Raw genomic sequence first — 49,724 nt, 5'->3', positions numbered from 1 at the left:
CGGGCGGGCCGCAGCGGGACGTCGACGATCTGCTGGAGCTCGGCGAAGCTCGTGCCGAAGGTCTCGCGCACCGCCACGCCGTCGGCCTCGATGAGGAACACGGCCTGGTCGGTGTAGATCCGGGAGACGCAGGCCACGCCGGTGAGCGGCATGGTGCACTGCTCCACGAGCTTGGACTGGCCCTTCTTCGTCTGCAGGGACATCATCACGAAGGTCATCTTCGCACCCGTGGCCAGGTCCATGGCCCCGCCCACGGCGGGGATCGCGTCCGGCCTGCCCGTGTGCCAGTTGGCGAGGTTGCCGCGGCGGTCCACCTGGAAGGCGCCGAGCACGCAGCAGTCCAGGTGCCCGCCGCGCATCATGGCGAAGGAGTCCGCGTGGTGGAAGTAGGAGCAGCCCGGGGTCTCGACCACGGGGATCTTGCCGGCGTTGATCAGGTCGGCGTCGACCTCCTCGCCGTGGGCCTCGGGGCCCATGCCCAGCATGCCGTTCTCGGTGTGCAGGGTGACGTCGTCCTCGGCGCTCAGGTAGTTGGAGACCAGGGTGGGCTGGCCGATGCCGAGGTTGACGTAGGAGCCGGCGGGGATGTCGCGGGCCACCACGCGGGCCAGCTCCTCGGGGGTCAGCGGGGTCCCGGACGTCCTGGGCACGGTCTCGACGGTGTTCTCGCTCATCTCAGATGTCCTCTCGGGGGTCGGTCCGGGCGGGGGCGTCGATCCGCACGACGGTGTCCACGTAGATGCCCGGGGTCACGACGACCTCGGGGTCCAGGCGGCCGCGCTCGACCACCTCCGCGACCTGCACGATGGAGGTCGTGGCGGCGGCGGCCATGATGGGGCCGAAGTTGCGCGCGGTCTTGCGGTAGACGAGGTTGCCGGCCCGGTCCGCGACGTGCGCCTTGGTCAGGGAGAAGTCGGCCTTGATGGGGTGCTCGAGCACGTAGTGCCGGCCGTCGATCTCGCGGACCTCCTTGCCCTCGGCCAGCGGGGTGCCGTAGCCGGTGGGGGTGAAGAACCCGCCGATGCCGGCGCCGGCGGCGCGGATCCGCTCGGCGAGGTTGCCCTGCGGGACGACCTCGAGCTCGATCTGCCCGGCCCGGTACTTCTCGTCGAAGTGCCACGAGTCGGACTGGCGCGGGAAGGAGCAGATGATCCGCCGGACGCGCCCGAGCTGGATGAGCCGCGCCAGGCCCACGTCGCCGTTGCCGGCGTTGTTGTTGACGACCGTCAGGTCGGTGGCGCCGTGGACGATCAGCGCGTCGATCAGCTCGACGGGCTGGCCGGCCACGCCGAAGCCGCCGATCATGACGGTGGCGCCGTCGTGGATGCCGGCCACGGCCTGCGCGCAGCTCTCTGCGATGTGCAGCATGCGATGTGCCTCTCTTCGGTGGTCTGTCCCGCCGGGGTCCCCCGGGGGTCTCAGGCGTTCTGGTTCTCGAGCACGACGGCGAGGCCCTGGCCCACGCCGATGCAGATGGCGGCCACGCCCCAGCGCGCCCCGGAGGCCTGCAGGGACTTCGCCAGCGTGCCGAGGATGCGGGTGCCGGAGGCCCCGAGGGGGTGCCCGATGGCGATGGCGCCGCCGTGCCGGTTGACGATGGCGGGGTCGATCCCCCACGCGTCGAGGCACGCCAGCGACTGGGCGGCGAAGGCCTCGTTGAGCTCGACGGCCGCGACGTCCGCCCAGGTGATGCCCGCGCGGCGCAGGGCGAGGTTCGCGGCCTCGACCGGCGCGAAGCCGAAGAACTGCGGCTCGTTGGCCGCCGCACCCCGCCCGGCGATGCGTGCGAGGGGCTGCAGGCCGGTCAGCTCGGCGGCCTTCTCGGAGCCCAGCAGGGCCGCCGACGCGCCGTCGTTGAGCGGCGAGGCGTTGCCGGCGGTGACCGTGCCGCCCTGCTCCGCCGGGCGGAAGACGGTCCTGAGCCCGCCCAGCTTCTCGACGGTCGAGGACGCGCGGACGGACTCGTCGCGGGTCAGCTCGGTGCCGGGCACCGTCACGGTGAGGTCGTCGTAGAAGCCCTCGTCCCACGCCTGCTGGGTGAGCTGGTGGGAGCGGAACGCGAACTCGTCCATCCGCTCGCGGGTGATGCCGTGCCGCTCGGCGAGCTGCTCGGTGGCCTCGCCCAGGGACACGGTCCACTCCGGCTTCATCCGCTGGTTGACGAGCCGCCAGCCGAGCGTGGTCGAGGCCAGGGTCATGTCCCCGGCCGGATAGGGCTTCTCCGTCTTCGGGAGCACCCAGGGGGCCCGGCTCATGGACTCGACACCGCCGACGAGCATCAGATCGGCCTCGCCGGCGTCGATCTGCCGGGACGCGATGATCGCGGCGTCCAGGGAGGACCCGCACAGGCGGTTGACGGTGGTGCCGGGCAGCTCCACAGGCAGCCCCGCGAGCAGGGTGGCCATCCGGGCGACGTTGCGGTTCTCCTCGCCGGCCCCGTTGGCGTTGCCGAGCACGACCTCGTCGATCATGGCCGGGTCCAGCCCGGGCGCGCGCTTCACCTGCTCGCCGATCACCAGGGCAGCCAGGTCGTCGGGGCGCACGCCCGCCAGGGCGCCGCCGAAGCGGCCGAACGGGGTGCGCACGGCGTCGTAGATGTAGGCCTGGGTCATGGTCTTCCTCACTTGCGTCGTTGCAGGTCGGTCACGGGGGTGGGGACGGGGATCAGGAGGCCGGGGGCCGGGGGCCGCCGGAGCCCTCGGCGTCGAGGGCGTCGAGGACCTGCTTGGCGTGCTTGAACGCGTTGTTGGCGGAGGGCACGGACAGGTAGATGGCCGACTGCAGCAGGATCTCCTTGATCTCGTCCCGCTGCAGGCCGTTGCGCAGGGCGGCGCGCACGTGCATCTCGAACTCCTCCCAGTGCCCGGCCGCGATCAGCGCGGTCAGGGTCACGGCGCTGCGCATCCTCCGGTCCAGTCCGGGACGGGTCCAGATCTCGCCCCACGCGTAGCGGCAGATGAAGTCCTGGAACTCGGCGGTGAAGGCGTCCTTGCCGGCCTCGGCGCGGTCCACGTGGGCGTCGGAGAGCACCTCGCGGCGCACCGCCATGCCGTCCGCGTGCGCCTCCTGCTCGGTGCGCCGGGGGTTGGTGCTCATGCTCGTGCTCCTTCGGAGGTCATGGGGTGGGCGCGGACGTGCTCGTCCAGCAGTCGCGCCACGTCCTGCGGGCGCTCGGCGGGCACGAGGTGGCCCGCGCCCTCGACGACCACGAGACGGCCGCCGGTCGCCGCGGCCAGCTCCGCCACGGCGCCGGGCGGCGTGGCGACGTCGTGCGCGCCGACCACCGCGAGCACGGGTACGTCCCCGGTGCCGAGGCGCCCGTCCGTGTCGGAGCCGGCGAGGGCCTCGCAGGCCCGGGCGTACGAGAGCCGGTCCGCGTCCTGGAGGTCGTGCAGCAGCTCCGTGGCCGTGACCGGGTCCCGTTCCAGGAATCCCGGGGCGAACCACCGCTGCGCGGAGCCCACGACCTGGGTGGGCGTGCCGGCGGCGGCCACGAGCTGCGCGCGCTCGGTCCATACGGCGGGCTCGCCCTCCCGCGCGGCGGTGCCCACCAGCACGGCCGCGCGCAGCCGGTGCGGCGCGTCGAGCAGCAGCCGGAGGCCCACGAAGCCGCCGAGGGAGGTGCCCGCGTAGTAGAACGGTTCTCCGGTTTCCAGGCCCGCGGCGGTGCGGTAGCGGTCCACGGCCTCGAGCACGGCCTGCGCCAGCTCCGCGGTGCCGAACGGCTCGCCGGCGGGCGCGGAGCCGCCGTGGCCGGGGAGGTCCCAGCCGACCACGCGGAGATCCCCCTCCAGTCGGTGCGCCACGGCGGACCACAGCGAGGCGGCGGAGGTGCCGAGCCCGGGACCGAGCACCACGAGGGGCGCCTGCGGCGACGGGGCCCGGCGGGTCGAGAACTCGACGAGGGTCAGGACGGGGACGGTCATGCTGGGGCTCCTGGGGGGGTCCGGGGCGTGGACGGCCGCTCGTGCGCGGAGCGGCGGTGGCGCTCGAGGACGCGGTCGATCAGCAGGTCGTTGGCGCCGAGGTATCCGGCGGGGTCGAGCAGACCGGCCACGACGCCCCGGTCCACGGGGGTGCCGTCCGCCAGGGCGGTGCCGGCGGCGAGGCCCACGAGCGCGTCGAGCATGCCCGGCCGGTCGGTCGCGTGCTCGCGCACCACCGCCTGCACGCGCTGCGCGCCCGTGGCACCGCCGGCGGCGGGTGGCAGCAGGGGGGCGAGCACCGCGCTGATCCGCTCGGCGAGCACCGCGGGCCCGGACGCGTCCAGGTTGGCCCGCATCCGGGCGGTCTCCACGGTGAGCCCCGCCGTGAGCTCGGCGGCGTGCGACGACGCCGCGACGGCGAGCCGGGCGAGCTCCCGCAGCGCCGGCCACTCCGTGTGCCAGGCACCGTCGGGGCGCTCGTCGACGTACTGGGCGGCGGCGACGTGGAGCTGGGCCACGAGCTGCGGCGCGGTCAGGGCGGTGCGCTTGAGCAGCACGGAGAGCACCGGGTTCTGCTTCTGCGGCATCGCGGAGGACACGCCGCGCCCCTCGGCGGCCGGCTCCCGCAGCTCGCCGAGCTCGGGGCGGGAGAGCAGCAGGACGTCGTTGGCGATCCGCCCCAGGGCGGCGCAGACGGCCCCGAAGGTCTCGGCGGTGCGCAGCACCGGCCGTCTGGTGGTGTGCCACACGTGCGGCGGCAGGCCCAGCCCGAGCTCGTCGGCCCAGCGGCGGGCGAGCTCGACGGCCTGCTCGGCGGCGTCGGCGGCCCCCGGGAAGAGGGCGAGGCTCCCGGCGAGGGTGCCGGCGGCGCCGCCGCAGGACACCGGCAGCCGGGCGAGACCGGCGAGGTCCGCCTCGAGGTCCTGCAGCCCGGCGAGCCAGCCGGCGGCCTTGAGGCCGAAGGTGGTGGGCAGCGCGTGCTGCGTCAGGGTGCGGGCGGCCTGGACCGAGCCGCGGTGGGCCTCCGCCAGGCCGGCCAGGGCGTCCGCGGTGGCCGACAGCTGCTGGGTCAGGGGGACGGCGGCGCGGCGGGCCAGCAGCATCATGGCGGTGTCCATGACGTCCTGGCTGGTCAGACCGCGGTGCACGAAGCGCACGGCGTCGGGGTCGAGGTCCCCCAGCCGGCGCCGGTAGTCGGCGAGCAGCGGGATGACCGGGTTGCCGCCGCCCTCGGCACGCCGGGCGATGTCCCCGGCGTCGTAGTCGGACGCACGGGCGGCCGCACGGGCGGACCCGGCGGCGGCGCGCGGGGCGAGCCCGGTGGCCGCCTGCGCGGCGACCCAGGCGGCCTCGACGTCGAGCAGCGCCTGGAGCACCGCGGTGTCGTCGGTGTGCGCGTCGCCCCGGTGGGCTCCGGGGCGGAGCAGCCCGGCGTCGGTCATGCGCGTCCTCCTGCGTCGTTCGTCGGGCGGTCCGTCGTGGCCGGCGGCGCCGTGCGGGGGCCCCGGCCGGGGCTCCCGCACGGACCGGTCACTGCTCGAGGTTCGGGTAGGTGAGGAAGACGGTCTCCCCCTCGCCCTGCAGCCGGAGGTCGAAGCGCAGGGAGCCGTCGGCCTCGCGCTCGGCGACGAGGGTGCGGCGGCGGTCCTCGGGCAGGGAGCGCAGCAGCGGGTCGTCGGCGAGGGCCTCGGTGTCCTCCGGCAGGTAGATGCGCGTGAACAGCCGGTTCGTCACGCCCCGGGCGAAGACGGTCAGGGTGATGAACGGCGCCTTGCCGGGCTCGGTCGGGCCCGGGTCCACGGTCGTGAAGGTGTAGTGGCCCTCGTTGTCGACGGACGTGCGGCCGAAGCCGGTGAAGGTGTAGCCGTCGCGCACGAGCGAGCCGGTCGCGGTGGGGACGTCGCCGTTGCCGTCGGCCTGCCAGATCTCGAGCATGGCGTCCGGCACGAGGTCGCCGTGGCCGTCCGTGACCGTGCCGTGCAGGCGCACCGCCTGAGGGTGCCCGAGCGGGACCAGCAGCTCGCCCTTCTCGTAGGGCAGCGCGTAGCCGTAGAACGGCCCGATGGTCTGGCCGGGGGTGGCCGGGAGCGCAGGTGTAGCCGGGGTCTCAGACATTGGAGTCGCCTTCCGTCCAGGTGCGGTTCGAGCCGCTGAGCACGATGTCCCAGGTGTAGCCGAGCAGCCACTCGTGCTCGGACGCGTCGTGGTCGTACGCGGCCACGAGGCGCTGACGGGCCTTCGGGTCCACGATCGACTGGAAGATCGGGTCCAGCGCGAACAGCGGGTCCGAGGGGAAGTACATCTGGGTGATCATCCGCTGGGTGAAGTCCGTGCCGAACAGGGAGAAGTGCACGTGCGCGGGCCGCCAGGCGTTGCGGTGGTTCTTCCAGGGGTACGGACCGGGCTTGATGGTGACGAACTCGTAGGAGCCGTCGTCGCCGGTCAGGCACCGCCCCACGCCCGTGAAGTTCGGGTCGATGGGGGCGGGGTGCTGGTCCCGCTTGTGGATGTAGCGTCCGGCCGCGTTGGCCTGCCAGATCTCCACGAGCTGGCGGCGCACGGGCCGGCCGTCGCCGTCGAGGACCCGGCCGCGGATCTTGATCCGCTCGCCGATGGGCTCCCCGCCCGACTGGACGGTGAGGTCCGACTCGAGCCGGTGGACGTCCCGCTCGCCGAAGGCGGGGGCGTGCAGCTCGATGGTCTCCGGGTCCGCGTGGTGCAGGTCCTTGGTGGGGTGGCGCAGGATCGAGCTGCGGTAGGGCGCGTAGTCGAGTCGCGGCTGCGTCTCGGTGCGGCCGGACCCGGCGTAGTCGGCGCTGATCTGCGCCATCTCGCGGTCGAGGTCGGCCTGCGTGTCCGCCGCGTCGTCGGGGCCCTTGGGGGTGAGGTGCACGAAGGACTCCTCCGGCCCCTGGTCCTGGTCGGTCATGGTTCAACTCCTTGGTTGCGAGGTGGCTGCCGCACCGGCGGGCGCGCTGCCCGGGGTGGTCGGCGCGTCCGCGGCGAACTCTCCGAGGCTAGCGCATCCAGTGCAGCATTCGCACAAGTGTTCGTTGTGCGAACTTATTGTGGGGTCACAGTGCAGGGGGCCGGTGGTCAGTGCTCGTCGGGCCAGCCCGTGTAGGACTCCGCGAAGTAGGCGGCGCCGCGCTCGGAGCCGGTGATCGCCCTGAACTCGCCGCGCCGGCGCTTCTGGTTGAAGGGGTTCTCCCCCGGCTGGGTGTGCATGAGGTGGGTGGCCCAGTAGGAGAAGTTCTGCGCCTTCCACACGCGCTCCAGCGCCGTGGCCGAGTAGCCGGCCAGCCCGGTGCCGTCGCCCGTGCGGAAGAACTCCACGAGGGCCGGGGCGAGCGCGCGGACGTCGCAGAACGCGAGGTTCAGGCCCTTGGCGCCGGTCGGGGGAACGGTGTGGCCGGCGTCGCCGACGAGGAACAGGTTGCCGTGGCGCAGGGGCTCGCACACGTAGGAGCGGAACTTCAGCACGGTCTTGTCGAAGATGGGGCCCTCCTGGAGCCGGAGCCCGTCCGGGCCCTCGACCCGGCGCTGGAGCTCGGCCCAGATCCGCTCGTCGTCCCAGTCGTCGACGTCCTCGTTCGGGTCGCACTGGAAGTACATCCGCTGGACGGTCTCGCTGCGCTGGGAGACCAGGGCGAAACCGTGCTCGGAGTTCGAGTAGATCAGCTCCGGGGCGCTCGGCGGGGCCTCGGCGAGGATCCCGAACCAGGCGAAGGGGTACTCGATGAAGTTGTCGGTGCGCTCGTCCTCCGGGATCGCCCGGCGGCAGATGCTCTGCGAGCCGTCGGCGCCCACGAGGATCTCGCAGCGGACCTCGAGGTCCTCGCCCGCGGCGTCGGTGAACCGGATCCCCGGCCGGTCGGTGGTCAGGTCGACCACCTCGGTGTCCGTGACGGACCAGCGGACGTCGCCGCCGTCGCGCTCCCGGGCGTTGGCCAGGTCCAGGAACACCTCGTTCTGCGGGTAGAGCCACACGGACTCGCCGACCAGCCTCTTGAAGTCGATCCGGTGGCTCTCGCCCTCGAAGCGCAGCACGGTGCCCTCGTGCTCGTGGCCCTCCGTGAGCACCCGTCCGTCGACCCCCTCGTCGACCAGCATCCGCACGGTGGGCGCCTCCAGGATGCCGGCTCGGTGGGTGGCGTGGATCGTGTCCTTGTCCCGCTTCTCGACGACGATGCTGTCGATGCCGGCGCGGCCGAGCAGGTGGGCGAGCATCAGCCCGGCCGGACCGCCGCCGACGATGCCGACCTGCGTGCTGAGAACGGTGCGCTGTGCGCTCATGGGTGCTCCTGGTGGGACGACGGACATCGTGTCCAGTGTCCCAGTGGCCTGTGGGGGGCACCACAATGGTCCCGTTGAACGGGATGCCCGGCACGGCGAGCGAGGGCGGTGAGCGCGGGGCGCCCCGCTGAGCCGGTCCGGCGGCCCGCCTCAGCGGGGCGCGTCCCGCAGCGTCCGGCGGATGCCGTGCGCCGCGGTGTGCAGCGCCTGGACGATCGCCCCGGCGCGCGCGGCCGGGTCCCCCGCGGGGGTGATCACGCCCAGCCCCGCCACCACCTGGTCGCCGCGCCCGCGCACGGGAACGGCGATGCCCGCCGTGCCGGCCTCGAGGTAGCCGGTCTGCAGGGCGTGGCCCGCGCCGCGGATCCGCTCGAGTTCGGCGGCCAGCACCCCGGGGTCCGTCGGCGAGAGCTCGGTGAACGCGGCGAGGGGCCCCTGCAGGTACTCCTCCTGGTAGTCCTGCGGAGCGTACGCCAGCAGGACGAGGCCCGTGGCCGAGAGGTGCAGCGGCAGCCGGCCCGCCACCTCCGACCGGACGGGCACCGCCCGGGGGTGGGAGAGCCGTTCCACGAGCAGCACCTCGCGGCCCTCCACGATGCCGAGCTGCACGTGCTGGCGCAGCACCGCGTGGATGTCGCCCATGAAGGGGCGGGCGGCGCGCGCCAGCCCGAGCTCGCGCGAGGAGCGGCTGGCCAGCTCCCACAGCCGGGTGCCGATCACGTAGTGCCCGCCCTCCACCCGCTCGAGCCAGCCCTGGCGGGCCATGTCCCGGGCGAGCCGGTGCGCGGTGGCCGGCGGCAGCCCGGCGAGGGCCGCGATCCGGCCCCCCGTCAGCCGGGACTCCTCGGCCGTGAAGGCCGCGAGGATCCGGTCCGCCCGCTCGAGCACGGACTCCCCGGTGGGTGAGTTCGCCATGGTCCCTCCTCGGGCTCCTTCCTGGTCCGCGGCCGGGCGCCGTGACCTGCCGTGGAACGGGGGCAGCCCCGCTCCGGAAGACGATTCTTCCGGAACGGGGCTGCCGTGGTGATCACGTACGCGATCACGCCCTTCGGGGCGCCGACCTCAGTTGGAGCCGAAGTCGTAGTCCTCCAGCGGGATCGCCTGGAACTCGGCGGGCGCGGAGTTCTCCTCCGCGTAGCTGAAGTCCGTGAACGAGCCCGGCTCCGTGAACAGCGAGGCCTTCGCCTCGTCCGTCGGCTCCACGTCGATGTTGTTGTACCGCGCGAGCCCGGTGCCGGCCGGGATCAGCTTGCCGATGATCACGTTCTCCTTGAGGCCCACCAGCGGGTCGGACTTGCCCTCCATGGCCGCCTGCGTGAGCACGCGGGTGGTCTCCTGGAAGGACGCGGCCGACAGCCACGAGTCGGTGGCCAGCGAGGCCTTGGTGATGCCCATGAGCTCCGGACGGCCGGCGGCCGGGCGGTTGCTCTCGGCCACGGCCTTGCGGTTGGCCTCCAGGAAGCGGACGTTCTCGACGAGCTCGCCCGGCAGCAGGTCCGTCTCGCCGGACTCGATGATCGTCACCCGGCGCAGCATCTGCCGCACGATGACCTCGACGTGCTTGTCGTGGATGCCCACGCCCTGGGAGCGGTACACGCGCTGCACCTCGTCCACGAGGTGCTTCTGCGCCTGCCGCGGACCGCGGATGCGCAGCACCTCCTTCGGGTCGACGGCGCCGGAGACCAGCTGCTGGCCGACCTCCACGTGGTCGCCCTCGGTCACGAGCAGCTTCGCGCGGCGCAGCACCGGGTACCCGATCGCCTCGTCCCCGTTGTCCGGGGTCACGACGAGCTTCAGGGCCTTCTCGGTGTCCTCGATGCTGACCCGCCCGGCGACCTCCGAGATCGGTGCGACGCCCTTGGGCGTGCGGGCCTCGAAGAGCTCCTGGATACGGGGCAGACCCTGGGTGATGTCGCCGTCCGAGGACGCCACGCCACCGGTGTGGAAGGTGCGCATCGTGAGCTGGGTGCCCGGCTCGCCGATCGACTGCGCGGCGATGATGCCCACGGCCTCGCCGATGTCCACCAGCTGGTTGGAGGCCAGCGAGCGGCCGTAGCACGCCGCGCACACGCCCACCGCGGACTCGCAGGTCAGCACGGAGCGCACGCGCACCGTGTCGGCCCCGCCCGCGAAGAGCGCGCTGATGAGCCCGTCGGAGAGGTCCGTGCCGGCCTCGGCCAGGATCTCGCCGTTGGCGTCCACCACGTCCACCGCCAGCACACGGCCGTGCACGGTGTTCTCGATGTCCTCGTGCAGCACGCGGGCGCCGCTCTCCTGCACGTCGGCGAGCGGCAGGTTCAGGCCGCGCTCCGTCATGCAGTCCGCCTCCCGCACGATGACGTCCTGGGAGACGTCGACGAGACGACGGGTCAGGTACCCCGAGTTCGCCGTGCGCAGCGCGGTGTCGGCCAGGCCCTTGCGGGCGCCGTGGGTCGCGATAAAGTACTCCAGCACCGACAGGCCCTCGCGGTAGGAGGACTTGATCGGGCGGGGCATGATCTCGCCCTTGGGGTTGGACACGAGCCCGCGGATGCCGGCGATCTGGCGGACCTGCATCCAGTTGCCTCGGGCGCCGGAGGACACCATGCGGTTGATGGTGTTCAGCGGGGACAGGTTCGCCTGCATCGCCTGGGCGACCTCGTCCGTGGCCTTGGTCCAGATGTCGATGAGCTCCGAGCGGCGCTCGTCGTCGTCGATCAGACCGCGGTCGTACTGGCCCTGGATCTTCGCGGCCTGCGCCTCGTAGCCCTCCATGATGGCGGGCTTCTCCGGCGGGGTCGCGATGTCCGAGATCGCCACGGTCACGCCCGAGCGGGCCGCCCAGTGGAACCCGGCGTCCTTGAGCTCGTCCAGCGTGTGCGCCACGGTGACCATCGGGTACCGCTCCGCGAGGTCGTTGACCAGCGCGGACAGGTGCTTCTTGTCCGCGACGGCCTCGTCCCAGGGGTAGTCCTCGGGCAACGTCTCGTTGAACAGCACGCGGCCCAGCGTGGTCTCCACCAGCACCGGCCGGCCCGGCTCCCAGCCCTCGGGGGCCTCCCAGCCCTCGAACGGCACGAAGTGGTCCAGCTCGATCCGGCACAGCGCGTTGAGGTGCAGCCTCCCCGCGTCGTGGGCCATGATCGCCTCGGCCACCGAGGAGAACGAGCGGCCCTCCCCCTCCTCGCCCTCGCGGACGGTGGTGAGGTGGTACAGCCCGATGATCATGTCCTGCGAGGGCAGGGCGATCGGCTTGCCGTCCGAGGGCTTCAGGATGTTGTTCGAGGACAGCATCAGGATGCGCGCCTCGGCCTGGGCCTCCGGGGACAGGGGCAGGTGCACGGCCATCTGGTCGCCGTCGAAGTCGGCGTTGAACGCGCCGCACACGAGCGGGTGGAGCTGGATGGCCTTGCCCTCGACGAGCTGCGGCTCGAAGGCCTGGATGCCCAGGCGGTGCAGGGTGGGGGCACGGTTGAGCAGCACGGGGTGCTCGGTGATGACCTCCTCCAGCACGTCCCACACCTGGGGGCGGTAGCGCTCGACCATGCGCTTGGCCGACTTGATGTTCTGCGCGTGGTTGAGGTCCACGAGCCGCTTCATCACGAACGGCTTGAACAGCTCGAGCGCCATCTGCTTGGGCAGGCCGCACTGGTGCAGCTTCAGCTGCGGGCCCACCACGATGACCGAGCGGCCGGAGTAGTCGACGCGCTTGCCGAGCAGGTTCTGCCGGAAGCGGCCCTGCTTGCCCTTGAGCATGTCGGACAGCGACTTCAGCGCACGGTTGCCCGGCCCGGTGACCGGGCGGCCGCGGCGGCCGTTGTCGAACAGGGAGTCCACGGCCTCCTGCAGCATGCGCTTCTCGTTGTTGACGATGATCTCCGGGGCGCCGAGGTCCAGCAGGCGCTTGAGCCGGTTGTTGCGGTTGATCACGCGCCGGTAGAGGTCGTTGAGGTCCGACGTGGCGAAGCGGCCGCCGTCGAGCTGGACCATCGGGCGCAGCTCCGGCGGGATCACCGGGACGGCGTCCAGGACCATGCCCAGCGGGGAGTTGTCCGTGGTCAGGAACGCGTTGACGACCTTGAGCCGCTTCAGGGCGCGGGTCTTGCGCTGGCCCTTGCCGGTGGCGATGGTCTCCCGCAGGGACTCGGCCTCCGCCTCGAGGTCGAAGGTCTCGAGGCGCTTCTTGATCGCCTCGGCGCCCATCGAGCCCTCGAAGTACATGCCGTAGCGGTCGACCATGACGCGGTAGAGCGCCTCGTCGCCCTCGAGGTCGTTGACCTTGAGGTTCTTGAAGCGGTCCCAGACCTGCTCGAGGCGGTCGATCTCCAGGTTGGCGCGCTTGCGCACGTTGGCCATCTGGCGGTCGGCGGAGTCGCGGAGCTTGCGCTTCTCCGCGGCCTTGCCGCCCTCCTCCTCGACCCGGCCGAGCTCGGTCTCGAGGTCGCGGGCGATCGCGGCGATGTCGGCGTCGCGGGTGGACTCCATCTGCGCCTTCTCGCGGTCCACGGCGGCCTGCAGGTTCGGCAGGTCGTCGTGGCGGGCGTCCTCGTCCACCGACGTGATCATGTACGCCGCGAAGTAGATGACCTTCTCCAGGTCCTTCGGGGCGAGGTCCAGCAGGTAGCCCAGCCGCGAGGGCACGCCCTTGAAGTACCAGATGTGGGTCACGGGAGCGGCGAGCTCGATGTGACCCATGCGCTCACGGCGCACCTTGGCCCGGGTGACCTCCACGCCGCAGCGCTCGCAGATGATGCCCTTGTAGCGCACGCGCTTGTACTTGCCGCAGTAGCACTCCCAGTCCCGGGTGGGACCGAAGATCTTCTCGCAGAACAGGCCGTCCTTCTCGGGCTTGAGCGTGCGGTAGTTGATGGTCTCCGGCTTCTTGACCTCGCCGTAGGACCAGGTCCGGATGTCCTCCGCGGTCGCAAGACCGATCCGCATGAGGCCTAGTGAAGATTCGTTGGACATGAGGGTCCTTTATCTCTTTCTCTGGAAAAGTTGACGTCTCGTCGGGGGTGGAACGAGAGGGATCAGACCTCTTCGACCGAGCTGGGCTCGGAGTGCGAGAGATCGATGCCCAGTTCCTCGGCCGCCCGGAAGACCTCGTCATCCGAATCGCGCATCTCGATGGCGTTGCCGTCCGCCGAGAGCACCTCGACGTTCAGGCACAGGGACTGCATCTCCTTGATGAGGACCTTGAAGGACTCGGGGACACCCGGCTCGGGGATGTTCTCGCCCTTCACGATGGCCTCGTAGACCTTCACGCGCCCGTGCACGTCGTCGGACTTGACCGTCAGCAGCTCCTGCAGCGTGTAGGCGGCGCCGTACGCCTCCAGCGCCCAGACCTCCATCTCGCCGAAGCGCTGACCGCCGAACTGCGCCTTACCGCCCAGCGGCTGCTGGGTGATCATGGAGTACGGGCCGGTCGAGCGCGCGTGGATCTTGTCGTCCACGAGGTGGTGCAGCTTCAGGATGTACTGGTAGCCCACGGACACCGGGTCCGGGAACGGCTCGCCGGAGCGGCCGTCGAACAGCCGGGCCTTGCCGGACCGGTCGATCAGCCGCACGCCGTCCCGCGTCGGGTTGGTGTGGTCGAGGAGGTCGAAGATCTCCTCCTCGCGCGCGCCGTCGAACACCGGGGTGGCCACGTTCGTGGGGCCGGACTGCTTCGGGAAGTTCGGCAGCCGGTCGAGCCACTCGGGCTCGCCCTCGATGTTCCAGCCCTGCTTCGCGAGCCAGCCGGTGTGCACCTCGAGGACCTGCCCCAGGTTCATGCGGCCGGGCACGCCCAGCGGGTTGAGGATGATGTCCACGGGGGTGCCGTCCTCGAGGAACGGCATGTCCTCCAGCGGCAGGATCTTCGAGATGACGCCCTTGTTGCCGTGCCGGCCGGCGAGCTTGTCGCCGTCCGTGATCTTGCGCTTCTGCGCCACGTACACCCGGACCACCTGGTTGACGCCCGCGGGCAGGTCGTCGTCCTCGTCGTCGCGGTCGAAGACGCGCACGCCGATGACGGTGCCGGACTCGCCGTGGGGCACCTTCAGGGACGTGTCGCGCACCTCGCGGGACTTCTCCCCGAAGATCGCCCGCAGCAGGCGCTCCTCCGGGGTGAGCTCGGTCTCGCCCTTCGGGGTGACCTTGCCCACGAGGATGTCGCCGGCCTGAACCTCCGCGCCGATGTGGATGATGCCGCGCTCGTCGAGGGCGGACAGCACCTCCTCGGACACGTTGGGGATGTCGCGGGTGATCTCCTCGGCGCCCAGCTTCGTGTCGCGGGCGTCGATCTCGTGCTCCTCGATGTGGATCGAGGTGAGCACGTCCTCCGAGACCATGCGCTGGGAGAGGATGATGGCGTCCTCGTAGTTGAGGCCCTCCCAGGACATGTAGGCGACCAGCAGGTTCTTGCCCAGGGCCAGCTCGCCCTGGTCCGTGGAGGGGCCGTCGGCGATGACCGAGCGCTCCTCGACGCGCTCGCCCTCGGAGACGATGACCCGCTGGTTGTACGTGTTGCCCGGGTTGGAGCGCGTGAACTTGTTGATCGGGTAGACCGTGGTCGTCCCGTCGTCGTTGAGCACGCGCACGAGGTTCGCCGAGACCTCCTCGACCACGCCGGCCTTGCGCGCCAGCACGGAGTCCCCGGCGTCCAGGGCCGCGTAGCGCTCCATGCCGGTGCCCACGAGCGGGGCCTCGGACTCGAGCAGCGGCACGGCCTGGCGCTGCATGTTCGCGCCCATGAGCGCGCGGTTGGCGTCGTCGTGCTCCAGGTACGGGATGAGCGCGGTCGCCACGGACACCATCTGGCGCGGGGAGACGTCCATGAACTGCACGGCGGTCGGGTCGACCAGCACGGCCTCGCCCGAGCCGTCGGCGGCGCGTGCGAGCACGGCGTCCTCGGCGAACCGGTTGTCCGTGCCCAGCGGGGCGTTGGCCTGGGCGATCGTCACGCCGCGCTCGTCGTCGGCGGTGAGGTACTCGACGTCGTCGGTGACCAGGCCGTCGACGACCTTGCGGTAGGGGGTCTCGATGAAGCCGAACGGGTTGATCCGCCCGTAGGTCGCCAGCGAGCCGATGAGGCCGATGTTGGAGCCCTCAGGGGTCTCGATGGGGCACATGCGGCCGTAGTGCGACGGGTGGACGTCACGGACCTCCATGCCGGCGCGGTCGCGGGACAGACCACCCGGGCCGAGCGCGGACAGGCGGCGCTTGTGGGTCAGGCCCGCGAGCGGGTTGTTCTGGTCCATGAACTGCGACAGCTGCGAGGTGCCGAAGAACTCCTTGATCGCCGCCACGACGGGACGGATGTTGATCAGGGTCTGCGGGGTGATCGCCTCCACGTCCTGGGTGGTCATGCGCTCGCGCACCACGCGCTCCATGCGGGACAGGCCGGTGCGGATCTGGTTCTCGATCAGCTCCCCCACGGCGCGGATGCGGCGGTTGCCGAAGTGGTCGATGTCGTCGACGTCCACGACGACCTCGCGCGGCTCGCCGTCGCGTACGCCCTTCATGGTGCTGCCGCCGGCGTGCAGGGTCACGAGGTAGCGGATCATCGCGACGATGTCGTCGACCGAGAGCACGGAGGCGTCCTCGTCCTCGAACGCCTTGTCGAGGCCCAGCTTCCGGTTGATCTTGTAGCGGCCCACCTTCGCGAGGTCGTAGCGCTTGGAGTTGAAGTACATGTTGTCGAGCAGCGCCTGCGCGGCGTCCACCGTGGGCGGCTCCCCCGGGCGCAGCTTGCGGTAGATGTCCAGCAGCGCGTCCTCGCGGGACTCGACGGTGTCCTTCTCGAGGGTCGCCCGGATGGAGTCGAACTCCCCGAACTCCTCGAGGATGCGGGACTCGCTCCAGCCGAGGGCCTTGAGCAGCACGGTCACCGACTGCTTGCGCTTGCGGTCGAGGCGCACGCCCACCTGGTCGCGCTTGTCGATCTCGAGCTCGAACCAGGCGCCGCGGGAGGGGATGATCTTCGCGGAGTAGATGTCCTTGTCCGAGGTGCGGTCCTGGCCGCGCTCGAAGTAGGCGCCGGGCGAGCGGACCAGCTGGGAGACGACGACACGCTCGGTGCCGTTGATGACGAAGGTGCCCTTCTCGGTCATCAGCGGGAAGTCACCCATGAACACGGTCTGCTGCTTGATCTCGCCCGTGTTGTTGTTCATGAACTCGGCCTTGACGTACAGGGGCGCCGAGTACGTGGCGTCCCGGTCCTTGCACTCGTCCATGGTGTACTTCGGATCGTAGAACTCCGGCTCCGAGAAGGACAGGGACATGGTGCCCTGGAAGTCCTCGATCGGGGAGATCTCCTCGAAGATGTCGGACAGCCCGGAGGTCCGGGCGATGCCCTGCTCCCCGGTCTCGATGGCCTGCTGGACGCGGGCCTGCCACCGCTCGTTGCCCACGAGACGGTCGAAGCTGTCCGTCTGGAGGGCCAGCAGGTTCGGCACGTCCAGCGGTTCATGGATCTTGGCGAAGGAGATGCGGCGCGGGATGTTCCCGTCGGCCGGTCGGTTAGCGGTTACGTTCGAATCGGTGCTCGAGGCGACCAAGATGGATTCCTTCCACAGACCTGCAGTTGAATCGCGCAGTACCCGATCGGGTGTACGGGTGTGCGAGGGCCAGCGGACGGTGCCGCTGGTTCGCTCCCCGGGGGCGCCCACCGCTATATGAAGGCACGCAGAATGAGGGACAACGCAAACAACCAGCATAGGCCCGAAGCGCGGTTGTGTCCACACGGCCGGTGGACGCGGGCGTCCACCGGTCGTAGGATGGGAAATTTCGTGTCGGGGGTCTCAGCGCCCTGCGGGGGGCCGGGCCTGCCGGCTCACCGGGCGGCCTCCACGGCCCCGCTGCGCACCGTCCCGGCGGCGGACTCCGGGCCGTCGGCCGCGAACGCCTCGATCGGCGGGCAGCTGCAGACGAGGTGGCGGTCCCCGGCGGCGTTCTCCACCCGGCCCACGGGCGGCCAGTACTTGGCCAGGCGCAGCTCGGGCAGCGGGTAGGCGGCCCGGGACCGGGGGTAGGCCCGGTCCCACTCGTCGGCCGTGAGCACCTCCGCGGTGTGCGGGGCCCGGCGCAGGACCGAGTCCTCGAGGGCGACCTCCCCCTCGGCGACCGCGGTCATCTCCGCGTGGATCGCGCGCATCGCGGCCACGAACCGGTCGAGCTCCGCGAGGTTCTCGGACTCCGTGGGCTCCACCATGAGCGTGCCGGCCACGGGGAACGCGAGGGTGGGGGCGTGGAAGCCGTAGTCGACCAGCCGTTTGCAGACGTCCTCCGCCGTCACCCCGGAGGCCTTCGTGAGCGCGCGCAGGTCGAGGATGCACTCGTGCGCCACGAACCCGCCGGGGCCGGTGTAGAGGGTCGGGAAGACGTCGGCGAGCCGGGCGGAGACGTAGTTCGCACTGAGGATCGCTGTGCGCGACGACGCGGTGAGCCCCTCCGCGCCGGTCATGGCGATGTACATCCAGGAGATCGGCAGCACCCCGGCGGACCCGTAGCGGGCCTGGGACACGGGGAACGCCTCCCGCCCGCCGTCCACGGCCCCGGGGTCCCCGGGCAGGAACGGCACGAGGTGCTCCGCCACGGCCACGGGTCCCACGCCGGGTCCCCCGCCGCCGTGCGGGATGCAGAAGGTCTTGTGCAGGTTCAGGTGGGAGACGTCCCCGCCGAAGCGGCCCGGCCGGGCGAGGCCCATGAGGGCGTTCAGGTTGGCGCCGTCCACGTAGACCTGGCCCCCCGCGTCGTGCACGGCGGCGCACACGGCGGTGATCTGCTCCTCGAACACGCCGTGCGTCGAGGGGTAGGTCACCATGATGCCCGCGAGCTCCTCCCCCACGTCGGCGAGCTTCGCGGCGAGGTCCTCCGTGTCCACGGAACCGTCCCCGGCGGTGGCCACGACCACGACCTTGAGGTCGGCGAGCACCGCGGACGCGGCGTTGGTGCCGTGGGCCGAGGACGGGATGAGGATCGTCTTGCGCTGCCGGTCGCCCCGGGAGAGGTGGTAGCGGCGGATCGCGAGCAGACCGGCGAGCTCGCCCTGGGAGCCCGCGTTGGGCTGGACGGAGACTGCGGCGTAGCCGGTGATCTCCGTGAGCCACGACTCGAGCTGGGCGATGAGCTCGCGCCAGCCGAGGGTCTGGTCCTCGGGGGCGAGGGGGTGGACCGAGGCGAACTCGGGCCAGCTGATGGGTTCCATCTCCGCGGCGGCGTTGAGCTTCATGGTGCAGGAGCCCAGCGGGATCATGGTCCGGTCCAGGGCCAGGTCCTTGTCCGCGAGGGTGCGCAGCCAGCGCATCATCGCGGTCTCGGAGCGGTGCAGCGTGAACACCGGGTGGGTCAGGTAGGAGTCGGTGCGCAGCAGCTCGGCGGGCAGGTCCCACCCGGCGCCCGCGCCGCCGTCGTCGGTGGCCGCGGCGCCGAAGGCCGCGAGCACGGCGTCGACGTCGCGCTCGTCGTGGGGCTCACCGGCCGACACGGACACGTGGTCGGCGCCGGCCCGGCGCACGTTGATCCCGCGCTCCGCGGCGGCCGCCACGACCGCGTCGGCGCGGCCGGGGACCTCGGCCAGCACGGTGTCGAAGAACCGGTCGTGCACCACGTGCACGCCGGCCGTGGCGAGCCCGGCGGCCAGGCGCGCGGCCAGCCCGTGCACGCGCTCCGCGATGGCGCGGAGCCCGTCCGGGCCGTGGTAGGCGGCGTAGGCGCCGGCCACGATGGCCAGCAGCGCCTGGGCCGTGCAGATGTTGGAGGTCGCCTTCTCGCGGCGGATGTGCTGCTCGCGGGTCTGCAGGGCCAGCCGGTAGGCGGGCCGGCCGGAGGAGTCGGTCGAGACGCCCACCAGGCGCCCCGGCAGGTTGCGCTCGAGACCCGTGCGGCAGGCGAGGAACGCGGCGTGGGGCCCGCCGAAGAACAGAGGCACCCCGAAGCGCTGGGCGGAGCCCACGGCGATGTCCGCGCCCTGCTCCCCGGGGGAGCGCAGCAGGGTCAGGGCCAGGAGGTCGGTGGCCACGGCCACGAGCGCGCCCCGGGCGTGCGCCTCCTCGGTGCGCTCGGCGAGGGCGACGACCTCACCGTCGACGCCCACCTGGGTCAGGACCACGCCGAAGAGGTCGCCCTCGGGCAGCCCCTCGGCGAGGTCGGCGACCACCAGCTCGATGCCCACGGCCCGGCATCGCCCGCCCAGCACGGCGAGGGTCTGCGGCAGCGTCCGGGCGTCGACGACGACGCGCCGGCTCGTGGCCCTGCGGTTGGCCCGGCGCATCATGAGCACGGCCTCGGCCACCGCGGTGGCCTCGTCCAGGAGGGAGGCGTTCGCCAGGTCCAGGCCGGTGAGGTCCATGACGGCGTTCTGGAACGTCAGCAGCGCCTCGAGCCGGCCCTGGGAGATCTCGGGCTGGTACGGGGTGTAGGAGGTGTACCAGGCGGGGTTCTCCAGGATGTTGCGGCGCAGAGCGGGCGGGGTGACGGTGTCCGCGTAGCCCTGCCCGATCATCTGGGTCATCACGCGGTTCTTCGCGGCGATCCGGCGCAGGGCGGAGAGCGCCTCGTGCTCCGACATCGGGGCGGGCAGCCGCAGGGGCTCCCCCGAGGCGATGTCGGCGGGGACCGCGCGGGCGACGAGCTCGTCGAGGTCGGCGGCGCCGACCGCCCGGAGCATGCTCCGGGTCTCGGCGGCGTCCGGTCCGAGGTGGCGTGGCAGGAAGGACAAGGTCAGCTCCTCGTGGTTGGCGGCCCGGTGGGGCCCGTCCGACCTCCCCGCTGGAGCCTCCTGACCGGAGGGTCCTCACCGGCCGCTGCGGGCAAGGCCCGCACCGTCGGGGGGCTCCCGTCCGGGCCGGCGGCGGAGGGCCACGTCGGACTGGCCTGCTCGCAGCGGTCCTGATCACCGGGGGGTCACGGGGAGGAGTTGCTCCTTCGGCGCCGCCCGGGCGCGGAGAGCGCCGGACCCTCCCGGTGGGCGTGGGCGGCCGATGTGGTTGTGCCCCCCAGTCTCCCACAGACCGCCGGGCACGGCACGAGGCCCCGGACGCCGTGCGTCCGGGGCCTCGCTGGAGCGTTCGCCGAAGGAACGCGTCCGGGGTCCTGCTGGGTCCTACTTGAGGGTGACGGTGGCGCCGGCGCCCTCGAGGGCCTCCTTGGCCTTGTCCGCGGCCTCCTTGTTGGCGCCCTCGAGGACGGCCTTGGGGGCCGAGTCCACGAGGTCCTTGGCCTCCTTGAGGCCGAGGGAGGTCAGCGCGCGGACCTCCTTGATGACCTGGATCTTCTTGTCGCCGGCGGCCTCGAGGACGACGTCGAACTCGGTCTGCTCCTCGGCCTCCTCGGCGGCGGCGGCCGGAGCGGCGGCACCGGCGACGGCCACGGGGGCGGCGGCGGTGACGTCGAAGGTCTCCTCGAAGGCCTTCACGAACTCGGAGAGCTCGATCAGGGAGAGCTCCTTGAACGCGTCGATCAGTTCAGCGGTGGTGAGCTTGGCCATGGTTGTGGCTCCTTTTCGATGGTGCCCCGGCCGGGTTCGTCGGCGCGGGACGGTCTGGTTCCGTGGTGAGAATGTGCCTCGCGGCGGGGATGCTGGTCAGGCGTCCTGCTCCTCGACCTTGGCGCGCAGCGCCTCGGCCGTGCGGACGGTCTTCGACAGCGGGGCCTGGAACAGCGCCGCGGCCTGGGACAGGGCCGCCTGGGCGGCACCGGCCACCTTCGCCAGCAGCACCTCGCGGGACTCGAGGTCCGCGAGCTGCTTGATCTCCGTGTCGCTCAGGGCCTTGCCCTCGAGGTAGCCGCCCTTGACGACGAGCTGCGGGTTCGCCTTGGCGAAGTCACGCAGGCTCTTGGCGGCCTCGACGGGATCCCCCGAGATGAAGGCGATCGCGCTCGGGCCGGCGAGCTGGCCGTCGAACGCGTCGATGCCCAGCTCCTTGGCCGCGATCGCGGTCAGCGTGTTCTTCACCACGGCGTATTCTGCGTTCTCACCGAGCGAGCGGCGCAGCTCCTTGAGCTGGGCCACGGTGAGGCCGCGGTACTCAGTCAGGACAGCGGCGTCCGAGCTGGAGAACATCTCCTTCAGCTCGGCGACCGCGGCTGCCTTTTCCGGGTTCGCCATGGTACTCCTTCCGGTCTTCGCTGCCGGTCGCTGCCGGAAGGGCCCGGACACAGAAAAAGCCCCGCGCAGATGCCCGGGGCTCGGCGTGACGGCCCGTGCAGGACGGGGCGCGCTCGCTGTGCTGGTTCACCTGCGCTGGCGGTTCCTGGCGGAACTCTTACGGCGGTCCGTCCGTTCCGCGCGCTCCGAAACGGGGCGCACGGGCAGAGGGACCACGACCGGCGGTCTTTGGTGCCCCCCACACTACCGGAGGGCCCCGGCACGGCCAAATCGGTCCCGGAACGGGGCCGGGCCCGCCCGGATCCCACCGGTGCCGTCCAGGGGCGGGCGGGGCGCCGGTTCAGGCGGAGGGGAAGTCCCGGGACCACACGCCGCTGCGCCCGGCCACGCGGAAGCCCAGCCGGGCGTTGACCCGGCTCATCCGGTCGTCGCCGCTGTGGCTCCAGGAGTAGACGGTGCGCACGCTCGGGGCCAGCCGCTCGAGCTGCTGCAGGTTGGCGAGCTTCAGGCGGGTGGCCAGCCACCGGCGGCGGTGCTCGCGCAGGACCACGGTCTCGTCCTGCATCCCGATCGGCGGCTCCTCCCCCGCCAGGACGATCTCGGTCATCCCGACGAGCCGCCCGGTGGGCTCGTGCTCGGCGACGGCCACGAGCGAGAAGTTGCCCGCCTCGGCGCGCAGCTGCTCGGTCCGCCGCACCCGCTCGGCGTCCCAGGGCTCGGGCTCGGCGGCGACCACGGGGGCGAGGAAGGAGTCGGTCGTCATGCGCGAGTGCAGGGCCGCGAGCTCGTCGAGCCGGTCCTCGGGGGCCGGGCCGCTCCAGACGTGGATCCGGTACGGCTCCTGCGCCGGGGAGGCCGCGACCTCCCGCAGCAGGGCCTCGACCCGCTCGGACGGCAGCGGGACGTCCAGCACCCCGAAGTCGCTGACCGACTCCAGCCGGTAGCCGGCGCTGAGCGCGAAGCGGGTCTGCCGGTTGGACACGGGCAGCCGGCCCGACCCGTCCGCGGCGTCCACCCACTCGACCATCCCGGGGGTGATCACGGGGAAGACCCCGGTGACGCTGCCGTCCCCCTGGATCTCCTCGGGGCCGGGGTGCTCGGTCTGGATCCGCAGGTGGCGGCGGGACTCCCCGACGGCGAGCTGCTCGGCGGCGGCCAGCAGCTCGCTGCCGGTGCCCTGCGAGGTGACGTCGGGGTCCACGTCCACGGTGATGTGGGCGCAGTCCGTGAGCGTGACCAGGGGCATCCGCACCTCGGCCCGTCCGGCGAGCCGGTCCTGCGCCCACGCCAGCAGGACGACCACGCGCTCGAAGGGGTCCATCAGGTCCCGGTAGAGCTCCTGGGCGTCACCGGTGAGGTCCGAGATCCCCCACACGTGCTGCCGGGACCGGCGCACGAGATCCGCGACGCGCCCCAGGAGCTGCTGCGCGGCGTCGTCGAACTCGTCGGGGATGCGCATCTGCTCGATGCGCACTGGGGGGTGCTCGCTCACGTGGGGGATCTCCGTTCCGTGGGCGCCGGCGGACGCCCGTCGGCTGCTGGGTCGAGGGAGGGATGGCCCGTCGGACGGGAAGGGGCCCGGCCGCATCGGCCGGGCCCCCACCCGTCGGAGCCCCGCGGGCTCCGGTGCACGGCGTCAGGCGCCGACGACGACCTCGGTGGCGTTCGGGTCGACCGGGATGCCCGGTCCGAACGTGGTCGAGACGGTCGCCTTCGTGATGTAGCGGCCCTTCGACGCGGAGGGCTTCAGGCGCAGGATCTCCTCGAGGGCGGCGCCGTAGTTCTCCGCGAGCTTCTGCACGTCGAAGGACGTCTTGCCCACGATGAAGTGCAGGTTCGAGTGCTTGTCGACGCGGAAGTCGATCTTGCCGCCCTTGATGTCGTTGACGGCCTTGGTCACGTCCATGGTGACGGTGCCGGTCTTGGGGTTCGGCATCAGGTTGCGGGGGCCGAGGACCTTGCCCAGCCGACCGACTTTGCCCATCATGTCGGGGGTCGCCACGGCGGCGTCGAAGTCGGTCCAGCCGCCCTGGATGCGGGCGATCAGGTCGTCGGAGCCGACGTAGTCTGCCCCGGCCTCCTCCGCGGCGGCAGCCTTGTCGCCGGTCGCGAAGACGACGACGCGGGCGGTCTTGCCGGTGCCGTTGGGCAGGTTCACGGTGCCGCGGACCATCTGGTCGGCCTTGCGGGGGTCCACGCCGAGGCGGAGGACGACCTCCACGGTGGAGTCCGTCTTCGCGGTGTCGAGCTCCTTGGCCAGGGCCACGGCCTCGGCCGGGGCGTAGAGCGTGCCCTCGTCGATCTTGGCGGCGGCCGCCTGGTATGCCTTGCTGCGCTTTGCCATCTGCTTCTTCTCCTTGTGCAGTTGTGGTCTGCGGGCCGCGCTCGGCCCTGCCACGTCAATAACGGTGGGTGGTGTCAGCCGAGGCTGATCACTCGACCTCGATGCCCATGGAGCGGGCGGTGCCGGCGATGATCTTCGCGGCGGCGTCGATGTCGTTGGCGTTGAGGTCTTCCTTCTTGGTCTCGGCGATCTCGCGGACCTGGTCCATGCTGAGCTTGCCGACCTTCTGGGTGTGCGGGACACCCGAGCCCTTGGCGACGCCGGCGGCCTTCTTGATCAGCTGCGCGGCGGGCGGGGTCTTCGTGACGAAGGTGAACGAGCGGTCCTCGTAGACCGTGATCTCCACGGGCACGATGTTGCCGCGCTGGGACTCCGTGGCCGCGTTGTAGGCCTTGCAGAATTCCATGATGTTGACGCCGTGCTGACCGAGGGCCGGACCCACGGGCGGCGCGGGGTTGGCCGCGCCGGCCTGGATCTGCAGCTTGATCAGGCCGGAGACCTTCTTCTTCTTGGGAGCCATGTGCTGGTCCTTCTTCTGCTGGACGTACCGGCGCACAGGAGCGTACGACGGTGGGTGGCCGCCGTGGCGCGGCGGCCGGGCGGCCCGGCGGCGAAGCATGCACCGCGGGGCCGGGAACTGGGGCGGGCCGGAGCGGCCCGCGGGGCTCAGATCTTGGAGACCTGGTTGAAGCCGAGGGTGACGGGGGTCTCGCGCTCGAAGATCGACACGAGGACGACCAGCTGCTGGGACTCCACCTTGATCTCGGAGATCGTGGCGGGGAGGGTCTCGAACGGGCCCTCCTTGACGATGACGGACTCGCCGACCTCGAAGTCGACGTCGATCTGCGGCTGCGCGCTGGGCTGGGCCGCGGACTCGGCGCCCGCGCCCTGCGGCGCCTCGAAGACCGGGTTGAGCATCTCGAAGACCTCGTCGAGGCGCAGCGGCACGGGGTTGTAGGCGTCCTGGCCGACGAACCCGGTGACGCCCGGGGTGTGGCGGACCGCGCCCCAGGACGCGTCGGTGAGGTTCATGCGCACCAGCACGTAGCCCGGGATCCGCACCCGGCGCACGATCTTGCGCTGGGCGTTCTTGATCTCGACGACCTCCTCCATCGGCACCTCGATCTGGAAGATGTCGTCCTCCATGTTGAGGGACTGGATGCGGGTCTCGAGGTTCGTCTTCACGCGGTTCTCGTAGCCGGCGTAGGTGTGGATGACGTACCAGTCGCCCTCCTGGCGGCGCAGCTTCGACTTGAACTCCTCGACGGGGTCCACGGCCGGAGCCTCGTCCTCGGCCGCGGGGGCCTCCTCGCCGGCGGGGGCCTCCTCGGCGACCGGGGCGTCCTCGGGCTCGTGGACGGCCGCGAAGTCGTCCTCCTGCACGGAGGTCTCGGCCTCCGGCAGCCCCGGGGCCTGCTGGTCGACCTCGGCCGGTGCCTCGGTGCCGTTTTCGAGCTCGTGCTCGGTCACTGGATCTCCCTCAAAGTTCTTTCGTGGATGTCGTGCTCTGCTGGGTCACGGTGGCCGGCCGCGCCGGCCCGTGCGCCGCCCGGATCAGCCGGCGGCGTCCCCCTGGCCGAAGATCCACAGGGCCGCCTGGCCGAACGCGAGGTCCAGGATCGAGATGAGCACCATCATGAACGCGACGAACACGAGGACGACCAGGACGTAGTTGACCAGTTCGCGCCGGGTGGGGGTGACCACCTTGCGGAGCTCCCCGACGACCTGGCGCAGGAACAGGAACAGGCGCCCGAAGACGCCGCGGGGGCTCTCTGCGCCCTGCTCCGGGGGCTGGCCCGACGCGCGGCCGGCGGTGGTCTGCGACATCGGCTCTCCCTGTGTGGAATCGTGCGTGCCGCGCGGTGCTGCCGGCCCGCCGTCGCCGCGGCGGCTCCCGGCACCCCGGTGCGAGGTGCCGGGGACCACCCCGGTCTGGAGCAGGGCAGACAGGACTCGAACCTGCAACCTGCGGTTTTGGAGACCGCTGCGCTACCAATTGCGCCACTGCCCTACGTGCCTCGCGGCCTCGGCCGGCGTGGGGACGCCGGTCTCGATCGCTCGGACCCGGTCACCGACTGTACCACCCGGTCCCGCCGTGACGGCGCGGCCGAGCAGCGCCGATGACACCAGTGGACCATCCTAGGCGACCCGGGCGGCGGGGTGCAATCCGGGCGGGCGCCGCCGCCGGGGGTCCGGGCCCGCGGCCCGGACCCCCGAGTAGCATGGGGGCGTCCGCTCCGCCGTGCCCGCACCGGCGGAGACCGTCCGTTCCCCCTCCAGGAGGCCCCCGGTCATGACCACGTCCCGCATCTCCCGGCGCGTCGGCGCCATCGCAGAGTCCGCGACGCTCGCCGTGGACGCCAAGGCGAAGGCGCTCAAGGCCGCCGGCCGGCCCGTGATCGGCTTCGGCGCCGGGGAGCCCGACTTCCCCACCCCCCAGTACATCGTGGACGCGGCCGCGGCCGCCCTGCAGGACCCGGCGAACTTCCGGTACACGCCGGCCGCGGGCCTGCCCGAGCTGCGGAAGGCGGTGGCCGAGCAGACCGCCCGGGACAGCGGGTACGCGGTGGAGCCCTCCCAGGTGCTCATCACCAACGGCGGCAAGCAGGCCGTGTTCCAGGCCTTCGCGACGGTCGTGGACGAGGGCGACGACGTCCTGCTGCCGGCCCCGTACTGGACCACCTACCCCGAGGCCATCAAGCTCGCCGGGGGCAACCCGGTCGAGGTGTTCGCCGGCCCGGAGCTCGGCTACAAGGTCACCCCCGAGCTGCTCGAGGCGGCGTGCACCGAGCGCACCAAGGCGCTGCTGTTCTGCTCGCCGTCGAACCCCACGGGCGCCGTGTACTCCCCCGAGGAGACCGCCGCCGTGGGCCGCTGGGCGGCGGAGAAGGGGATCTTCGTGCTGACCGACGAGATCTACCAGCACCTCACCTACGACGGCGTGCCGTTCACCTCGATCGCCGCCGCCGCCCCGGAGCTGGGCGAGAACGTCGTGGTCCTCAACGGCGTGGCCAAGACGTACGCGATGACCGGGTGGCGGGTGGGCTGGATGATCGGCGCGCCCGATGTGATCAAGGCGGCCACGAACCTGCAGTCCCACCTGAGCTCCAACGTCAACAACGTGGCCCAGCGGGCCGCGCTCGCGGCCGTGTCCGGCCCGCTCGACGAGGCCCACCGGATGCGGGAGGCCTTCGACCGTCGCCGCCGGGCCATGGTGGAGGCCCTCAACGCCATCGACGGCGTGGAGTGCCCCACCCCGACCGGCGCGTTCTACGCCTATGCGGACGTGCGCGGCCTGCTCGGCCGGCGGTTCGGCGACGCGACACCGCAGACCTCCGCCGAACTCGCCGAGCTGATCCTGGAGCAGGCGGAGGTGGCCGTGGTCCCCGGCGAGGCCTTCGGCCCCTCCGGCTTCCTCCGCCTGTCCTACGCCCTCGGCGACGACGACCTCGCCGAGGGCCTGCGCCGGCTCCAGGAGTACCTGGGCGGCGCCGCGTGAGCGCCGCGACGGACGCCCTGGGCACCGCGGCGGCCGCGGCGGGGTCGGTGCCCGCGGCGGTGCTGGTGACCACGGGCCTGATCGGCGGGTACGCCACCGCCCGGGCCACCGGCGTCCGGCCCCTGGGCGGGGCGGTGCTGGCCGCCGCCGGGGCGGCGGCCGCCCACACGTGGTGGCACCGCGGGGGACCCGGCACCACCGCGGCGCTGGGCGGGCTCTACGTCCTGGGCTTCGGGCTCTCCCACCCGCTGGCCCGGCGGATCGGGGCCTGGCCCTCGGTCCTGGCCGTGGCCGCCGTCAACGCCGCGGCCAACACCGTCCTGGTGGACCGTCCCGGCCGCTGACCCGCGCCCGTCCCGCACGGCGACGCCCGTCCCGGAAGGGACGGGCGTCGCCGTGCGCCGTGGCCGCCGCTCAGTCGCCGACGGCGTCGCGGCCGCGCCGGACGATCAGCGGGTCGGGCGGATGGACGACGTCCGGGTCCTTGTCCTCGTAGTCGAACTGGTCCAGGAAGAAGCGCATCGCGTTGAGCCTGGCGCGCTTCTTGTCGTTGGACTTCACCGTGATCCACGGGGCGTGGTCGGTGTCGGTGCGCAGGAACATCTCCTCCTTCGCCTCCGTGTAGTCCTCCCACCGGTCCAGGGAGGCCAGGTCCATCGGCGAGAGCTTCCACCGGCGCACCGGGTCGATCTGACGGATCGCGAACCGGGTGCGCTGCTCGTGCTGGGTGACGGAGAACCAGAACTTGGTCAGGTGGATGCCCGAGTCCACGAGCATCTTCTCGAACACCGGGGCCTGGGCCATGAACTGCTCGTACTGCCGGTCCGTGCAGAAGCCCATCACGCGCTCGACGTTGGCGCGGTTGTACCAGGAGCGGTCGAACATCACGATCTCCCCCGCGGTGGGCAGGTGCTGGATGTAGCGCTGGAAGTACCACTGGCCCCGCTCCCGGTCCGAGGGCTTGGTCAGGGCCACGACCCGGGCCGCCCGCGGATTGAGGTGCTCGGTGAAGCGCTTGATCGTCCCGCCCTTGCCGGCGGCGTCGCGGCCCTCGAACACGATCACGTGCTGGAGGTCGTGGTCCTGGCCCCAGTACTGGAACTTCAGCAGCTCGATCTGCAGCCGGTACTTCTCGAGCTCGTACTCCTCCCGCGACAGCCGCTCGTCGTAGGGGTAGTCCTCCCGCCAGGTCTCCACGGCCGAGCCCCCGGGGTCGATGAGGTCGGGGTCCGGGGACTGACCGTCCCGCACCGTGTACCCCTGGTCGACCAGCTTGTCGATGAACTCCCGCAGGTTCTCCCGGGCCGGTTCCTTGTCCGTGTGCAACGCCACCCCTCCTCACGGGCCCGGTGGGGCCCTTCCCGGCAGTCTAGGCCCGGGACCGCGGGCGGCGGCGCCCGGACCAGCGCGTCCGGGGCCGTCCCTGCCGCCGGGACCGGGACTCACTAGACTGGGCGTGCCGGCGCTCGCCCGGCCGCCACGCACGCCCCGCCCACCCGGAGGAGACTGTACGGATGAAGATCGGACTGCTGACCAGCGGCGGGGACTGCCCCGGACTCAACGCGGTGATCCGCGGCGCCGTGCTGCACGGGATCAAGACCTACGGCCACGAGTTCGTGGGCTTCCGCGACGGCTGGCGCGGAGTCGTGGAGGGCGACATCATGGACCTGCCCCGGACCCGGGTCCGCGGCCTGGCCCGGGAGGGCGGGACCATCCTGGGCACCTCCCGCACGAACCCCTACGACGGGCCCGGGGGAGGGCCCGAGAGCATCGGGGTGATGCTCGAGCGCCACGCGGTCGACGCGATCGTGGCCATCGGCGGGGAGGGCACCCTGGCCGGGGCCAAGCGCCTGGCCGACGCCGGGCTGCCCGTGGTGGGCGTGCCCAAGACCATCGACAACGATCTGCAGGCCACCGACTACACCTTCGGCTTCGACACCGCCGTGTCCATCGCCACCGACGCCATGGACCGGCTGCGCACCACCGGGGAGTCCCACCACCGGTGCATGGTCGCCGAGGTCATGGGGCGCCACGTCGGGTGGATCGCCCTGCACTCGGGGATGTCCGCCGGCGCCCACGCGGTCCTGATCCCGGAGCAGAAGGTCTCCATGGACGAGGTCTGCGCCTGGGTGCAGGAGGTCTACGACCGGGGCCGATCCCCGCTGGTGGTGGTCGCCGAGGGGTTCATCCCGGAGGACCGGGAGGACGTGCTCGCCGGGAAGGGCACCGAGGCCGACGGCCGTCCGCGACTGGGCGGGATCGGGGAGTACGTCACGCAGGAGATCGAGCGCCTCACCGGCATCGAGACCCGCAACACCACCCTGGGCCACATCCAGCGCGGGGGCGCTCCCACCGGCTTCGACCGGGTGCTGGCCACCCGGTTCGGCATGGCCGTGGTCGACCTCGTGCACGAGAAGCAGTGGGGCCGGATGGTGGCCCTCCGCGGCACCGACATGGTCCGCGTCGACTTCGCCGAGGCCCTCGAGGGGCTCAAGTCCGTCCCCCAGCACCGCTGGGACGAGGCCCGCGTCCTCTTCGGCCGCTGAGGCCGGCGGCGGCCCGGGCGCGGGCTACGGGCGCGCGTCCCGGCTGCCGCGGAGGAAGCCCGTCTGCCGTCCGACCACCTGACCGGCGTCCGGGGGGACGACGACCTGCTGCGCCGCGGCCCACCGCTGCTCGCCGTCGCTGACGACGAGCTGGGCGGCGGGATCGACGGTGCGCTTGAGCACGGCCAGCGCGACGGGGCCCTGCTCGTGGTGCAGCTGCACGGAGGTGACGCGCCCCACCGTGCGCTCCCCCGCGAGCACGTCGGCGCCCGCGGCGGGCAGCGTGTGCTCCGAGCCGTCGAGGTCGAGCAGCACCAGGCGGCGGGGCGGGTGCCCGAGGTTGTGCACCCGGGCGACGGTCTCCTGGCCCTTGTAGCAACCCTTGGCCAGGTGCACGGCGGTGCGCAGCAGGTCGAGCTCGTGCGGGATCGTCCGCTCGTCCGTCTCGGCGCCCCAGCGCGGGCGCCACGCGGCGATCCGCAGGGCCTCGGCGGCCCAGGCGCCGGCGAGCGGCAGGTCGAGGGTCAGGGCGTCGAGCTCGTCGCGGGGCACGAGGTGCTCCCACCAGGTGCGCTCCTCACCGGGGTGGGGGCCGTCGAGCACGGCGTAGGTCCACCCGCCCGGGGCGACCTCCGGCCAGGGGTCCCGCCAGACGACCGTGGCGGGCACGCCGGGCACGGGCCCCGTGGCGCCGAGCACGGCCCACTGCCCGGTGCGGTCCTCGACCTCGACGCGCAGCGCGAAGCGCATGGACTCCAGCCACGCCACCAGGGGCGCGGCCTCGCCGGCCTCGGTGAGCAGCCAGGTGGTGCTGCCGTCGTCCACCACGTGGGGGGCGTGCTCGATCCGCCCCTGCACGGACAGGAAGAGGGTCTCGGTGCTGCGCCCGGGCTCGAGCCCGGTGAGCACCTGCGAGGAGAGCGTGGTGAGCCAGCTGAGCCGGTCGGGCCCGGTGACGGTGACGACGCCCTTGTGTGAGAGGTCCACCACGGTGCCGGGCGTGCGCACGAGGGAGCGCTGCTCCCGCAGCGGGTCGCCGTAGTGGGCGGCGACCCCGCGGTCCAGGCCTTCGGCCTCGACGGCGCCCGGCCGGTGGAGGAGGGGGGAACGGTGCTCAGTCATGGGGTTCAGCCGATCTTCCGCAGCTGCGCGGAGGCGTGGGTGGCCAGCGGCCCCCCGAGGGCGGCCATGTCCCAGGCCCAGAACAGGTCGCCGTGGACCAGGCCGTACATGCGGGTCGAGGAGTTGTACTCCTTGGCACCGCGGGCGCGGATCACGGCGTCGGTGGCGAGGTCGATCCGGGGGCCCTTGATCTGCCCGGCGTAGAGCTCGGCGACACCGCCCGGGTGGGTCAGGGTCACGAGGACGTCGAAGCCGCCGTCGGCGTTGCGCATCCGCTCCACGTCCTCCGCGCCCTGGAGTACGGGCACGAGGTCGGGCGGGAGCATCCCGGGGCCCACGTCACCGTCCTCGAGGGTGCGGTCGAGCTGCCAGAAGCCCTGCTCCACGGTGGCCGGGCGCATCGGCTGCCCCTCCTCGTCGAGGAGCGTGGTCTGCGCCCGGTAGTCGAGGAACGGCAGTCCGTTCTGCTCGAAGGTCACGCGCTGCCGGAACGGCCGCTGCTCGACCTCTCCGTAGCCCATGAAGCCGTCGCCCTCCCAGGTGCCCAGCAACCAGGCGAACGGGACGAGCTCGGGCATCAGATCCGAGGGGATCTCGATCGGCACGGGACTAGTGCTGTCCCTTGAACAGGCCCAGGACCACCTTCAGGGAGATCCCGGCGATGAACAGGCCGGAGATGCCGAGCAGTGCGAGGTAGAAGATTTCGAGTGCAAGCATGGCCCTAAACTACCACGGTGCTCACGAGCCGGGCAGTGAACACGGCCCCCACCCCGAGGAACGCCACAGGGGTCACGCCGAGGGCCACGACACCCCGCTTGGCCGAGCTCTTCGGGGCCGCCGCGATGACGCGGCCGCCCACGAGGGCCACCAGCGCGGCCAGGACCGCCCCGACCACCACGAGCAGGACGGGGTCCTGGCCCGCGGCCCGGTAGTCGCCGGCCAGGGCGATCCAGCCGGAGGAGCTGACCGCCGCGAGCACGCCCGCCGTCGAGGCGACGGCGGACTCGAGCCGGTGCTCGGCGCCCTCGCCGCGCACCAGCTCCGCCGCGAAGGCCGTCATCAGGGCCACCCCGACGACGGCGGGCAGCCACACGAGCTGCTGGCCGGGCAGGAACTGCACCAGCAGGGCGGCGGCGACACCGGCGGCGGTCATGATCACGGTGTGGCGGTGCCTCGCCGAGATGCCGGTGGCCGCCGGCCAGCCGGCACCGATGACCAGGGACATCCCCAGCGCCAGCAGCATCGGCGCGGGCCCGGCGACCGCGACCGCGACCAGGGCCGCCACGAGGCCGACCACGCTGCACACGGCGATCATGGCGTATCTCATGGCGATCGGGTTCCTGCACTGTCGAGGGTCGGGACCTGCGCCCGGGCGGACACGAGCAACGATAGCGGCTCGCCGCGGGCGGGGCGCCGGGACGGGGCGGAGCGCCGGGCGGTCACGGGCGGCAGGGCGCCCCGGGGACGGTGCGGTCGCGGAGGCGCTCGCCCACCCGGACCTATACTGACAGCTCAGTCCGTACGCCAGAGTGGAGAAGCACGAGTGTTCCAGATCCTGATGCTGACCGACGCGGACGGACCCTCGGCATCGGTGCTCCCGGCCCTCGACCTGCTCAACCACAAGGTCTCGACCGCCCCGACCCGGACCGTGTCCGGGAGCCTCGACGGCCGGTCCCCGGACGTCGTCCTGCTGGACGGGCGCACCGATCTGATCACCGCGCGCAATCTCGCGCAGCTGCTCACGGCCAAGGGGCTGACGGCGCCGCTGCTGATGGTCCTCACCGAGGGCGGGATGGCGGCGGTGGCCGCGAACTGGATGGTCGACGACGTCGTGCTCGACACCGCCGGCCCCGCGGAGGTCGAGGCGCGACTGCGCCTGGCCTCCTCCCGCACCGCCGAGGTCCCCGAGGACGACACCCGCATCCGCGCGGGCTCCGTGGTCATCGACGACGCCGCCTACTCCGCGCACGTCAACGGACAGCCCCTGAACCTGACGTACAAGGAGTTCGAGCTGCTGAAGTTCCTGGCCCAGCACTCGGGGCGGGTTTTCACCCGCGCGCAGCTGCTCAGCGAGGTCTGGGGCTACGACTACTACGGCGGCACGCGCACCGTGGACGTGCACGTGCGCCGTCTGCGCGCCAAACTGGGCGCCGACCACGAGCACCTGATCACCACGGTGCGTAACGTGGGCTACAGCTTCGCCACGACGCGGGCCCGGGACAGCTGAGCACCGCCGCCCCGGTCCGCGCACCCCACCCCGCCCCGCAGGAGGTCCCCATGTCCCAGACCGTGCCGTACGACCTCGACCGCCCGGACGTCCCGCCGGCCGAGGAGATCGTGGCGTTCGCGTCCCGCGCCGCCGCCGCGGACGGCGACCCGCCGTTCTCCGACCAGACCCTGGTGGACCTGCGCTCGGCGCACGACGGCCGGGTCCGGACCGTCCTGGCGCGCTCGCGCGGCGGGGAGCTCCTCGGCGCGGCCGTGCGGGTGCCCGAGCCCGACGGCGCCCACCTCGTGGAACTCGTGGTCGACCCCGGCCACCGCGGCGCCGGCATCGGCGCGGCGCTGGCCGGTGCCGTGGCCACCGGGACCACCGGCACGGTCCGCGCCTGGGCGCACGGCGGGCACCCGGCCGCCGCCGCGCTCGCCGCCCGGCACGGGCTGTCCCCCGTGCGCGACCTGCACCGGCTGCTGCGCCCGCTGCGCGGCGCGGCAGACCTCCCCCTCCCCGAGTCGATGCCCGGAGGCTTCCGGCTGCGGGCCTTCGAGCCCGGACGCGACGAGCAGGAGTGGCTGCGGGTCAACGCGGCCGCGTTCGCCGGGCACCCCGAGCAGGGCCGGATGACCCTCGAAGACCTCCGGCAGCGGGAGGCCGAGCCGTGGTTCGACCCCGCCGGCTTCCTGCTCGCCGTCCGGGAGGACGAGCCGGGGACCGTGGCCGGGTTCCACTGGACCAAGGTCCACGCCGGCGACGCCGAGCGCGGCCCCCTCGGCGAGGTGTACGCCGTGGGCGTGGCGCCCGCGCACCAGGGCACGGGACTGGGCCGGGCGCTGACGGCCGCCGGGGTCAACCACCTGGCCCGGCAGGGACTGGCCGAGGTCATGCTCTACGTGGACGGGGACAACACCGCCGCCCTGCGGCTGTACGAGGCGCTGGGCTTCCGGCCGTGGCACCTCGACGTGATGTACGCCGGGACCCTCCCGGGCTGACCCGCCCGCCCCGCTCCTCCCGCGCCCGGACCGCCCGGACCGGGCCCGACGAGACAGGACCGTGATGACCACGCACCAGCAGGACACCCCGCAGGCCCCGGGCGCCCCCGACGTCCCGGCCGAAGGGCCGGAGACCTCGCCCCTCGCCCACCCCGAGGAGCTCTCCGGACCCGACGGCGCCCGCCGCCACGGGGACCGGGACCGGATCGACGACCCCGTGCCCGCGGCCCGGCAGGTGCTGGAGGGCCGGCACGGGCCCGAGCGCTTCCTGGACCGCGAGGCCAGCTGGGTCGCGTTCAACTCCCGGGTCCTGGAGCTCGCGGAGGACCCGGACCTCTTCCTCCTGGAGCGCGTGCACTTCCTGTCCATCGTGGCCTCCAACCTGGACGAGTTCTTCATGGTCCGGGTCGCGGGGCTCAAGCGGCGCATCGCCACGGGCATCGCGCGGCCGGCCGCCTCCGGGCACTCCCCCGCGGAGCAGATGGCCACCATCGCCGCGCGCGCCCACGAGCTCCAGGAGCGGCACGCCCGGGCCTTCCACGACCTGGTGCGCCCCGAGCTGACCCGGCAGAACATCCACCTGGTCGGGTGGGAGGACCTCGACGCCCCCACCCGGGACCGGCTCACCCGGGACTTCCACCGGCAGGTGTTCCCCATCCTCACGCCGCTGGCCGTGGACCCGGCCCACCCCTTCCCCTACATCTCCGGGCTGAGCCTCAACCTGGCCGTGATGGTCCGCAACCCGCAGTCGGGCAAGCGGCTGTTCGCCCGCGTGAAGGTCCCGGACCAGCTGCCCCGGCTGCTGTCGGTGGACGGGTCCCGGGCGTCCAGCCTGCCGAACGGCCAGGCTCGGTTCATCCCGCTCGAGGACGTCATCGCCCGCCACCTCGACGATCTCTTCCCCGGGATGGAGGTCGAGGAGCACCAGGTGTTCCGCGTGACCCGCAACGAGGACCTGGAGGTCGAGGAGGACGACGCCGAGAACCTGCTGCAGGCCCTCGAGAAGGAGCTGCTGCGCCGCCGCTTCGGTCCCGCGGTGCGCCTGGAGGTCACGGACAGCATCAGCACGGAGGTGCTCGAGCTGCTCGTCTCCGAGCTGGGCATCGACGAGTCCGAGATCTACCGGCTGCCCGCCCCGCTGGACCTGCGCGGGCTGGGGGTCATCGCCGGCATCGACCGCCCGGAGCTGCACTACGCCCGCCACGTGGCCCACACCTCCCGCTACCTCAACGCCGCGGAGACCGCCAAGGCCGCGGACGTCTTCGCCGCGAGCCGGGCCCGGGACGTGCTGCTGCACCACCCCTACGACTCGTTCGCCACGAGCGTCCAGGCCTTCCTGGAGCAGGCCGCCGCGGATCCGAGGGTCCAGGCGATCAAGCAGACCCTGTACCGGACCTCGGGCGACTCCCCCATCGTGGACGCGCTCATCGACGCCGCCGAGGCCGGCAAGCAGGTGCTGGCGCTCGTGGAGATCAAGGCGCGCTTCGACGAGCAGGCCAACATCTCCTGGGCCCGCAAGCTCGAGCAGGCCGGGGTGCACGTGGTCTACGGCATCGTGGGGCTGAAGACCCACTGCAAGCTCTCCCTCGTGGTCCGTCAGGAGGAGCACGGGCTGCGCCGCTACGTGCACATCGGCACCGGCAACTACCACCCCTCCACCGCGCGGTTCTACGAGGACCTGGGACTGCTCACGTGCGACCCGGAGGTCGGGGAGGACGTCTCCCGGCTGTTCAACCAGCTCTCCGGCTACGCGCCCAAGACCACCTTCCAGCGCCTGCTCGTGGCGCCCCGCTCCGTGCGCTCCGGGCTCATCGGCCTCGTCGAGGCCGAGATCCGCCACCACAGGGCCGGCCGCCCGGCGCGGATCCAGGTCAAGTGCAACTCGATCGTGGACGAGGCCGTGATCGACGCCCTCTACCGGGCCTCGCAGGCCGGGGTGCCCGTCGACGTGGTGGTCCGCGGGATCTGCGCCCTGCGCCCCGGGGTGCCGGGGCTGAGCGAGAACATCCGGGTCCGCTCGGTGCTGGGCCGCTTCCTGGAGCACTCCCGGGTCTTCGCGTTCTGCAACGCCGGCGAGCCGCTGGTCTACATCGGCTCGGCGGACATGATGCACCGCAACCTGGACCGCCGGGTGGAGACCCTGGTGCGGATCACCGACCCGCAGCAGGCCGAGGCGCTCGTGCGGCTGCTGGCCCGCTACGTCTCGGACGCCACGGCCAGCTGGCACCTGGACGCCGAGGGCGCGTGGACCCGCCACCACCGCGACGCCGAGGGACACCCGCTCGTGGACATCCAGGACCACCTGCTGCGCAGCCGGGCCCTCGGCCGGCCCACGATCTAGCCGGGGCCCGGCCGGGATCCGGTCGGCGGTAGCATCGTGGGGGTGCCACCCGACGGTCCGGACCGCGGGTCCCGGCACGCCCGTGCACCACGGACAGGGGACGAAAGAGGGGCCATGCCCAGGACCGCAGAGAAGACCGCCGAGCAGAGCACGAACGAGAGCACCGGCCGGGCGGGCACGAGGACCGGGACGGGAAGCGCCGCGGGCAGGCGGCCGGCCGACGTGCTCGCCGCCGGGTGCCTGTGCTGGCGCCGGACCGGCGGCGGCCTCGAGGTGCTGCTCATCCACCGGCCCCGCTACGACGACTGGTCCTTCCCCAAGGGCAAGCAGGACGACGGGGAGACGCTGCCCGAGACCGCCCACCGCGAGGTCGGCGAGGAGATTGGCCTGCTCCCGCGACTGGGGGTGCCCCTGCCCACGATCCGCTACGAGGTCAAGGACGGCTGCAAGGACGTGCACTACTGGGCCGCGGAGTTCGGTCCCGGCGCACGGCCCGAGCCCGACGGCCGGGAGGTGGACGCCGTCCGCTGGGTCGAGCCCGGCGAGGCGCACCGGCTGCTGACCAATCCCTCCGACCGGGAGCCGCTGGCGGCCCTCGAGGACCTGCACGAGCGCGGGAACCTCGCCACCCGCCCGGCGATCGTCGTGCGCCACGCCAAGGCGAAGCCGCGCTCCTCCTGGTCCCGGGCCGAGGGTGACCGGCCGCTGGCCGCGACGGGCAAGCGCCAAGCCCTCGCCGTGACCCGCCTGCTGCGGGCGTGGTCCCCCGAGCGGGTGCTCACCTCCCCCTGGCTGCGCTGCCTGTCCACCGTGGTGCCGTACGCGCGGAAGGCCGGCGTCCCCGTGCGGGAGCGCCCGCAGCTCACGGAGGCCTCGCACAAGCGCCACCCCAAGAAGGCGGCCGCCGTGGCCCAGACCCTGTTCGACAAGGACACGCCCGTGGCGCTGTGCACCCACCGCCCGGTGCTGCCCACCGTGCTCAAGGTCATCGCCCGGCACGCGGGCCCCGAGCTCGCCGCGCTGCTCCCGGCCAAGGACCCGTACCTGTCCCCCGGCGAGATGATCGTGCTCCAGGTCTCCCGCCGGCACCGCGGGCGGGTGGTCTCCGTGGAGCTCGTGAAGCCCTTCGACGACTGACGTCCGCCCCGGCGCCGGACGACCCCCGGCGCGCCGCCCCGCCACGGGCGGGCCTGCGCCGGCCACCCGCCACGAACCTCCCGACCACGAACCTCCCAGCCACGATCCTTTCCGAGGAGCCCCGCATGACCTCCCCCGATCCCGTGCCCGCCCCGGTGCCGACGCCCTACGAGGACCTCCTGCGGGAGGTCCTCGAGCAGGGCGTGCACAAGCCCGACCGCACGGGCACCGGGACGCGCAGCGTCTTCGGGCGCCAGATCCGTTTCGACCTGGCGGAGTCCTTCCCGCTGCTGACCACCAAGCGGGTGCACTTCAAGTCGCTGGCCCTCGAGCTGCTGTGGTTCCTGCGCGGGGACTCGAACGTGCGGTGGCTGCAGGAGCGCGGCGTGTCCATCTGGGACGAGTGGGCGGGCCAGGACGGGGAGCTCGGACCGGTCTACGGCGTGCAGTGGCGGTCCTGGCCGACCCCCGACGGCGGTTCGATCGACCAGATCGCCAAGGTCGTGGAACAGATCCGCACGAACCCCGACTCCCGCCGCCACGTGGTGACCGCGTGGAACCCCGCCGAGGTGGACGAGATGGCCCTGCCGCCGTGCCACGCGCTGTTCCAGTTCTACGTCGAGCCCCGGCAGGACGGACCGGGCCGGCTGTCCTGCCAGCTCTACCAGCGCTCCGCGGACATGTTCCTGGGAGTGCCGTTCAACATCGCCTCCTACGCCCTGCTCACCGTCATGATCGCCCAGCAGACCGACCTGGAGCCCGGGGAGTTCGTGTGGACCGGCGGGGACTGCCACGTCTACGACAACCATGTGGCGCAGGTCCGCGAGCAGCTCTCCCGGCAGCCCTACCCCTATCCGCGGCTGCGGCTCACCCGGCGGCCCGCCACCGTCTTCGACTACGAGCTGGAGGACTTCGAGGTCCTCGGCTACCGCCACCACCCGGCGATCAAGGCCCCGGTGGCCGTATGAGCGCCGCGCCGGGCCCGGAACGCCCGTCCGGTCCCGCCGGGACGGTCGGGGCGATCTGGGCGCAGACCGCCGGCGGCGTCATCGGGCGCGCCGGCACGATGCCCTGGTCGCTGCCGGAGGACATGGCCTTCTTCCGGCGCACGACGACGGGCCACCCGGTGATCATGGGCCGGCGCACCTGGGAGTCCTTCCCGGAGCGCTTCCGGCCCCTGCCCGGACGGACCAACATCGTCATCACGTCCTCCCCCGGGCGGGTGGACCGGGGCGCCGGCCCCGGCACGGTGCTGACCGCGCCCTCGTACGCCGACGCCGTGCGCCTGGCCCGGACGAGCCCGGGCGCCGAGCGCATCTGGGTGATCGGCGGCGGCGAGGTCTACCGGCAGGCCCTCGAGGACGCCGAGCACCCCGTGACGGAGGCGCTCGTCACCGTGATCGACCTCGACGCCGACGGGGACACGCACGCCCCGGTGCTCGGCGACGCGTGGGCGACCGAGCCGGTCGTGGGCCCGTCGGTGTCCCGCACCGGCCTGGGCTACCGCATCGACCGGCGCACGCGCGGCCGGCACGGGCCCGCGGGCGGTTCCGGTAGCCCCACGGCTCCGGTAGCGTGAGCTGCACCACGACCAGGAGGAGCACCGTGAGCGCTTTGCACCCCGATCCCGCCATCCGGGACGACGAGCGGCTGCACGTCGTGAAGAACACGGACCTGGACCGCTACGAGCTGTGGCGGGGGGAGCAGTTCATCGGCTTCGAGGGCTTCCAGGACCACGAGGACGGCACGGTGGAGCTCCAGCACACCATCATCGGCGAGCAGTTCGGCCGGCAGGGCTATGCGCGCACCCTCGTCACCCTGCTGCTGGACGGCTTCCGGGCGCAGGGCGTCGCGGTGCGTCCCACGTGCCCCTACGTCCAGGACTACCTCCACCGCTTCCCGCAGTACCAGGACGTCATCGCCCCGGGCGTCGAGCTGCCGCCGGCGCAGAAGGTGAAGGAGAAGCGGCGGCGCTGGGCTCTGCACCGCGCCCAGTAGACTGGGGGCCATGACTTTTCGCTCGGGTGATCAGGTAGGGTTCGTCGGCTGGCGGGGCATGGTGGGTTCCGTGCTCATGCAGCGCATGCAGGAGGAGGGGGACTTCGGGGGGATCACCCCGGTGTTCTTCTCCACCTCCAGCGCCGGCCGCCCCGCCCCGTCGTTCGCCGGGGACCCCGGCACGCTGCAGGACGCCTACGACCTCGAGACCCTGGCGAAGCTGCCGATCGTCGTCACCGCCCAGGGCGGGGACTACACCAAGGACGTGCACGGGAAGCTGCGCGCCGCCGGCTGGGACGGGCTGTGGATCGACGCCGCCTCGACCCTGCGGATGAACGACGACGCGATCATCGTCCTCGACCCCGTCAACCGCGATGTCATCGACCGCGGTCTCGCGAGCGGCGTGAAGGACTTCGTGGGCGGCAACTGCACGGTCTCCTGCCTGCTCGTGGGGCTCGGCGGGCTGTTCCGCAACGACCTCGTGGAGTGGGCCACGTCGATGACCTACCAGGCCGCCTCGGGCGGAGGCGCCCGGCACATGCGCGAGGTGCTGGCGCAGTTCGGCGACCTCCACGGCACCGTCGCGGACGAGCTGGCCGATCCCGCCTCCGCGATCCTGGACATCGACCGCAAGGTGCTCGACGCCCAGCGCGGCGGCGCGCTGGACACCTCGATGTTCGGCGCTCCCCTGTCCGGCTCCCTCATCCCCTGGATCGACGCCGACCTCGGCAACGGGCAGTCCCGCGAGGAGTGGAAGTCCGCGGCCGAGACCAACAAGATCCTGGGCCGCACGGACCGCTACGCCCAGGACTGGGTGCCCATGGACGGGCTGTGCGTGCGGATCGCCACGATGCGCTCGCACTCCCAGGCCCTGACGATCAAGCTGCGGGAGGACCTGCCCGTGGAGGAGATCGAGCGGATCGTCGACGCCGACAACGAGTGGGCCACCGTGGTGCCCAACACCAAGGAGGACTCCATGCGGGACCTCACCCCCGTGGCGACCTCGGGCACCCTGGGCATCCCCGTGGGCCGGATCCGCAAGCTCGCCATGGGCCCGGGCTACATCAGCGCCTTCACCATCGGCGACCAGCTGCTGTGGGGGGCGGCGGAGCCGCTGCGCCGCATGCTGCGCATCGCCACCGGCACCCTGTAGCCGGTGGCGGAGACCTCGATCCCGCCGGGGCTGACACTCGACGCGGGTGACGACCGACCGCCCTCCGAGCAGCTCAGGCACCGGGTGCAGCAGGGCCGCACGGACGGCACCCTGCCCGCGGGCACCCGGCTCCCGCCGGTGCGCCGGCTCGCCGAGGCGCTCGGCCTGGCGGCCGGCACCGTGGCCAAGGCCTACCGGGAGCTCGAGGCCGCCGGCGTCATCGAGACCCGGGGCCGTCAGGGCAGCTTCGTGCGCGCCGCGGACCGGACCGAGGAGCTGGCGGTGCAGGCCGCCCGCCGCTACACCGCTGAGATCGCCGACCTCGGGCTCTCGGCCGAACGGGCCCTGGAGCTGGTGGCCGCGCAGCTGGGCCGCCCCCGCTGATCGGAGGTGCCGGGCTGGGCAGCCGGCCCGGTCACGGACCCATGCCCTCGGGACCTCAGCTGCCGGGGATCCTCGGCACGAGGCCGCCCAGCTCAGGCACCCGGGGCCCGCAGGTGCCGCGGCCCCGGCACGAGGTTGCCCGGCCCCGAGAGGGCCCGGCGGTGGCGAGCGTCCGCGGTACGGGCCAACCACCAGCGCCATCCGCGCAGGACGAGGCGCTTGGCCCGTTGGTTCAGGCGGCGCGCCCAGTGGAACTCGGTGCCCAGGACGCCGAGTCCCAGGAAGATCGCCAGCCACCCCGGCCCCGGGAGCACGAGCATCGCGAGCCCCAGCAGCACGAGGGTCACCCCGGCGATCGTGACGACCGTCTTGTAGACGATGCGCAGCAACGGGTGGTGAGCGGTCCAGCTCCGGAAGCGCCGGAGTCTGCGGCGTATGCGGCCCTCCGAGCTCTCCCCCTGGGCGATCTCCTCCTCGAGGCTGCTCACGGCCGCCGCCTCAGACCGCCGTGCCCACGATGACGGGCTCGGCGACGAGGTCCACCCCGTAGACGGACGCGACGCCGTCGCGCACCGTCCGGGCGAGCGCCATGAGGTCCTGGGCGGAGGCGCCGCCGCGGTTGGTCAGGGCGAGGGTGTGCTTGGTCGACAGCGAGGCCCGGCCCCCGGCGACCGCGGCGCCGTCGAGGTCCAGGAGCTCGTTGCGGGTCCCGGGCAGCCCGAAGCCCTTCCCGAAGCCCGCGTGGTCGATGAGCCACGCGGCCGAGAGCTTCACCCGGTCCTCGAGCGGGCGGCCCGCGGCGTCCACCACGGGGAAGCGGGGGGCGTCGTCGGGCAGCCGCTCGCCCAGGGCCTCCGCCGGGAGGATGGGATTCGTGAAGAACGATCCGGTGCTGAAGGTGTCGCGGTCCGCCGGGTCGAGGACCATGCCCTTGCCCGCGCGCAGGGCCAGGACGGTCTCCCGCACCCGCTCCAGCGGGGCGCGCTCCCCCACCTGGACGCCGAGCCGGCGGGCGAGCTCTCCGTAGCGCACCGGGGCGCTCTCGGTGCCGTGCCCGAGCCGGAACCGCACGGCGAGCACCACGTGGCGCGGGGAGCCGGCGACCGTGCTGCGCTTGAGGGCGGAGTCCCGGTAGGAGAACGCCAGCTCGGCCGGGGCGAACTCGCGCACGCGCCGTTCGTGGCGGTCCCAGACCCGCACCAGCTCGACGGTCTGGGCCACCTCCTGGCCGTAGGCCCCCACGTTCTGCACCGGGGTGGCGCCCGTGGTGCCGGGGATGCCGGACAGGGCCTCGATGCCGACCAGCTCCTCGGCCACGGCCTGCGCCACGAGCTCGTCCCACGAGTGCCCGGCCTGGACCTCCAGCAGGGCGCTGCCGGGGTCCCCGGCGAGGACCTCGACGCCGCGCGAGAGCACGTGCACCACGGTGCCCGCGAACCCGGTGTCGGCCGCGATGAGGTTGGAGCCGCCCCCGACCACGAGCACGTCCCGCCCGGCCGCGTCGGCCGCCGCGACGGCGTCGACGACCGCCTGCTCGGACTCCGCCCGCACGTAGTGCCCGGCGGGTCCGCCCACGGCGGCGGTCGTGAGGTCTGCGATGCGAGGGGACGTCATGGCGACCAGTTTATCCGGCGGCCGGCGGCACCCCGGCAGTCACTCACGCCAGCCGCACCACGGCCTGGGCCTTGACGAGCACCTTCAGGGGGGCGGCGGTCGCCGGGTCGGCACCCGCCACCGAGAGGTCGGGCGCCGTCACGGTGAGGTCCACGCGCGCGGTCCGGGCGTCGTCGTCGAGGGCGCCGATCTTCCCGGAGACCGTGAGGGCCGTGGAGGCCTCGACCGTGGTCCCGAACCGGTTGGGGACGACCACCGGCTTGGTGAAGCGGGTCTGGTAGTCGACCACGGCGCCCGGGTCCCCGGCCCAGTCGGTCACGAGCTGCACGGCGGCGCCCATCGTGAGCATCCCGTGGGCGATGACGTCGGGCAGGTCCACGGAGCGGGCGAACTCCTCGTTCCAGTGGATGGGGTTGAGGTCCCCGGAGGCCCCGGCATACCGGACCAGGTCCGCACGGGAGAGCTCGATGCGGCGCTGCCCGATCTCCTGGCCCTTCTCGAGGCTGTCGAAGGCGATGCGCACGATCACTGGTCTTCTCCTCGCACCAGCAGGGACGACACGGTGGTGGCGACGTGCTCGCCGTCCGCGGCGCGGATCTCGGCACGGGACGTCACCATCGCGCCGGTGCCCATGGCCCGGACCTGGTCCACGTGCAGCTCGGCCACCAGCTCGTCGCCGGCGACGATCGGGCGGTGGTGGGTGAAGCGCTGATCGGCATGGACCACGCGCGAGAAGTCGATGCCGGCCTCGGGGTCGGCGATCAGCGCGGCGTCGGCGCGCTGGGCCACCACGATCGCGAAGGTGGGAGGCGCCACGAGATCGGGATGGCCGAGGGACCGGGCCGCCTCGACGTCGTGGTGGGCGGGGTGGCCGGCCCGGACGGCGCGGGCGAAGTCGCGGATCGCCTCCCGGCCGACGCTGTAGGGCTCGGCCGGCGGGTAGGTCCGTCCGACGAGATCGGGGTTCACGGGCATGGCAGCTCCTCGCTGGACGGGCCGCGCGCAGGCGGCGGGACGCGCCCAGTCTACGGTGGCGCTCCGGTCCTGCGCGGCGCCGCAACCGGTGCACGTACACTCCTGACCCATGGATCTCATGGACGTGGGCCGGATCGCCGTCGGGCTGGTGCTCCTGGTGACGGGCGGTGAGCTCCTGGTGCGGGGCGCGTCCGCGCTCGCCCGGCGGGTCGGGATCTCGTCCCTGGTGGTCGGGCTCACCGTCGTGTCGGCGGCCACGTCCGCGCCGGAGCTGGCGGTCACCGTCGGCGCGGTGCTGCGCGACGAACCGGGCCTGGCCGTGGGCAACGTGGTCGGCAGCAACATCGTCAACGTCCTGCTCATCCTCGGGCTCTCCGCACTCGTCCTGCCCCTCGCCGTGAAGCAGCGGTTGGTGCGGTTCGATCTGCCCTTGATGGTGGTCCTGTCGATCGGGTTGCTGCTCGTGTCCCTCGACGGGCGGATCAGCGCGGTGGACGGGGTGCTCCTCCTCGGCGCCGTGGTGGTGCACACGGTGCTGACGGTGGTCATCAGCCGGCGCGAGGCCAGGGTCCCGGCTCGTGCCGCCCGCACGGGCGGGGGCTCGTCTGCTGCGGACGTCGCGGGAGGGGGCGAGGAGACGCCCCCCGCGTCGATCGGCAGGTCGCTGCTGCTCGTGGTGCTGGGGATCGCCCTGCTCGTCGCGGGCGCCACGCTGCTCGTCGAAGGTGCGGTGAGCATCGCCACCGGCCTGGGCGTGAGCAGTCTGGTGGTCGGGCTGACCGTGGTGGCCGTCGGCACCTCGTTGCCCGAGCTGGCGACCTCCGTCATCGCGGTGCGCCGCGGTGAGCGTGACCTGGCGGTGGGCAACGTGGTGGGCAGCAACATCTTCAACATCGGGGTGGTGCTCGGACTTCCTGCGGTGATCTCCCCCGGGGGCATCCCGGTATCCGGTGCTGCGGTGGCCTTCGACATCCCGGTGATGCTGGCCGCAGCGGTCGCCCTGCTGCCCGTGGCGTTCACCGGGTTCGCGGTGGCCCGGTGGGAGGGGGCGCTCTTCGTGGGCCTCTATCTCGCCTACACCGGCTACGTGGTCCTCGCCGCGACCGCGCACGACGCGCTGGAAGGATTCACCGCGGCCATGGCCTGGTTCGTGCTGCCGCTGCTCGCCATGACCCTGGTCGCCTTCACGGCCTACGAGGTCGGGCTGCACCGGGGCCGCAGGAACGCCGGGCGCCCCGCCTGACACGCCGGTCCGGCGGGGCCGGACCGGGTCGCCCCGGGGACGACGAAAGCCCGTGACCGGAAGGGTCACGGGCTTTTCGCCGTAGCGGTGGACGGGCTCGATCCGTCGACCTCACGATTATGAGTCGTGCGCTCTAACCAGCTGAGCTACACCGCCAGAGGGATGGGACACCGCGGCTGACGGCCTTGACGGCCGGGCCACGGGATCTCATCACGAGAGCCCCGACCGGGAATCGATCCCGGGACCTCCATCTTACCAAGATGGCGCTCTACCACTGAGCTATCGGGGCAACGACGAAGACTCTACCAGCACGTTTCGGCAGAACCAAAATCACCGGACGCCCCTGACCGAGGCCCTCCGCGCCGTCCCGTCGAGCCTGGTGGGACGCCGTTTCCCGGCCGCTCGGCGCGGTGTCCGGCCGGCCCGGCCACGGAGGTGGAGCGCCACGGAGGCGCGGCGCGGCGGGCATGTGCGGCGGGCATTGGTGCTCAGTCGTCCTGGTCGTCGTCGCCGTCGTCCCCGTCGCCGTCCGGTGGGGCGGGGGCTGCACGGACAGCGGGACCTGAGACCGGCGACTGTCCGGCCGGCGGGGCCTGCGGGGCACCCGGAGCCAGAGGGGCGGCGGCGATGCCGGTCAGCAGCATGCCCGTCACCGGGCGCCCGGTGAGGGCCGGCCGGATCGGGGCACGCCCACCGGCCTTCGGCGGGGCCTCTCGCGCCGTGGTCGCGCGAGCCCGCTGACGCGCCCTTCCGTGAGACAGTAAGCATGCTGAGTCAGGTGTCGTCCCCCGGTCTCCGGACGCTGTGCACGGAACGACCGAGACGTCCATGGACCGACCAGGAGGAGATGAGTGGGATGAGCACCAGCGCACGCGGCAGCTCCGAGACGTTGAGAGCGAGGCTGTGGTTCTGGCCGGTCGTGGCCGCTGCGGCCTCGGCGGTGGTCACGGCGCTGCTCGTGACCGTCCGGCCGGAACCGGGCACGGCGTAGGCCGCGGCCGTGTGGCCGGGCGGGCCCGACGCGGCGAGCACCACGCTGCAGGTGGTGGCCACCTCGATCATGACCGCCACGACCCTGACCTTCTCCTTGACGGTACTGGCCCTGCAGCTGGCCTCCCAGCAGTTCTCCCCGCGGCTGCTGCGGGAGTTCGCCCGGGACACCAAGATCCAGGCGGTGCTGGCGATCCTCGTCTCCACGTTCGTGATCGCGCTGACCGGGCTGCGCGGGATGGGGTCGGAGGCGCCGCTGCCAGTGCTGGTGCCGGCCCTGACGCTGGTCATGGGCCTGGTCTCGGCGGCCGCGCTGGTGATGTTCCTGGGCCACATCGTCCGGTCGCTGCGCGTGGACTCCATGATGGTCGCCGTCCACGAGGAGGCGGCCGCCAGCGTGGCCGATGCCTACCTCGGCTACGACGACCACTCCAAGGAACCCGCTCCCGGGCTGCCCGGGCCCGGCGGCGGGACCCTGCTGCGCCAGGCGCAGCGGGTTCATCCAGGCCGTCCGCCCGGATCCCCTCGTCGAGGCCTGCGCCGAGCACGGGCTGTTCTTCCTGCTCGGGGTCCGCCCCGGGGACCACGTCACCCAGGGCGCCCCCATCGGCAGCGTCTGGACGGCCGACGGCGCCCCCGCCGCCGACGCCGGGACGCTGGCCGGGGCCGTGGCCCAGGCGGTGGAGGTCGGTTTCGAGCGCACCCTCGAGCACGACGCGGCCCTGGGCCTGCGCCAGCTCACGGACATCGCGGTGAAGGCGATCTCCCCGTCCGTCAACGACCCGATCACCGCCGCGCACGCGATCGGCTACTGCGCCGACCTGCTCGCCCGGCTGCAGCACCGCGAGCTCGGGCCCCAGCAGCACCTCGACGACCACGGCGTGCCCCGGCTGGTCACCCCCGACCGGGACCACCGCTACTACCTGGACCTGGTGTGCGCCCCGATCCGTCGCTTCGGGGCCGGTGAGCCCCTCGTCCTCACCGCCCTGCTGCGGATGCTGCGGGCCTGCGCGGCCGACGCCCGCGACGACACCCAGCGCACCGAGATCTCCCGCCAGAGCCAGCTGATCCTGCGGACCATGGACACCGGGCTCATCGACTCCGACGCCGAGGAGGTCCGCGACTTCGCCCACCGGGTCGAGCTCGCCCTGGCCGGCAACCTCGACGACGCCTTCCGGGACCGCGCCGGGGAGACCCGCTCCGTCTGACCCGCCCCGCGGCTCTGGAACTCCAGCGGGATCCGGGTCGCCGGGCTGCGCCACAGGACAGCCCGTCGCTGCGGATCCCGAGTGCTCCCGGTGCGGTGAGGACCCGGCTCCCCCACCGCACTTCAGCGGACCGGAGCGGCGCTGTTCAGGGGACCGGCACGATCCGGGGCCTGCCGAAGACGGTGTCCACCCCCGGGGAGAACAACACCGACTCCGGCGGGCCCGCCACCTCCAGACCGGCCGCGCCCATCAGACCGTCGTCGAGGTGCACCAGCTCCGCCGGGTGCAGCGGCCACGGCCGGTGCGAGACGGGCAGGAAGACGCTCCGGCCGGCGAACCGGGTGTGCGCCCCGAACCGGGCCGTGAGCTCCAGCGACAGCTCGTCGTCGGCCTGGGCCGCAAGGTCGGGGCGGACGGCGAAGGAGGAACCCGCCTGCCGATGGTGGCGTGCGACCTCGTACCCCCGGACCGGCTCCGGTCCGTCCGCGCCGGTGGAGCGGCACCGCGACCACACATAAGGGATGCCCAGCGCACGGGCGGCCAGCACCACGGGCAACCGGGGAGCGTCCAGGGACAGGAACACCACCCCCGCCGACCCGTCCGCCCCACGGGAGTACAGGCGCACGTTGACCTCGACGAAGGAGCCCAGATGCGGTACCGGCAGGACCCGGCCCAGACGCACCCCGCACATCCGGAAACCGATCAGCCCCACCCAGGTGGAGCCGCCGAACACATCGGGCTCCGTTCCCGGCGGCATGAACCCGGCGGCATCGGCCACCGGAAGGCGCCAGTGCAGGATCACCGCCTCGGCCCAGGTCTGCTCCATCAGCCAGGGCCGTGCCACCATCGGCCCGGCCGGCCACGGATCATCCCCACCGGAACGGCGCTCTCGCATGGGGTCAACCTAGCAACCGCCCGCTACCGTGCTCCAGATCCGTCCGGCGGTCAGCGGCAAGGAACCCACCATCGGCTCCCTGCCCCGGTCGCAGCGGGAGCACCGTGCCTGGGCCGACAGCGCTCCGGCGGCCCCCGGGACCGGCACCGAGCGCGCAAATCATGCAAATCCCTGGCCGATCAGGAGCGACCAGGGGTACTCTGGGCAGAGGTCAAGTAGACGGCCATGAGACAGAATGCATGCGGCGAAGGATGCTCTCATGGACCACAAGCTATCCGTGCTCGTCCAGATCGATGTGGACGGCACCTACGTGCGCTTGGCCGTCACCGGTTGCCTCACCGAGGTCAACATGCACGTCCTGTATCCGCTGATCCGCCGGGCCCGGACGCTGATCCCCCCGGTGGCCGTCAGCGTGGACCTCACCGCCGCCGGGCACGTGGAGCCGATCGCGGTGGACCTGTTGCGCTGGGCGATCGACCACGACGGGACCCTGGACGGGTCCAGCCCGATCGAACTGCTCGTCCCCAACGGCCTGCCCGGGCACCAGTTCGCGCCGGCCCGGACCGGCCGCCGTCGGGAAACCCCGGAACCGTGGGCGGCATGAGACGGATCACCGCGCCCACCGCGGACAGGCGCCCCGGGTCGAGCACGCGCCGGACCGCAGGCAGGGGTCAGCCGGCATGAGCAGATCCGCGCGGGTCAATTCCGCGGCACAGCTGGCCGAGATCGATCGGGTCCTGACCTCTCTGGGCCGGCGGCGGGGCACGGTCTCGGGCGGGGCCGCGGTCGCCGCCATCGCCCAGGCAGCCGTTCACCATGTGCGAGGCGCCCGGTGGGCCAGCGTCAGCGTGGCCGGACGGGGGCAGTTCCGCACCCTGGTGGCCACCGGCCCCATGGCCGCCGAGGCCGACGCCCTCCAGCGCTCCACCGGGCAGGGCCCCGTCGCGGACCCGGGGCTGGAGGGTGCCGTCCACCTGATCGAGGACCTGGCCCGGGACCGACGCTGGCCCGTGTTCGCCGCCCAGGCCGCGCAGCGCCTGGACGTGGCGAGCCTGTTGGCCTATCGCATGCCCCTGCCCGAGGAGCCGGGCACCGTCGTGGGGCTGACCCTGTACTCGGATGCCGTCGAGGCCTTCGGCGCGCCGGCGCTGTGGACCGGGAGCGTGCTGGCCTCCCACGCCGTGGCGGCGCTCTCCGCCGATCACCACCACCGGCGCGCCGAGCGGCTCGTGGGCACCGCGCGCGAGGTCGGCACCGCCGTCGGGGTGCTGATGGCCCGCTACGGGATCTCCCGCGACGAGGCCCTGCACCTGCTCCGCGCGGCGGCCCAGGACAGCCGGCGCAGCATGGCCGAGGTCGCCACCGAGGTCGTCGACACCGAGACCCGGCGGCTGCCGCCCATGCCGGCCGGACCCCACACCGGCCATCCGAGGGTCAGCACCGGATGCTGAGGCTCCGCGGACCAGGCGCACTCGTGCGCGGTGCAGAACGGCGTGCCCCCGATCACCACCACGAACCCGCGCCTCCTGCTGCTCCCCGCGCTGTCCCGGAGCGGGCCGCTGAGCGCCCGGGGCGCTGGTGGGGCACGATCCCGCCGCCACGCCGTCCGCGGCCCAGTCCGGGGGCCTCCTGCTCCCCGGGTCCGGCCACCTGCCCCGTTCCTGATCGACGAGAATTGGATCGATGATCTCCACACTGACGTTCACACCTGCCTGCGGGCCTGTCCGCGGCTGGGCCGACGGTGAGGTGATCCGGGCGACCGGGATCCCCTACG

General features: G+C 72.7%; 45 protein-coding genes, 3 tRNA genes and 1 pseudogene. 17 read left to right on the top strand and 32 right to left on the bottom strand.

Annotated elements, in window-relative coordinates:
• The 21 genes from ABD220_RS02020 to ABD220_RS01920 all read right to left on the bottom strand — a co-directional run.
• The coding region (locus tag ABD220_RS02020) for a 3-oxoacid CoA-transferase subunit B (RefSeq protein ID WP_344119373.1) at positions 1–674 on the bottom strand (674 nt) is incomplete at its 3' end.
• A gap of 1 nt (position 675) precedes the next feature.
• Positions 676–1,368, bottom strand: coding sequence for a 3-oxoacid CoA-transferase subunit A (locus ABD220_RS02015; protein ID WP_344119371.1), 693 nt, complete (start codon positions 1,366–1,368; stop codon positions 676–678).
• A gap of 50 nt (positions 1,369–1,418) precedes the next feature.
• Complete coding sequence (locus ABD220_RS02010; protein ID WP_344119370.1) at positions 1,419–2,612, bottom strand: thiolase family protein; 1,194 nt, start codon at positions 2,610–2,612, stop codon at positions 1,419–1,421.
• A gap of 52 nt (positions 2,613–2,664) precedes the next feature.
• The gene (gene pcaC / locus ABD220_RS02005) at positions 2,665–3,096 is read right to left on the bottom strand and encodes a 4-carboxymuconolactone decarboxylase (protein WP_344119368.1); all 432 of its coding nucleotides are present in this window, start codon (positions 3,094–3,096) and stop codon (positions 2,665–2,667) included.
• Positions 3,093–3,926 carry an alpha/beta fold hydrolase gene (locus ABD220_RS02000; RefSeq protein ID WP_344119366.1) on the bottom strand — a complete coding sequence of 278 codons (834 nt, stop codon included), beginning with the start codon at positions 3,924–3,926 and terminating at the stop codon, positions 3,093–3,095. The genes pcaC and ABD220_RS02000 overlap by 4 nt, the downstream gene beginning before the upstream one ends.
• Positions 3,923–5,368, bottom strand: coding sequence for a lyase family protein (locus tag ABD220_RS01995; RefSeq protein WP_344119364.1), 1,446 nt, complete (start codon positions 5,366–5,368; stop codon positions 3,923–3,925). Before ABD220_RS01995 ends, ABD220_RS02000 begins: the two co-directional genes overlap by 4 nt.
• Before the next feature lie 88 nt (positions 5,369–5,456).
• On the bottom strand, positions 5,457–6,041 hold the full coding sequence (gene pcaG / locus ABD220_RS01990) for a protocatechuate 3,4-dioxygenase subunit alpha (RefSeq protein ID WP_344119362.1): 585 nt from the start codon (positions 6,039–6,041) through the stop codon (positions 5,457–5,459).
• Entirely contained in the window at positions 6,034–6,855 is an 822-nt protein-coding gene (gene pcaH / locus ABD220_RS01985; protein WP_344119361.1) for a protocatechuate 3,4-dioxygenase subunit beta, read from the bottom strand. Before pcaH ends, pcaG begins: the two co-directional genes overlap by 8 nt.
• A 167-nt stretch (positions 6,856–7,022) precedes the next feature.
• Positions 7,023–8,222 carry a 4-hydroxybenzoate 3-monooxygenase gene (locus ABD220_RS01980; protein ID WP_344119359.1) on the bottom strand — a complete coding sequence of 400 codons (1,200 nt, stop codon included), beginning with the start codon at positions 8,220–8,222 and terminating at the stop codon, positions 7,023–7,025.
• 150 nt (positions 8,223–8,372) lie between these two features.
• Positions 8,373–9,137 carry an IclR family transcriptional regulator gene (locus tag ABD220_RS01975; RefSeq protein WP_344119357.1) on the bottom strand — a complete coding sequence of 255 codons (765 nt, stop codon included), beginning with the start codon at positions 9,135–9,137 and terminating at the stop codon, positions 8,373–8,375.
• 147 nt (positions 9,138–9,284) lie between these two features.
• Complete coding sequence (locus tag ABD220_RS01970) at positions 9,285–13,169, bottom strand: DNA-directed RNA polymerase subunit beta' (RefSeq protein ID WP_344119356.1); 3,885 nt, start codon at positions 13,167–13,169, stop codon at positions 9,285–9,287.
• Between the two features lie 62 nt (positions 13,170–13,231).
• Entirely contained in the window at positions 13,232–16,741 is a 3,510-nt protein-coding gene (rpoB, locus tag ABD220_RS01965) for a DNA-directed RNA polymerase subunit beta (protein WP_344119354.1), read from the bottom strand.
• A 275-nt stretch (positions 16,742–17,016) separates the two neighbouring features.
• Entirely contained in the window at positions 17,017–19,902 is a 2,886-nt protein-coding gene (gcvP, locus tag ABD220_RS01960; protein WP_344119353.1) for an aminomethyl-transferring glycine dehydrogenase, read from the bottom strand.
• Between the two features lie 384 nt (positions 19,903–20,286).
• The gene (gene rplL, locus ABD220_RS01955) at positions 20,287–20,670 is read right to left on the bottom strand and encodes a 50S ribosomal protein L7/L12 (protein WP_047803902.1); all 384 of its coding nucleotides are present in this window, start codon (positions 20,668–20,670) and stop codon (positions 20,287–20,289) included.
• A 96-nt stretch (positions 20,671–20,766) separates the two neighbouring features.
• Positions 20,767–21,291: a 50S ribosomal protein L10 gene (gene rplJ / locus ABD220_RS01950; protein ID WP_344119350.1), complete on the bottom strand. Its 525-nt coding sequence runs from the start codon at positions 21,289–21,291 to the stop codon at positions 20,767–20,769.
• 340 nt (positions 21,292–21,631) lie between these two features.
• Entirely contained in the window at positions 21,632–22,783 is a 1,152-nt protein-coding gene (locus tag ABD220_RS01945) for a GNAT family N-acetyltransferase (protein ID WP_344119348.1), read from the bottom strand.
• Between the two features lie 144 nt (positions 22,784–22,927).
• The gene (gene rplA, locus ABD220_RS01940) at positions 22,928–23,635 is read right to left on the bottom strand and encodes a 50S ribosomal protein L1 (RefSeq protein ID WP_344119346.1); all 708 of its coding nucleotides are present in this window, start codon (positions 23,633–23,635) and stop codon (positions 22,928–22,930) included.
• A gap of 88 nt (positions 23,636–23,723) precedes the next feature.
• Positions 23,724–24,155, bottom strand: a complete 432-nt coding sequence (gene rplK / locus ABD220_RS01935) for a 50S ribosomal protein L11 (RefSeq protein ID WP_017833272.1) — start codon at positions 24,153–24,155, stop codon at positions 23,724–23,726.
• A gap of 146 nt (positions 24,156–24,301) precedes the next feature.
• Complete coding sequence (nusG, locus tag ABD220_RS01930) at positions 24,302–25,105, bottom strand: transcription termination/antitermination protein NusG (RefSeq protein WP_344119341.1); 804 nt, start codon at positions 25,103–25,105, stop codon at positions 24,302–24,304.
• An 84-nt stretch (positions 25,106–25,189) separates the two neighbouring features.
• Positions 25,190–25,462 carry a preprotein translocase subunit SecE gene (secE, locus tag ABD220_RS01925; RefSeq protein ID WP_344119339.1) on the bottom strand — a complete coding sequence of 91 codons (273 nt, stop codon included), beginning with the start codon at positions 25,460–25,462 and terminating at the stop codon, positions 25,190–25,192.
• A 111-nt stretch (positions 25,463–25,573) separates the two neighbouring features.
• Positions 25,574–25,646 (bottom strand) — tRNA-Trp (locus ABD220_RS01920).
• 282 nt (positions 25,647–25,928) lie between these two features.
• Here ABD220_RS01920 and ABD220_RS01915 point away from each other — a divergent pair.
• Both ABD220_RS01915 and ABD220_RS01910 read left to right on the top strand, forming a co-directional pair.
• Positions 25,929–27,134 (top strand): pyridoxal phosphate-dependent aminotransferase, encoded by a 1,206-nt coding sequence (locus tag ABD220_RS01915; RefSeq protein ID WP_344119336.1) that lies wholly within the window; start codon positions 25,929–25,931, stop codon positions 27,132–27,134.
• The gene (locus ABD220_RS01910) at positions 27,131–27,478 is read left to right on the top strand and encodes a hypothetical protein (RefSeq protein ID WP_344119334.1); all 348 of its coding nucleotides are present in this window, start codon (positions 27,131–27,133) and stop codon (positions 27,476–27,478) included. The genes ABD220_RS01915 and ABD220_RS01910 overlap by 4 nt, the downstream gene beginning before the upstream one ends.
• 70 nt (positions 27,479–27,548) lie before the next feature.
• On the opposite strand, the gene ppk2 is transcribed toward ABD220_RS01910, so the two are convergent.
• Complete coding sequence (gene ppk2, locus ABD220_RS01905; protein ID WP_425552494.1) at positions 27,549–28,466, bottom strand: polyphosphate kinase 2; 918 nt, start codon at positions 28,464–28,466, stop codon at positions 27,549–27,551.
• 182 nt (positions 28,467–28,648) lie between these two features.
• On the opposite strand from ppk2, the gene ABD220_RS01900 reads away from it, so the two are divergent.
• Positions 28,649–29,680 carry a 6-phosphofructokinase gene (locus tag ABD220_RS01900; protein WP_344119332.1) on the top strand — a complete coding sequence of 344 codons (1,032 nt, stop codon included), beginning with the start codon at positions 28,649–28,651 and terminating at the stop codon, positions 29,678–29,680.
• Positions 29,681–29,704: 24 nt separating this feature from the next.
• Here the strand turns inward: ABD220_RS01900 and ygfZ are convergent, their stop codons facing one another.
• The 3 genes from ygfZ to ABD220_RS01885 form a co-directional block, all read right to left on the bottom strand.
• The gene (ygfZ, locus tag ABD220_RS01895) at positions 29,705–30,802 is read right to left on the bottom strand and encodes a CAF17-like 4Fe-4S cluster assembly/insertion protein YgfZ (protein WP_344119330.1); all 1,098 of its coding nucleotides are present in this window, start codon (positions 30,800–30,802) and stop codon (positions 29,705–29,707) included.
• 5 nt (positions 30,803–30,807) lie between these two features.
• A complete protein-coding gene (locus ABD220_RS01890) occupies positions 30,808–31,407 on the bottom strand; it encodes a heme-binding beta-barrel domain-containing protein (protein ID WP_344119328.1) in 600 nt (199 codons plus the stop codon).
• 116 nt (positions 31,408–31,523) lie between these two features.
• On the bottom strand, positions 31,524–32,129 hold the full coding sequence (locus ABD220_RS01885; RefSeq protein WP_344119326.1) for a hypothetical protein: 606 nt from the start codon (positions 32,127–32,129) through the stop codon (positions 31,524–31,526).
• 216 nt (positions 32,130–32,345) lie between these two features.
• On the opposite strand from ABD220_RS01885, the gene ABD220_RS01880 reads away from it, so the two are divergent.
• From ABD220_RS01880 to ABD220_RS01840, 9 genes are all read left to right on the top strand, one after another.
• Positions 32,346–33,029, top strand: a complete 684-nt coding sequence (locus ABD220_RS01880) for a winged helix-turn-helix domain-containing protein (RefSeq protein ID WP_344119324.1) — start codon at positions 32,346–32,348, stop codon at positions 33,027–33,029.
• Positions 33,030–33,079: 50 nt separating this feature from the next.
• Positions 33,080–34,012: a mycothiol synthase gene (gene mshD, locus ABD220_RS01875; protein ID WP_344119322.1), complete on the top strand. Its 933-nt coding sequence runs from the start codon at positions 33,080–33,082 to the stop codon at positions 34,010–34,012.
• A gap of 64 nt (positions 34,013–34,076) precedes the next feature.
• Positions 34,077–36,353, top strand: a complete 2,277-nt coding sequence (locus ABD220_RS01870; protein ID WP_344119320.1) for an RNA degradosome polyphosphate kinase — start codon at positions 34,077–34,079, stop codon at positions 36,351–36,353.
• A gap of 114 nt (positions 36,354–36,467) precedes the next feature.
• Complete coding sequence (locus ABD220_RS01865; protein ID WP_344119318.1) at positions 36,468–37,490, top strand: NUDIX hydrolase; 1,023 nt, start codon at positions 36,468–36,470, stop codon at positions 37,488–37,490.
• Between the two features lie 125 nt (positions 37,491–37,615).
• On the top strand, positions 37,616–38,458 hold the full coding sequence (locus ABD220_RS01860) for a thymidylate synthase (protein ID WP_344119316.1): 843 nt from the start codon (positions 37,616–37,618) through the stop codon (positions 38,456–38,458).
• Positions 38,455–39,069, top strand: a complete 615-nt coding sequence (locus ABD220_RS01855) for a dihydrofolate reductase (RefSeq protein WP_344119314.1) — start codon at positions 38,455–38,457, stop codon at positions 39,067–39,069. Before ABD220_RS01860 ends, ABD220_RS01855 begins: the two co-directional genes overlap by 4 nt.
• Positions 39,070–39,095: 26 nt before the next feature.
• Positions 39,096–39,488, top strand: a complete 393-nt coding sequence (locus tag ABD220_RS01850) for a GNAT family N-acetyltransferase (RefSeq protein WP_344119312.1) — start codon at positions 39,096–39,098, stop codon at positions 39,486–39,488.
• 10 nt (positions 39,489–39,498) lie between these two features.
• Positions 39,499–40,641 carry an aspartate-semialdehyde dehydrogenase gene (gene asd, locus ABD220_RS01845; RefSeq protein WP_344119311.1) on the top strand — a complete coding sequence of 381 codons (1,143 nt, stop codon included), beginning with the start codon at positions 39,499–39,501 and terminating at the stop codon, positions 40,639–40,641.
• Positions 40,642–40,644: 3 nt separating this feature from the next.
• Positions 40,645–41,025 carry a GntR family transcriptional regulator gene (locus ABD220_RS01840; RefSeq protein ID WP_344119310.1) on the top strand — a complete coding sequence of 127 codons (381 nt, stop codon included), beginning with the start codon at positions 40,645–40,647 and terminating at the stop codon, positions 41,023–41,025.
• 92 nt (positions 41,026–41,117) lie between these two features.
• Here the strand turns inward: ABD220_RS01840 and ABD220_RS01835 are convergent, their stop codons facing one another.
• From ABD220_RS01835 to ABD220_RS01820, 4 genes are read right to left on the bottom strand one after another with little or no spacing between them, the layout of a single operon-like run.
• Positions 41,118–41,513: a PGPGW domain-containing protein gene (locus ABD220_RS01835; RefSeq protein WP_344119308.1), complete on the bottom strand. Its 396-nt coding sequence runs from the start codon at positions 41,511–41,513 to the stop codon at positions 41,118–41,120.
• A gap of 10 nt (positions 41,514–41,523) precedes the next feature.
• Positions 41,524–42,639, bottom strand: coding sequence for a UDP-N-acetylmuramate dehydrogenase (locus tag ABD220_RS01830; protein ID WP_344119306.1), 1,116 nt, complete (start codon positions 42,637–42,639; stop codon positions 41,524–41,526).
• 43 nt (positions 42,640–42,682) lie between these two features.
• Positions 42,683–43,162: a MaoC family dehydratase gene (locus tag ABD220_RS01825; protein WP_344119444.1), complete on the bottom strand. Its 480-nt coding sequence runs from the start codon at positions 43,160–43,162 to the stop codon at positions 42,683–42,685.
• Positions 43,163–43,164: 2 nt separating this feature from the next.
• Positions 43,165–43,614 carry an FAS1-like dehydratase domain-containing protein gene (locus ABD220_RS01820; RefSeq protein ID WP_344119304.1) on the bottom strand — a complete coding sequence of 150 codons (450 nt, stop codon included), beginning with the start codon at positions 43,612–43,614 and terminating at the stop codon, positions 43,165–43,167.
• Between the two features lie 109 nt (positions 43,615–43,723).
• Here ABD220_RS01820 and ABD220_RS01815 point away from each other — a divergent pair, with 109 nt between their 5' ends.
• On the top strand, positions 43,724–44,857 hold the full coding sequence (locus ABD220_RS01815) for a calcium/sodium antiporter (RefSeq protein WP_344119302.1): 1,134 nt from the start codon (positions 43,724–43,726) through the stop codon (positions 44,855–44,857).
• Positions 44,858–44,939: 82 nt separating this feature from the next.
• Here the strand turns inward: ABD220_RS01815 and ABD220_RS01810 are convergent.
• Positions 44,940–45,013 (bottom strand) — tRNA-Met (locus ABD220_RS01810).
• Positions 45,014–45,074: 61 nt separating this feature from the next.
• Positions 45,075–45,146 (bottom strand) — tRNA-Thr (locus tag ABD220_RS01805).
• Positions 45,147–45,917: 771 nt separating this feature from the next.
• Here ABD220_RS01805 and ABD220_RS18005 point away from each other — a divergent pair.
• A pseudogene (locus ABD220_RS18005) lies at positions 45,918–46,208 on the top strand (DUF2254 family protein); the annotation flags it as partial.
• A gap of 43 nt (positions 46,209–46,251) precedes the next feature.
• Positions 46,252–47,055 carry a DUF2254 family protein gene (locus tag ABD220_RS01795; protein ID WP_344119298.1) on the top strand — a complete coding sequence of 268 codons (804 nt, stop codon included), beginning with the start codon at positions 46,252–46,254 and terminating at the stop codon, positions 47,053–47,055.
• Positions 47,056–47,200: 145 nt separating this feature from the next.
• On the opposite strand, the gene ABD220_RS01790 is transcribed toward ABD220_RS01795, so the two are convergent.
• Positions 47,201–47,881 (bottom strand): YqjF family protein, encoded by a 681-nt coding sequence (locus ABD220_RS01790; protein ID WP_344119297.1) that lies wholly within the window; start codon positions 47,879–47,881, stop codon positions 47,201–47,203.
• A 328-nt stretch (positions 47,882–48,209) separates the two neighbouring features.
• On the opposite strand from ABD220_RS01790, the gene ABD220_RS01785 reads away from it, so the two are divergent.
• Together ABD220_RS01785 and ABD220_RS01780 are read left to right on the top strand one after the other, a co-directional pair.
• Entirely contained in the window at positions 48,210–48,554 is a 345-nt protein-coding gene (locus tag ABD220_RS01785; protein WP_344119295.1) for a hypothetical protein, read from the top strand.
• 76 nt (positions 48,555–48,630) lie between these two features.
• A complete protein-coding gene (locus tag ABD220_RS01780; RefSeq protein WP_344119294.1) occupies positions 48,631–49,401 on the top strand; it encodes an ANTAR domain-containing protein in 771 nt (256 codons plus the stop codon).
• Positions 49,402–49,724: the final 323 nt, after the last annotated feature.

It is taken from the genome of Kocuria aegyptia (assembly GCF_039530085.1).
Classification (GTDB): domain Bacteria; phylum Actinomycetota; class Actinomycetes; order Actinomycetales; family Micrococcaceae; genus Kocuria; species Kocuria aegyptia.
The sequence above is the reverse complement of the archived record's forward strand: the minus strand, read 5'-3'. Positions and strand labels throughout refer to the sequence as shown.

Excerpts from the sequence above, each read along its gene's own strand:
- ABD220_RS02015 (WP_344119371.1), bottom strand. The coding sequence starts at position 1,368 with ATGCTGCACATCGCAGAGAGCTGCGCGCAGGCCGTGGCCGGCATCCAC.
- ABD220_RS02010 (WP_344119370.1), bottom strand. The coding sequence starts at position 2,612 with ATGACCCAGGCCTACATCTACGACGCCGTGCGCACCCCGTTCGGCCGC.
- pcaC (WP_344119368.1), bottom strand. The coding sequence starts at position 3,096 with ATGAGCACCAACCCCCGGCGCACCGAGCAGGAGGCGCACGCGGACGGC.
- ABD220_RS02000 (WP_344119366.1), bottom strand. The coding sequence starts at position 3,926 with ATGACCGTCCCCGTCCTGACCCTCGTCGAGTTCTCGACCCGCCGGGCC.
- ABD220_RS01995 (WP_344119364.1), bottom strand. The coding sequence starts at position 5,368 with ATGACCGACGCCGGGCTGCTCCGCCCCGGAGCCCACCGGGGCGACGCG.
- pcaG (WP_344119362.1), bottom strand. The coding sequence starts at position 6,041 with ATGTCTGAGACCCCGGCTACACCTGCGCTCCCGGCCACCCCCGGCCAG.
- pcaH (WP_344119361.1), bottom strand. The coding sequence starts at position 6,855 with ATGACCGACCAGGACCAGGGGCCGGAGGAGTCCTTCGTGCACCTCACC.
- ABD220_RS01980 (WP_344119359.1), bottom strand. The coding sequence starts at position 8,222 with ATGAGCGCACAGCGCACCGTTCTCAGCACGCAGGTCGGCATCGTCGGC.
- ABD220_RS01975 (WP_344119357.1), bottom strand. The coding sequence starts at position 9,137 with ATGGCGAACTCACCCACCGGGGAGTCCGTGCTCGAGCGGGCGGACCGG.
- ABD220_RS01970 (WP_344119356.1), bottom strand. The coding sequence starts at position 13,169 with ATGTCCAACGAATCTTCACTAGGCCTCATGCGGATCGGTCTTGCGACC.
- rplL (WP_047803902.1), bottom strand. The coding sequence starts at position 20,670 with ATGGCCAAGCTCACCACCGCTGAACTGATCGACGCGTTCAAGGAGCTC.
- rplJ (WP_344119350.1), bottom strand. The coding sequence starts at position 21,291 with ATGGCGAACCCGGAAAAGGCAGCCGCGGTCGCCGAGCTGAAGGAGATG.
- rplA (WP_344119346.1), bottom strand. The coding sequence starts at position 23,635 with ATGGCAAAGCGCAGCAAGGCATACCAGGCGGCCGCCGCCAAGATCGAC.
- rplK (WP_017833272.1), bottom strand. The coding sequence starts at position 24,155 with ATGGCTCCCAAGAAGAAGAAGGTCTCCGGCCTGATCAAGCTGCAGATC.
- secE (WP_344119339.1), bottom strand. The coding sequence starts at position 25,462 with ATGTCGCAGACCACCGCCGGCCGCGCGTCGGGCCAGCCCCCGGAGCAG.
- ABD220_RS01915 (WP_344119336.1), top strand. The coding sequence starts at position 25,929 with ATGACCACGTCCCGCATCTCCCGGCGCGTCGGCGCCATCGCAGAGTCC.
- ABD220_RS01900 (WP_344119332.1), top strand. The coding sequence starts at position 28,649 with ATGAAGATCGGACTGCTGACCAGCGGCGGGGACTGCCCCGGACTCAAC.
- ygfZ (WP_344119330.1), bottom strand. The coding sequence starts at position 30,802 with ATGACTGAGCACCGTTCCCCCCTCCTCCACCGGCCGGGCGCCGTCGAG.
- ABD220_RS01885 (WP_344119326.1), bottom strand. The coding sequence starts at position 32,129 with ATGAGATACGCCATGATCGCCGTGTGCAGCGTGGTCGGCCTCGTGGCG.
- mshD (WP_344119322.1), top strand. The coding sequence starts at position 33,080 with ATGTCCCAGACCGTGCCGTACGACCTCGACCGCCCGGACGTCCCGCCG.
- ABD220_RS01870 (WP_344119320.1), top strand. The coding sequence starts at position 34,077 with ATGACCACGCACCAGCAGGACACCCCGCAGGCCCCGGGCGCCCCCGAC.
- ABD220_RS01865 (WP_344119318.1), top strand. The coding sequence starts at position 36,468 with ATGCCCAGGACCGCAGAGAAGACCGCCGAGCAGAGCACGAACGAGAGC.
- ABD220_RS01860 (WP_344119316.1), top strand. The coding sequence starts at position 37,616 with ATGACCTCCCCCGATCCCGTGCCCGCCCCGGTGCCGACGCCCTACGAG.
- ABD220_RS01855 (WP_344119314.1), top strand. The coding sequence starts at position 38,455 with ATGAGCGCCGCGCCGGGCCCGGAACGCCCGTCCGGTCCCGCCGGGACG.
- asd (WP_344119311.1), top strand. The coding sequence starts at position 39,499 with ATGACTTTTCGCTCGGGTGATCAGGTAGGGTTCGTCGGCTGGCGGGGC.
- ABD220_RS01830 (WP_344119306.1), bottom strand. The coding sequence starts at position 42,639 with ATGACGTCCCCTCGCATCGCAGACCTCACGACCGCCGCCGTGGGCGGA.
- ABD220_RS01820 (WP_344119304.1), bottom strand. The coding sequence starts at position 43,614 with ATGCCCGTGAACCCCGATCTCGTCGGACGGACCTACCCGCCGGCCGAG.
- ABD220_RS01815 (WP_344119302.1), top strand. The coding sequence starts at position 43,724 with ATGGATCTCATGGACGTGGGCCGGATCGCCGTCGGGCTGGTGCTCCTG.
- ABD220_RS01795 (WP_344119298.1), top strand. The coding sequence starts at position 46,252 with ATGCCTACCTCGGCTACGACGACCACTCCAAGGAACCCGCTCCCGGGC.
- ABD220_RS01790 (WP_344119297.1), bottom strand. The coding sequence starts at position 47,881 with ATGGAGCAGACCTGGGCCGAGGCGGTGATCCTGCACTGGCGCCTTCCG.
- ABD220_RS01785 (WP_344119295.1), top strand. The coding sequence starts at position 48,210 with ATGGACCACAAGCTATCCGTGCTCGTCCAGATCGATGTGGACGGCACC.
- ABD220_RS01780 (WP_344119294.1), top strand. The coding sequence starts at position 48,631 with ATGAGCAGATCCGCGCGGGTCAATTCCGCGGCACAGCTGGCCGAGATC.